The organism is Magnetospirillum sp. UT-4, from assembly GCF_902729435.1.
GTDB lineage: Bacteria > Pseudomonadota > Alphaproteobacteria > Rhodospirillales > Magnetospirillaceae > Magnetospirillum.
On record NZ_CACVCG010000013.1, the window covers coordinates 55,573 to 113,243 of the forward strand.

The following is a 57,671-nucleotide window of genomic DNA, read 5'->3' on the forward strand; positions in this document are numbered from 1 at the left end:
GCAAGGCGTCGGACGGCTGATCAATGCATCGACCGGAGGCGCCATCCTGGGGGAGGCGGAACCGCCGGTGCACGAGGAAATGCTGCCCAGGCCACTTGCTCCTTACGGGGCGTCCAAGCTTGCTGCGGAGGCCTATTGCGGCGCCTATGCCAGTGCCTACGGCCTGGCCTGCGCCTCCCTCAGGTTCACAAACATCTATGGCCCCGATTCGCTGCACAAGCGTAGCGTCGTCGCCCATTTCTTCAAGGCGATCCTGGCCGGCGAGCCCCTGGTGGTGTACGGCGACGGGTCCCAATGCCGTGACTACCTCTACATCGGCGATGTCGCCAAGGGCATCGTGCAGGCGCTGGAGGCCGGGGTCGAGGGCACCTTCCAACTTGGCGGCGGCCAGCCCACCAGCCTCAATCAGTTGATCGACGGCATGCGGGCGGCCGTCGGACCCGGCCACGTCGTAGAGGTCCGCTATGAGGATTTCCGGCGCGGCGAGGTCCGGAGCACCTGGGCCACCATCGACAAGGCGCGGCGGGCGTTCGGCTTTGCTCCTACGACGAGTCTTGAGGCAGGCCTAGGTCGGACCTGGGCCTGGTATCGCGCGCAAGCGGGGCGCGGGGTATGAGCGCGGACCACGCCAAGCGACTGTCCGACGCCAAGTATTCCGCCGGAACCGAGATCGAGCGCACGAGCAAGGTGTTCACACGGAACCGGGTACCCGACGGCCCGCCTGCCCTTCATATCCTCGATGTCGGCTGTGGAACCGGCGTCAACGCGCAGGCGCTGGCCGCCAAGGGACACCGCCTGTTCGGCATCGACGTATCGCCGGTGGCGGTGGAACGCTATGTGGCAGCCGGCTTCGAGGCCACGGTGGCCGACATCACCGCCGGCTTTGGTGTTCCGGAAGGACAGTTCGACCTCGTCTTCGCCTCCGAGGTCATCGAGCATGTGGCGGATACCGAGGCCTTCCTGGCGGAATGCCTCCGGGCCTTGAAGCCGGGTGGTCGGCTGGTGCTGTCGACCCCCAACTCGGCGTTCTGGCCGATGCGGCTTCTCGGCTTGGCCGGCCGCACCGCCACCGAGATCCAGCACCCCGGGCACCTCCGCTTCTTCTCCCGCCGCGGACTGGAATCCGCCGTCGCCGCCGCCGGCTTCGCCGAGGTCGCCGTGGCTGCGCGGCACATGTATGTGGTCCTGTCCGAAAGCTGGCTGGGACCGCTGCGGCCGCTCATGAAAGCGTTGGGGTTTACGCGCGAACTGAGGTTCCGGACTGGAACTTATGTCTGGCACCTCAGCCGGTTCGCACCTTTTGCGTCGTCGTGGTGGTCCGACACCCTGATCGTCACCGCCCGCCGGCCGTGACCGGCAAGGCGAATTCACGGGGATCACAAGCGGGACCAGATACCGGCGCGGCGGCGACGAGATCTTCCCGCGCCACCCGATAGAGCCTGAGAAATCCTTCCTGCGGAACCCCGCGCATGACCCGCGCCAGGGCCGCCACATCCAACAGATTCTGAACGATCTTGCGGAGCATGAGGTTGCGGGGCGGCCGCTCCTCCACATAGGCGACCGGCGCCTCGACGACCCGGAGGCCACGCCGGAGGCAGCGCAGCGTGAGTTCGGTATCGAATTGGCCCCGGCTCATCACGCACTGGTCGGCCAGATCGCGAACGCGCTCCATTCGCAGCAGCTTCGGCCCGTGCGTCTCGGTGCCGGCGAATTCGAACAGAACCTGGAGGACGCAGTTCAGGCCCAGACTCAGAAAACGGCGATATCGGCTCTGACCGTTGAGCAATGGATCGATGCGCTTCGACCCCACGATGTAGTCGTACTCGTCCCTGTGCGCCCAGGCCCAGCTCAGAAAGGGCATGTCCCACTGCTCGATGTTGATGATGTGGACAAAGGGAAAATCCGCGGCGGCAATGCCGGCCCTGAGTGCATTGCCGTAATCGGGCGACGCCAGCGTCACCACCTTCGATGGCGCGTGCTCCTTTGACAACCGCCCGACGATCTCAGGGGTGGAATCCCGGCTCCCATTCTCGACGAACACGAACTGCCAGTTACCAGAGCCGAAGATGAAATCGAAATATCGGGCCAGCTTGCGGGAATTCATCTCCGCGATGGCCTCTTCGTTGAAGACCGGGACGACGATCGAGCATTTGTCGCAATTACTGGCCATGTTGAACCGGGCGTCGTTGACAATAGCTAGGGGGCATTACCGAACTTCCCGGCCTACGTCAATCGGGGCGGGGCGCTTTTTGCGCGTCTTGCCGCCCGCCACCGAGAAGGCGAGCAGGAGGACGTAGAACGGCAGGGCGATATAGATGTAACGCTCCGGCAGAGTTCCCACGAACACCGCATGGGCCGCCGCGTGATAGAGCAGCATCATCGCAAAGGTGAGGAAGGCTGCGCGTGCGTCCGATGCGCGCCTCAGCACGGTCGGCACGAGGGAGACAATGACCAGGAACACCACTGGCTTGAGAACCAGCATGGCCCACCCCCACACGGCCGAAAGGATCGATAGAACCTCGGGGTGCCGGGTACTCATCCAGTGCGCGTCGCGCTCGGCGGCGGCAAGCGGGCCGTAATGGTGCTGAAAGAACTGGGTGAGCGGCATCGCCGGCCGAACAAGCACCATCTCGGCCCCGACGAGAACGTGGAAGGGCGGTCCCATCAGGTACATCAGTGCCGAGAAACCAACGTTGACGAGAATTTCCGGCCGCGCCTTGATCGCTTCGACGGACACCTGACGCAAGAGGTCGTTGCCCTCCACCGCCCCCAGAGACCCCACCACGATCTCTGACCAGATCATCCCCCAGTTGCTGTGTGAGGGGCGCGAGACGTTTTCCAAGAAATCCTGAAAATCCGCGTATTGGGGCAACCTGGTCCGATTCCTCTCGAAGAAGTCCTCGTACACCGCCAGCAGCCGCGCGGTCGCCGGGCCATTCTCCGGGCGAATCTTGTTCTGCGCCTTCCAGTAGGAATACCGAATCTGGCCATCCCGATAACGGTTAAGGTCCGGAGGTTCGATTGAACTCTGACCGAACACGTAGGTTGTATAGAAGAGGGCCACACCCCCGAGATGGGTCAAATCCAGGCTGAACACCGGCGGATCATACCGCCGAGGTTCGGGCGCCAGCCTCGAAAGGGTGTCGCGGGCTATCACCCAGATTGCGAGCACAAAGATGGCCGCCAGCAGCGCCGAGAACGCCGGCCTCACCAGGGATCGCCGTGCTAACAGCACGAGGACCAACGGCAGGAACAGCAAGCCCTCGCCGACCGGACGGACCATGGTCAGCGCCAGCAAGGCGGCCGTGGCCATCCAGACATAAGACGGGTTCGACCGCGTAATAATCCGAGTTGCCAGGTATGCGGCCACCAGTAGGAAGAACATGTAGGGTTGCTCGGTCATCAGCGTGGTGCTGAAGATGTTCGGCAGTAGCGTGGCACAAAGCCCGAATCCCGCGACTGTCGCCGCCCGCCGTCCAAAAGGAAGCAACGTGCGATAGGCGATGAGCGGCATGGCCACCGCCATCGCGGACTGAACCAATATCAATACATAGAGGTCTCCCGTGATCGGGAATCCAGACAACGCAATTATTAAAGAATATCCTGGCGTCCTATAATAATATTCGTTAAGACTTTTTATGTCAAAGCCGAGCAAGAACTCCGACAGCTTCATATACGAATAGCTATCAGGATTGTCACATATGGGAACAATAAACAAAAACGCCGCCTGAACGACCAGCGCAAAAACTGACAACGTCTTTTCAATCCGACCGCGGGGTCGCCAGCGTTTGGCGATCCGTCGGGTGTGCGCGCGCGCCGCGCGACTCAGGGGATGATTGGCGGCTTTGCGCCGCCATTGGCCGATGGCGGTCGCGACCCTTCGGAGTTCGGCGAGGTCTGTTCCTGCCAGACGGAGCCGGATGGCGCCCATACCACGCCGCAGCGCGGCCGCCACCCGCGCGACAGAATCCACTCCAGTCACGTCACGCCCTTTCCTGCCGGTCCCGGGCTATTGTCCCACAATGCCCGGTATTTCCCGAGCATTCCTTCCAGGTCGAACCCGGCTTCGATGCGCATGCGCGCCCGTTCGCCCAGCCGCTTGCGCTCCTCGGGGGCATTGGCCAAGCCCACCAGGGCGTCCGCCAGCGATCGGGGATCCCGGACCGGGGTGACCAGGCCGGCATCGCCGACCAGTGCCGGCGCATCCCCGGACGCGGTGACCACGCACGGCACGCCGCAGGCCATGGCCTCGGCCACCACGTTCGGGAAGCCTTCGCCGAAGGCCGAGGACAGCACGAAGACATCGAGGCCGGGAAGCACCCCGGCCACGTCCTCGACCTCGCCCAGCAGGGTGACGCGACCCCTTAGGCCGGGATGCTCCAGGACGTGCCGCAGCACGGTGTTCGCGGCATCGACATGGCGTCCCGCCATGATGAAGCGAAGTGCCGGATGGCGCGCCAGGGCCTGGGCGGCGGCCTCGCAGAAGCCAAGGTGATCCTTCATCGGGTCGAAACGGGCGATCATGCCGACCACCACCTCGGCGGCGGTCACGCCCCAGTCGCTCCGGCGTCTGGCCCGGGTCTCGGGATCGGGCCTGAAGCGCTCAAGATCGACGCCGTTGGCGATGACGCGGGTGCGCCGGGGGCGATAGCCGACGGAGGTATGAAAATCGAGGCCCGCCTTCGAATTGGCGATCACCGCCGCCGGCAGGCGCGACAGCGCCGCCACCGCCCTGCGGACCAGGCCCGTCCGCACGCCGTATGCGGCGAGATCCATGTCGGAACAGCGGATGTTCCAGATCAGCCGGCCGGGCCGGCCGGCAACCAGATGGGCCAGGGTTCCCACCAGATCGGCGTGATAGAGCCAGGTCATCACCACTGCCGGCCGCTCACGCCACAACAGGAGGGCCAGGCGCAGGACGGCGAGCGGGGACGGCATGGCCGGCCGCATTCCGAGGACATGGAGCGCGACCCCCGCACCCTCGATGGACCCGCCAAGCACGCTCGCGTCGGAGAGCGACACCACCACATGGCGGGCGCCCGATCGTGGCGCGCGCACCAGATTGACCAGCGTGCGCTCCGCGCCGCCCACCCCGAGCCCGGTGATGACATGGACCACCTTGGGCTCGCAAAGGCGGCGATAGGCCGCCTCGGTGGCATCGATCATGGTGGGCAGGGCGAACCGCAGACCGCGCCGGCGGGCGGCGTCACGCAACGCGCCGAGATCGCCGGCCATCCCCACCACCGCGTCCGCGAGCCCTTCCGGGTCGGCGGGCGATACCACCGCCCCCGCATCGCCGACGATGGCACGGGCGTCACCCACGTCGGTGGCGACCACCGGCACGCCACAGGCCAGGGCCTCGCCGATGACGTTCGAGAACCCCTCGCCGAACGCCGACGTCGACACCAGGACGTCCAGACCGTTGTAAAGCGTTTCCGGATCCGGCCGGAACGGCAGCCAGTCCAGGCGTTCCGCCAGGCCTAGCGAGGAGGCTTTGGCCCGCAGGGCCTCCAGCCGCGCCGCGGGGCCGGCGCCGACGCAGACGAAGCGGGCCGCCGGCAGCGCGGACGACAGCCGCGCCGCGGCGGCGAGAAAGGTCTCGTGGTCCTTCATCGGATCGAAACGCGCCACCATTCCGACCAGGATGTGCTCCGGTTCCACCCCCAGCGAGCGGCGCAAGCCGGCCCGCCGATCCGGGCATGGGGCGAAGCGCCGGGTGTCGATTCCGTTGGGAATGACCATCCCCGCCCGGGGAAAGCCGCGTCGCCAGGCGGCGTCCAGGCCGGCCGCCGAGTTCGAGACGATCAGATCGGCCCATCCCGCCGCCAAGGCCTCCAGGCGATAGGTGAGGGCGGAAAGCCGGTCGTAGCGCGACAGGTCCATGTTGGAGGCCCGCACCCCCAGGACCGCGCGGGCGCCGCAGATGCGCGCGGCAACCAGGGCCAGGAGGTTGGGCACGGCCAGGAAGCCCTGAACGATGTCGGGGCGCAGCGTCCGGACCAGGCGCAACAGCCGCCATATCGGCCCGAGGACGTCCCACCGTCCCCGCTTGCCCAGGGTCAGGACGGTGAGTCCCAGCCGGTCCAGTTCGTCGTGCAGGGCGCCGCCGGGGTAGAACGCCACCACGGTGACCAGGTGTCCCTTATCCCGCAGCCCGGCGGCCAGACAGGCCAGCTGGCGTTCCGCCCCTCCCGCCGAGAGCGACCGGGCAAGCAGCACGATGTTCAACCGGAATCCTCCCCGCCCTCGTCCAGGTCGCGGACCGCCGCCAGGAACTCCCTGCGGATGGTCGGCAGGTCGTCGTCTTCCCAGACCCAGCGCTGCCCCCGCGCCGCGGTCGGCGGTGTCTCCCCCGGCGTGAAGCCCAGCGAGGTCACATAGGCCGTGCTCGATTGCGGCACGTCCTCTGTGATGATCTTGAACATCAGCGACCGTGTCCGCCCGCCGAAATGACACAGCATCATCGGCCCGCCACTGACCCCCAGGTTCAGGAACGCCGCCTCGTACAGCGCCATCCGCAGGCTGACCACCCACGATGCCTCGGGCAGGATGCGCAATCCGGCCAGTTCGGGCGGCGGCGGGTCGGCGGTGCGGGCGGTATCGCGCAGGAAGACCACCGCCCAGCGGTTTGGATCCAGCTCGCGCGCGAATTGCGCCCAGGCGGCCAGGTTCGAATTCCTGGCGGGCATGAATTCGTACTCACGCAAGGTGATGGTGATCAGCCGCCTTGCGCCGGATTCGGCCTTCGCCCAGCGCGCGACCCATCGCCGCGCCGCCGCCGGCGCCGTCAGCAGGGCGCAATCCGCCCCCTCCCGCGCCTGTTGCAGCAGATCGGCGGGGATCGGGAAGAAGGGCTGGCGGGGATGGTAGAGCGGCGGAAAGACCTCGGCCTGCCGATGAAACACCCCGGCGGCGACGTCGCGGTCGGCGGCCAGAAGGATGCCGCAGGGGCCGGCCAGCGAAAACGCCGGCATGATCAGGTTGAACAGGCGCCAGTGCCGGTCGTCTCGATCCACCGCGGCTTCGTAGACCTCCTCCTCGTCGCGCAGGCCGTCGCTCCTGCCCGGCACGACCACGAACTGGATCCGGCGCCGCCCCAGCCGCCGGCGTTCCAGTTCGGCGCCGACGATGAACCAGAGGACGTCGTAGGTCACCGGCGCGACGTCGAGATCGAGGAAGGCGTAAAGGACGTCGCCATCCGGCGCCTCGCCGCGACGGCGCCGGAGCATCGCGCGCAGCCGCGCCCGCAGGCGGAACAGCAGCCGCCCCGGCGCGGTGGTCGGCGTGTTCCATTCGAAGGCGAGACGGCGCCGCAGCCATGGCAGCCCCTGCGCCCTGAGGCGCCAGCCCAGTCTCGCCAGTCCCGAGGGCTCCTTCACCGCCGGCCTCGCCCGAGGCCGGCCAGCGCGTCCCTGAAGCGGAACGCCAGCCGCCGACGCGCGTCGGCCTCTCCGGATAGGGCGCGCACGGTCAGGTCGGCGCCCCGCCGGACCAGATAGGCATAGCGCGGCCACTCCCTCAGCCGGGCGACCAGCCGGAAGGCCCATCGGGACAGGGAGCCGGGTCCGCCGGCCGGTCCGGCGACCGCCGCCACCTCCGTGCCGGCCCGCCTTTCCACGTCCGCCCAGTCCGGACCCATCTCGCCGGCGTGCCAGCGCACGGTCAGCCGGAAAAGATTTCGCTTGGTATCGTCGAAGACGGGGCTGCGGTACGACGACCACAGGATCATCCGCCGGTACCAGCGCCCCAGGGCGGTGTTGCCCTTCCACCAGCTGGGGGCGAGGTCACGGCGGCGATCCTCGGCCGGGGCCCAGCTGGCGACCATCAATTCGTCGGAATCCAGCACGGCATGGGCGGGCGCGTCGGCGCCGAAATTGGCGTCGATGTAGTTCCCGTCCAGGGTCCAGTGGCTCAGCATGGAGGTGTCGTGGTCCGTGATCGCCGCGTAGTCCAGCAGGATCGGCGCCCACGACATGCTGTGCACCACCGCGCCCCGGCCATCCGCCACCCGCCACCATGCGGCGGGAAGGAATTCGGCCAGGTAGGTGCTGTCGAACTCGTAGCTCAGGGTTTCGCTGTGGAACGCGGACAGCACCGCCGCGGTCAGGGTCCTGGACGGAATCGGCAGCGGCGCCTGGTCATCGGCGCGGGACGCGAACACCCCCTGCCGCGCAAGGCTGTCGAACAGCGGTTCCTCGGCGCATCGCAAGGCGGCGGCCAGGACGACCCGCTTGCCCCGGCGCCAGTGGGCGAGGACGGCCGCGATCGCCCCTTCGGACATCACCATGTCGGGGGTCAGATGCACCACCAGGGCCCCGGCGCGAAAGGCGATGTCGGTGGCCGCCTTGTGTCCGACGCCCATGTGCTGGCAGTTGGACACCCCGTCCGGCCTGGGCGGTATCGGCACCAGTTCGGGCTGGACGAAGGCGGCGGCGCCGACCATGGCGGGGGCGTCCTTCAGGCGCTCCCAATCCGCGGGCGTGGTGCAAACCAGCAGCCGATGGCCGGCCCCGGAGGGCAGGCTTCCGAAATTGCCGGTGGTGGTCAGCGACGGCAGGCAATACCGGCACAGATAGTCGCGATACTCGTCACCCCAGACGACGACGATGAAGTAGACGGGCTGAAACGGCGGTGGGTCACTGGCCATCGGCCGCGTCCCCTCCGGTGTAGTGCGCCTCGACCTTTCGGAGGGCGGCGACGGTGTCGCTCACCTCGGTCTCGCCGTAGTTCTCGTTGACATAGAGAACGAAGCTGTCCGCACAGGCCCTGGCCGCGTTCGGGGTGGCGAAATCGTCGTCGAGGTGTCCCGCCAGGAACGGCCAGGTGGCGGCCACGTATTCGTAATGGGGGTTGAGGTCGATGCCTTCCGCCCGCACCGCATGGGCGAATTCCATCTTGTCGCAGGACACCATCCCCGCATCCACGAAGACCGGGATGATGAACGGGGAATCGCCCGGGCTGTAGGGGCGGACCGTGCAGGCGCGCGAATGACGCCGCAGCTTGCCGGCGATCCCGGCGACATAGGCCAGCCTGCGCACGATGGTCTCGTCCAGCCGCTCCAGCGAGGCCAGGCCGATGGCGCAGGAGATCTCGTCGGTGTGGAGATTGAGCGCCGGGAACAGGAACTGGGCGGGATTGCGCCAGTCGAATCCTTCCTGCCAGACCGGCTTTCCCCGGTCGGCGTGGGCCAGCGCCATGTGGTAGAGGTCCCGGTCGCGGGTGAACACCACCCCGCCCGAGCCGCCGGTGATGTGGGCCTTGCGGTTCATGGTGGAAAAGGCGGCGATATCGCCGAACGTCCCCACGGGGCGCCCCTTCCAGCAAGCGCCGTGGGCCTGGCTGCAATCCTCGAGCACACGGATGCCGTGCTGCCGGGCGACGGCCATGACGCCGTCCATGTCGACCGCCTGCCCGGTGGCGTGGACGACCACCGCCGCCCGCACGTCGGGGGCCAGCCGCGCCGCGAAGGTGCCGGCGCCGATGTTGTAGGACCCGGGCTCGCTGTCCATCAGCCGCGGCACCAGGCCGTTCAGGATGATCGCCGACAGCGTTCCCGGATCGGTGATTGGCGAGCACAGGACTTTCGAACCCGGCGGCAGCCCGAGGGCGGCCAGCGCGACGTAAAGGGCAGCCGTCCCCGTCGCCACCGAATCGGCGAAGCCGCCGCCCAGCTTCGCCGCGAAGGCGGCGGTGTAGCGGTCCTCGAACGGCCCCTGGTAGCCAGGGTCCTGGCCGATCCGACGGTAATGGTCCAGCACCTCGGCGACCATATGCTCCTCGGCCGGCCCCATCGCCCGCCGCAACGGCATGGGGACGCGGCGCACGGGCGGGCCGCCGTGGAGGGCAAGCTTTATCGAAGGAGTCATGGGAATGCCTACCGTACAATCAAAGTCGTCAGGGACGCGGGCCCGGTGCCGCCGCTCGAGGGCCTACTTTAGCCGGGCGTCGCGCCGATGAAAAACGCTTCTTCGTCGATCGGCGCCAATCGGCCGGCCACGGCGCCATCCACACGATAATGGCTTCCCTGCCGCCGGCATTTTGGTATCGTCCCCAAATTCGCCTTCCGGCTGGCAGCTATTCGGGTGACCTGAGCCGATGCTTGTATTGCTCAACCTGCCATTCGTGAACAAGCAATCCGCCTATTATGCCGAATTCGAGGCACGGCGATATGCGAACCCCGCCCTTGCGCTTCTGGCTGCCATTTGCACTCAGCACGGCATCCCTCGGACGATCATCGACTGCAAGCTCGAAAACCTTTCGCGGGAGGACCTGCCGAAGGAAGTCGCGGCAAGGCTTGGCGGCGAGGCGCCATCAAGGCGACCATACGCTTCGCCATCCAGGAAAATCCGCACGAAGTCGGTGTCGGCATCATGGTTCCCTGGCCGGGTACGGAAATCTGGGAATTGGCCCGCGATGGCAAGGAAGGCTATGAACTGAACGATACGGGGTTTCGACACTACGACAAGTATTTTGGGCAATCCTTGCGAACCAAGCATCTGGACATAGCGCTGCTGAAACGATTGCGAGGCCGAATGTACATTGAATTGCACGTGAAGAATTTTTGTTTTATCGATCTTGCAAAATTTCTGTGGCGTCTGCGTCGATCTATTGCCAGAAAGGCGTGGTCCATGGTGTTTCCGCGGGCCCTGAGGCGACGGTCATCATAGGATTCGGCCCGGAGTTGATGCGACCGGGCTGCCCTGCCGTTTCGGGAAGTCCTGAATTGCACATATCGGCAAGTGGGAAAGCCATACCGTTAAGGCGCCCAGTTCCGGAGTCGGACATCGAGGCCATTCATTCCCATGCAACCGCCACGAACTAAAGAATTTTTTTGGTCTCCCCTGCCTCACATCGTGGTGTTGGGCGTGACATTGTTTTTCTTGTTTTTGGGAAATGAGCGTTTTTTTCTGGCCGACCTTGATGGCGTGCATATGCGCGTCCTCGTTCGCGAACAATTCGAATGGCAAGGCATCGGCTTCGGCCTGGGCTTCACGCCATTCCAGGGAGTGTTCAACGCGGTCTTCCCATTCAACCTGACCATCGTCCCGGTCTTCCTGCTGCAGCACCTGCTGTCAGGCGACGTCCACCTGCCGCTGTCGGCGACCCTGTTTTCATTGGAGATGTTCGCCGCCGCCTGGATTGCCGGCGGTCTGGTCGGTGCCGACCGGCCCGCCCGGATCATCGGGTCCTGGGCGGTCGCGATCGTCTGCCTGCCGGTACTGTCGGGCCATCCGTTCATGGCCTCGTTCGACCGGGTGCCGTTCTATATCGACCTCATCCTTTACCTTTTTGTTTCGCTGCTGCTCCTCAAGGGAATCAGGGGACAAAGCTGGGCCAGCGACGCCGCCAGGGCGCTCGGGTGTGCCGCGCTCCTCAATTACGCGGCCTTCGAGAACCCCCTTGCGGTCATGATCGTGGGGCCGGCCGCGCTTTTTTTCGTGATCGCGATCATCGCCGCCGCCGCCGACCGGCGCGAGCGCCTGGCCAAATCGGCAGCGGCGGCGGCAGTGGCGGTGTCGGGGATCGCCAGCGGCGCCCTGCCCAACGTGCTGGGCGGAACACTCTTCACCGTCCCGACCTTTTTCGCCGACGAGCTCCTGCACAGCCAGGCCATGCCGCTCCACGCCTCGATCGCCTATCAGGCGGCGACCTTCGGCTCCCATCTGGGCATGATCGCGGTGGGCGGTTCGGTGATCGGGGGCCTGGTCCTGCTGCGCCGGGGCGGGATCGGGCGCTATGAGCGCCAGCTGCTTCTGGCGCACTTGATCCTGGTGTGCGCCATCGTCGGCGGCGGTTACCTGCTGGTGCGGTCCGGGTGGGTCGGTCCGCAGACGCGCTATTTCGAACTGGTGCACTGGCCGCTATACGGGGTTCTTTTCGCCGTTGCCGCAATCGCCGCCATCCGTTTCGCCGCCCGCCAGGCGGCGCGCCTGCTGCTAGTGACACGGGCCCACCGGGCGGCATTGATCTGGGGCCCGGTGACGCGGCTACCGTGGTTTGCCGAATCGCTGGCGCTCGGCGCCCTCATCACCTGCCTCGCGGTGTGGGGCGGCATTCCGGCCAGCCGGCAGCCGGGCTTCCCCTTCCCGCCCCGGCACACCGCCATCACCAACGTGCTGGCCGCGGAAACGGCGCTGTCGCCCGGGCAGGCGTTCCGGGGATCGACGGCGACCCTGACCGGCTTCGGCGACAAGCCGGGCGGCGCGAGCTGGAGCGAGCTGCATTACAACGACCACCTCCTGTTGCACGCGACCGGCAACGACCACCGCACCATGGGCCTTTGGTATTTCGGCATTCCCACCCTGACCGAGTACAGCCACCATTCCACGCCCCAGCTGTACTTCCTGCTCGACCGCTTCCTCACCCGGCCGCAGGACCGCCAGCTCAGGAACATCACGATCTACACCCGCCTTGCTCCGCGGATCATGCGCCTTCTCGGCATCCGGTACGTGATCAGCGACCAGCCCCACCCGGAGCTTGGAACGCCGCGGGCCAGGCTGCCCCTACCCCAGGGGGGAGAATTGACCCTGCATGAACTCGAGGGCGCCAATCTCGGCTCGTGGGCGGCAACCCGGGTGGTGACCGGCGCCGATGTGGACGCCTTCACGCGCTGGATGGCCTCCCATCCGGACCTTGAAAGAGAGGCCTTCGCCTTTGAAGCGATCGAGGGGCCCCTGGCGCCCGCCCGGGTCTCTCCCATGGTGGTGGACGGCAAGGAAATCCGGATTGCCGCCGAAAGCGACGGAACCTCGCTTTTGGTGCTGCCGGTGCAATATTCCCATTGCCTCACCCTGCGCGGACCCGGCCGCCTGGTTCGCATCGACCTGGCCCTGGCGGGCATCGTCTTTTCGACGAAGTTCGAAGGGAGCTTGCGCCTGGACCGGGGGCCGTTAGGCGCCGGGTGGTGCCGCCTGGCCGACTTGCGGGAGATGAAGCGGCTCGGTCTGGGTCAGACGGGCGATCCCGCCGGGCGCCGGCCATGACGCAAGGCTGGCGCTCCTTCCTTTCCCGGGAGTTGGACGTATCCGTGGTCCGGCGCGGACTTGCCGGCAGCTTCCTTCTGGGCGTCGCGCTGGCCCTCAACCTGGGACTTTTACTGCTTGCCAACGAAGTGCTGCCGCTGGAGAACTATGGAATATTCTACCTGGGCATCAGCATGGTCAACGTGATGACCGCGCCCTCGATGGTCATCAGCTTGGCATTCGCACACCATTCGGCACAAATGCGGGCCACCGGACGGCACGACGAGGCCGATGCCGCGTTCCACCGTTATTTCCGCCGCACCCTTGCCGTCGGCCTCCCAGCGGCGGCCATCGTGCTGGCGGCGCTGCTCGCCGTCTCGGCCATGGACGGCCCCGGACGCATGGCGATCGCCGCCATCGTCGTGGGTATCGCCTTCCTGTCTTACCTCGCCGACACCTTTCGAGCCCACCTGATCGGGTGTTCCCGCCAGTTCGCAGTCGGTCTGTATCTTCTGGGCTGGACCGGTGCGCGACTGACATTCGGCGCCGCGGCGCTGCTGGCGGCCGGCACGGCGCTGGCCGGACTGGCCGGCATATTGGTCGCGACGCTGCTGCTGCTCGCCGTCTCTTGGCGTCTGGTCGCGCCGCCGGCAGGCGCGGCGGCCGTGTCGGAGGAATTCGGCAACGTCCTTCATGGCCGGTTCCTGGCATGGCTGGCGTTCCTCAACCTGCTGCCCTACGTCGATCTCGGGATTGCCTATCTGATCCTCGACAAGACGGCCTTTGGCGCCTATACGGCTGCGGCGACATTGCCCAGGGCGGCATTGCTGCTTGCCGGACCCATCATACAGACCGCCTTGCCGTTAGCATTGGCCGGGTCCGGCCGGGGACGGCAGCGAGTGGCCCTCAGAGGATGGATGGCTACGGCGTTCGTGACCGGACTGACCGGGCTGTCCATCGCCGTCACCGCGCATACCGCAGGTGACGGACGACTCCTCAACGGCGCGGACACGGTCGCGGTCGCGGCGCTTTGTCTGTCCACACTGAGTGCCAGCCTGCTGCGGTATTCAGCCACCCTGGACTTGGCGAATGGCAGACTGACCGTGACGGCAGGCTGGGCGATAGGCTTTTTCGCCGTTTCTGCCTGGTGCCTAATCGCGCCGCCCGCCACGCCGGCCGACCTGGCGATCCGGTTCGCGATTGCCGGCACCGTCCTGGTCGGCTGCCACCTCGCCCTGGGGGCCATGTGGTTTCGGCACAAAAAGAGGGTAACGGCGGAGGAATGAAGGGTTGTTTCCCGGTATTCCATGGCTATGCTCCCCGTTTGTCCATGGTATGGCCTGTGCGGCAATGGCATCAGGCTCCAGCGCAGACGGAGATGCACCTATGCCGAGCGCTCGGTTGCGAAGGATCGTCCGGCCCGCTGGCCTTCTCCTGCTCGCATTCCTGTGCGGCCGGCCGACAATGGCAGCCGACAACGCACCTGGTAGCATGGCGGACCCTTGCCTGCTGAGACGGAACCAGTGCCTTTCCAATCAGATCGCCGTTTCCCCCGATGCGCCGCCCGAAGTCGTGAAATTCAGGCTTTCGCCACCCCACAAGCATCTCTGCCATCTCGCCATCGCGATGTACGACAGCGGCGACATGACGTCCGCTCTCAAGCACTTCCTCGAACTGGCGGAAATCGGCTATGCCCCGGCGCAATGCCGGGTGGCGACCATGTATCTCGAGGGCCGGGGTCCAAACAAGGATCTTCCTGCGGCAGCCCGCTGGATGGGCAAAGCAGCTGAAGAGGACTTGAAGTTCGCACAGTATATCTATGCGCTTATGCATGCGAATGGTGTCGGGGTTCCGCGAGATGACCGCGTGGCCGCCAGCTGGATGCGGCGCGCGGCGGATGCCGGCTTTTCGGACGCCATGGTCGCCCTTGCACAACTATATGCGTCGGGGCGTGGCGCGCCGAAGGACATGGCGTTGGCAGCCGAATGGTTCGGCAAGGCGGCGGAACGCGGCGATACCTTCGCCCAGGCGGAACTGGCCGACCTGCTGTGGAAGGGCGACGGGGTGACGCCGGACAGAGAGAAGGCAATCGAATGGTATCGCAAGGCCGCCGAAGGCGGCGACGTGCCCGCGCAGCGCAAGTTGGGCCTAGCCCTCCTGAACGACAGGCGATCCGATGCCAGGGCCGCCGAAGGAACCAGGTGGCTGAAAATGGCCGCAGACAGGGGTGACGACCAGGCCAAGGCCGCCTTGGCTGCGGAGCCGGCCCAATGAACAGGGGAACGATCATGAGGTCCGGCAAAGGCCGGTGGGGAATTGACATCGAGCTCGCCGTTCTGCTTGTGATTCCGTTCATCCTATTGCTGGCCAACACCGAGTGGTTGTTTCCGGCCGGCCACCCTACCGATGGCTGGCAAAGCAAGGCGTTCTTCTTCGAGGGGCCGCGCGACTGGCCGGAACTCTACGAAACCTACAAGGCGGCCAGGATTTCCTGGAACCTTAAGGGATATGTCGTCCACCACGTCTTTTCCGCGCATGTCGCGCATTACGTCCTGCACATCGGCATGTTCTGCGGCTTGATCGCCGCATTCTATCTGCCGGTCCGCAACGTTCTAGGGCGCAACGTCGCCTTCCTGGCGACGGCGGCGTTTGCCACGTACAGCCAGTTTCATACCGTGACATCGTTCGAGTGGGACTATCAGGTCCACGATGGCGCCCTCAATGCCCTGATCGCCATGTACACCCTCGAGAGGGCGGCACGGGTAGACGCCGGCTGGCGCAAATGGCTGATCTGGAGTGGCGTCTTCTGGGGACAGGGACTGCAGACCGTCTATATGGCGGCCTTCATCCCCGCCATGGTCGTTTGGTTCCTCTGGCTGAACCACCAGGGTGGCCGCCGCCCCATCCTGGCCAGTGCCTCGTGGGTGATGGGGGGGGCGCTGATCGTCACGTTGCTCTACTGCGTGGTGAGCTATGCCATGGGCGGGCCGTTCTTTTTCTTCAGCGGCATCGTCACGCCCTTCAAGATCATTGTGATCGGCCAGTCCACCGGCTCGTTCGCATTCCATCCCGGGTACTGGGCACCGCTGTCCGAAATTTTCGATACCGCGAAGGGTTTCGCCCTTCCTTTCGCCACCTTCGCTGCGTCAGTGCTGCTGCTGGCGCGCCTGCTGCTTGTCAGGCGCAACGCCCCCTACCTTCAGGCCATCATGCTGTGCCTGCTCGTATCGCTGGCCGCCGCCGCTGCCGGGTTGTTCATGCACCTGATCGGACACGGCCAGTTTGCGCGCGACAACATCATCGCCTATCAGGTGCCATTTGTGTTCTTCGGCATCGCGGCGCTGTTCGCCTACGCGCTGAAGGTCTCCGGCCTGTCCGTTCCCGCCAATGCCGGACTGGCATGGGCGACCAAGCTCATAGCACTGGGCATCATGGTGTCGGCCCTGGCCTTCGGCGGGTTGGTCGCCAATGCGGCAGACGGCGTGCTCAACCTCGCCAGGGGCATCCTGGGCATCCCGCCAAATTCCGGGATCACATACTCCCTGGACGTGGTGTTGATCGCCTCCATTTGCGCAGCACTCTACCTTTTTTTCCCATATGCATACCGCGCTGCCGCCGCGATCAGACGCTACGACGGCAGTGCCCAGGTGACCATTCTGTCCGTTTGCCTGGCGTTTGCGAACAACCACACAGCATCCATTTCTATCGGTTCCTATGATTCTCTCAACAGATGCGGATACTTCGAGGAACAGTACCAGGCCGTTACTGACATTTTTGAGCTTTTTACTGAATATAGGTTTGGCACATCGTGGTTTCGTTCGAATGAATATATTATGAATCCGGACAAGGACTGCCAAAAGGATCCGGTCGGATATAGAATCGACTACGGAGCTCTTTACGGCGCCGCTCTCGGCATGTACGGCTATTCGATCATATCGGGCAAGGATCCGGTTTACTTCTTGGCCGACCCTTATCTCTCAACCAAGACATTCGACACGCTTGCGCTGGAGCGCGCCTACATGCTGCCAAAAACTTTCCGGCTTGCGGTTCTGTCCCACGGTGAGCAGGACCAGGACACGGCGGTGGCGACGCTGTCGCGGAACGGCCTTCGTGCCGATATCCTGGCGCGGAAAAAGATCGAGTACCCGCCTGTCCTGGTCTACGTTTCGGTGCTTCAGGTGACCAAGGACGATCGCCTGCGTGCGCAGGAAAGAATCGACTTTCGGCCCTGAGTAGATTTACGGCCATTCGCCTTTACGAAGCGACCACGCCTCGTTAAAAGCAGAGTGAATGGCCATTTGGCTTGCGCGGCGACCACCGCCTGACGCCCCTCTTCAAGGATGGTACATGGACGGGATCAAGCTTGAGATGTGGCGCAAGAACGGGCGCCACTACGTGTACGCGCCGCAATGGGCGCTCCTCGTGCACGACACCGACCGGAAGACTGCGTTGGACAAGATGGACGCGTCTTATGCCGCCATGGTCCGCGAATACACTGACGCCGGGCTTCCGCCACCCGGCCCGATGGCAGCGGCGGCGGCGGGACAGGGACCGCGCCCGGCATCGTCCCTGGGCACACTGTTTCTCAAGACCCTGGTGGTGAGCCTGGTGGTAACGGTGGTGGTCGGCGCCGGCCTTGGGCTGTCTGTCGATCAGGCCCTGCGCAACGCCGATGCCCGCCTCGACAAGATGAAGTGGAAGGCGGTTCACGTCGCCGCCGAGCGCATTCGCAACAACCCGCCCGAACAGCAGGCCGAATTCCGCCGCGACCTTGAAACCATCGGCGGCGAGTTGCAATGGCTGCTGCGGCCGATCTGCACGGGACCGGGGAAGCCATGACGCCAACTGAACCGAGGGCCGACGAGGCGACCCAGTTCGACTTCTGGAGCCAGAATCCCTGCGGCACCGACGGCACGCTGCTGAAGAAGATGCAGCAGCGCTACCGGATGGAGCCATGGATTCCCTTCGAACTCGACCGCATCCCCACCCGCGGCGTCGATGTCCTCGAGGTCGGCTGCGGCCAGGGTGTCGATGGCTTCAACATTTGTGCCCGTCTCGACGCCCAGAGCCACTACACGGGTATCGACTATTCAACCGAATCCGTTGAACGTTGCCGCGCGTCGATCGGGGAGGCGTCATCGCTGTTCTCTCTTGGCGTGGTTCCCGAGTTCCGACGCGCCGACGCGCTGGCATTGCCATTCCAATCCGACACGTTCGATTTCGTCTATTCACTCGGGGTTCTTCATCATACGCCCGACCCGGCCAAGGCGATCCGCGAGGTCCATCGGGTCCTGAAGCCGGGCGGGCGCTGCATCATCGTCCTGTACCGGCATGGCTCGCTGAAGGTCGGCATTGCGAAGGCCCTGCGTGGCCTTCAGCACGGGCTGGACCGGATAACGGGCCGCGAGAGAACCATCTACGGATGGCTTCAGGGCCGGCGGTTCATGATGGATTCCATTGGCACCATGTTGCTGGAATGTTTCGGCGTGCCATGGATGTACTGGTATACGCCCGACCAGCTGCGGAAAATGTTCTCGGATTTCTCGACGGTGGATATCGAGCCTTACGGCTACAATATTCCCATTGGCGCCAAGCCCGGCAGCGGGCGCAATCGCTTCGGCTATTTCTACCGTATCGAGGCGGGAAAATAGAATCGTGATGAAAGCGGTGTTCCTGAAGCCCCCCGTCGAAAGCGCCCACCGCAACGTGGTGCGGGACTTCATCTACGGGTGCTGGTGCAACGGGAAACGTGTCGGCGGCATGAGCATGCCGCCCACCAACGAGTTGCTTGCGGCCACCCACGCCCGGCAAGACGGCCTCGATGTCCTGTTCCTCGATTCGCAGTACGAACCGGAACGCTATCACCAGTTGGCCGCGTCGGGATTTGCCGACGTTCTGGCCGTCCTCATCATGTCCTCGACCCAGTCCTTCCGCCACGACTGCCTGACCCTGCGGAAGATCAAGGAGGCCAATCCCGGCGTGCGGTCGATCCTCTACGGATCGCATCCGACGTTCATGGCGGAAGCCTGCCTTAAGGAAGACGTGGTCGATTTCGTCGTGACCCGGGAGGCGGAGGACACCATTCGGGAGCTTCTCGGCCATCTGCTGTCCGGAACGAGCACCGCCGACGTGCTCGGCATCGGCTATCGGGACGGCGACGGCCAGCCGAGGATCAATCCCGTGCGGCCATTCCTGAACATGAACGACCTTCCCATTCCGGACCGCACCCTGTTGCCGGGCAACGTCGATTACTTCAATCCGGTGGTCAAGCGCGTGCCCTTCGCCACCATGTTCACGTCGCGCGGCTGCCCAGCGCGATGCAACTACTGCACCGCGCCTGTCTTTTACGGAAACAAGACCAGGGCCAGGTCGGCCGAGAAGATCATTGAGGAGATGCGGGACATCCGCCGCCTCGGGTATCGCGAGATATTCTTCAGGGACGAGACGTTCTCGGCCTATAAGGGCCGCAACATGCAGGTCTACGACCGCATGCGGGCGGAGGAGATGGATTTCACCTGGGTCGCCAACGGCCGGGTCGACATGATCGACCGCGAGCAGATGCTCGCCATGAAACAGGCCGGCTGCCATCTGCTGAAATTCGGGGTCGAAACCGGCAGCCAGGAGCTTCTCGACCGCTACAAGAAGGGTACCACCATCGCGCAGGCCGAAGAGACCTTCCGGCTGGCCCGCGAGATCGGCATCGACACCCACGCGCACATCATTTTCGGCGGACCGGGAGAGACCGTCGAAACCATCGGCAAGACGGTGGATTTCGTGATCGACACGCTGAAGGCGACGACGGCGACGTTCGGGATCCTGACCCCCTATCCCGGCACCGAAATCTTCGACATGGTCGCGGAGATCTTCCCCGAGATCCAGGACGGCAGCGGCTCGACGATGGAGAACCTGCACACCGAGTCGTTTTTCGCCGAGGCCCTGTGCGGCATTCCCGCCGAGGAGCTGTCCCGGCAGGTCGTGCGGGCCTATCGCCGCTTCTATTTGCGCCCCGGATATCTGGCGGGGCGGGTATCGTCCCTGCGCAGCCTGGAAGAGGTGATGGTGAAGGTCGTCGCCGGCCTCAACGTGATGTCCTTCGCCTTCAGCGGCCGGAAATAGCCGCACCAACGGAAAGGCTTTTCACCCGAGATGTGCAGCATCTTCGGATTTTGCGCCCCATCGGCGGCCGATACGAGGGATCGGGCGGACCTCATGTGCCGCCGCCTTTCCCATCGCGGCCCGGATGATTCCGGCATCTTCATCGACGATGGCATCGCCCTCGGCAACAACCGCCTGTCCATCATCGATTCGGCTGCCGGCCACCAGCCGATGGAAATCGACGGCCACGTCATCGTCTACAATGGCGAGCTGTACAATCACGGCGAGCTTCGTCATCAGCTCATGGCGCTGGGTCGCTCGTTCCGCACGCACTGCGACACCGAGACCGTCCTTCAGGCCTTCATGCACTGGGGCACGGACTGCCTCCCGCGCCTGAACGGAATGTTCGCCTTCGCCATCTGGGACCGGGCGTCCAGGCAATTGGTGCTCGCCCGCGACCGTGTCGGCATCAAGCCGCTCTACCTGGCCCAATCCGGCGCCGGTTTCGCCTTCGCATCGGAAGCGAAAGCGCTGCTGCCCGCCGTCGGAAGGCCGGAGGTCGATTGGACTTCCATCCACGGCTACCTGACGTTCGGCTACATCCCGCCGCTCGCGTCGCCTTTCGCCGGGATCACCAAGGCGCCGCCCGGGCATTTCGCCGTCTGGCGCGCGAACGACGGAGCGCGGCCCTTGCACTGGCAGCGCTATTGGCGCCCGTCCTTCGGACAGGGGCCGCGCGAACGCGTCGCCGACGTGATGGCCGAGACCGAGCGGCGGATCGAGACCGCCGTCGAACGCGAACTGATGAGCGACGTCCCCCTCGGCCTGTTCCTCAGCGGCGGCCTCGATTCGGCGGCCATCGCCTGCTACGCCACCCGCCGGGGGGCCGATCTGCAGTCGTTCTCGGTCGGTTTCCGCGAACGCAGTCACGACGAATCGGACGCGGCGCGCCGGATCGCCAGCCATTTCGGCCTGCGCCACCGCGTGCTCGAGATGACCCCCGACCTGCTGCGCGAGGGGGTCTCCGGCTGGATCGGCGCCATGGACGAGCCCTTCGCCGATTCCACCGCGGTTCCCCTTCTCCTGCTCTCCCGTTTTGCCCGCCAGCACATCAAGGTCGCCCTGACCGGCTGGGGCGGCGACGAGGTCTTCGCCGGCTATCCCACCCTGCGGGCGCACCAGGTCGCCGGCTGGTTCCGCCGCCTTCCGCTGACGATCCGGCGCGACCTGGCGTCGCGGCTGGTTGCGATGCTGCCGCAAAGCGACGCCTACCTCAGCCTGAGGTTCAAGGCCTCCCGCTTCCTTCGCGGTCCCACCCTTCGCCCCGAGGAGCAGCATTTCCTCTGGATGGGGTATTTCGATGATTGCGCCAAGGCGCGGCTTCTCAGGCCCGACATCCTGGAGAAGGTCGCCGCGGACACCTTCGAGCCGGTGCACGCGGCCGAGGACGGCCTGTCCGAGCGGACCCTGCCGGATCGGATCATGGCGCTGGACATGGATTTCTTCCTGGCGGGGAACGGCCTGTTCCAGTGCGACCGGATGACCATGGCGGCCTCGCTCGAGGCCCGGGTTCCGCTTCTGAACCAGGACGTCCTGGACTACGTGCTGCCGCTGCCCATCGACATGAAGATGTTGGGCGGCCATCCCAAGGGATTGCTGCGGCGCATCCTGGCACCACACCTCCCGGCGGACATCCTGAGGCGTCCCAAGAAGGGCTTCGCGCCGCCGTCCGGGGCGTTCCTGCGCGGGCCCCTGAAGGATGTCCTAGACGAGGTGTTGAGCCGCGAACGGGTGGAGGAGCGCGGCCTCTTCCATTACGGCGAGGTCGCGCGCCTCAAGCACGAGCACCTTTCCCGGAAGGCCGATCACGGCAGGGAATTGTGGGCGCTGTTCAGCCTTGCCGCTTGGTACGACCGGCATGTCTTGAACGAGACTCCCGTCGAGACGAAGATGAGCGCCTGAGCGACGCGCCGCTGCCGAAGGAACGTAACCGTGGTTGATGCACACGTCCAGGCCCGTCCCGACGGCGACTACAAGGTCTTGCTGGTTCAGCCCTCGGACCGCCATTCCGTCCAGTCCCTGTTCACCTTCCACAAGGGCGGCGGGTTGGGGCACAAGCCGCCTCAAGGCATCCTGAATCTCGCCACCTACCTGATTCATCGCGGCATTCGCAATGTCGAATGCCTCGACGCCCAGCTCGACGACCTCGACCCCGAGGCGACCGCCGACGCCATCGCCCGCCAGGCCCCCAGGTTGGTGGGCATCACCGCCTGGACGGATTTCTGGTATTCGGCCTGGAAGACAGCCCAGGAAGTCCGCCGCCGCCTGCCGCAGGCGGTCATCGTTCTCGGCGGTCCCCACTGTTCCGTCTACCCCGAGGAGTCCTTGCGGTTTTCCTGCGCCGACTTCCTGGTGTCCGGCGACGGCGAAGAGACCCTTCACCACCTGGTGTCCCGGCTGGCCCAGGGACTGCCCGCGGGCGACCTGCCGGGCCTGTGGCGAAAGGAGGACGGGCAGATCCTCCCCCCCACCGTGCGGATCGCGACCCTTTCGGATATCACCGCGATGCCGGTGGTGGACCGCACGTTGCTGCCGTTCCGGCGCTACACCTCGGTCCTGTCGGCAGAAGAATTCGAGACGACCATGATCACGTCGCGCGGATGTCCGTACAAATGCGTCTTCTGCAAGATGGACGTCCAGAAGGTCTATGCCCGAAGCGCCGAGCAGGTGGTGGAGGAATTCCGCCAGATCGCGGAATTGGGCATCACCGACGTGCAGGTCTACGACGACACCTTCACCTGGGGAAAGCAGCGGGTCATCGACATCTGCAACGGACTGATCGAAAACCGGATCAACGTGCGCTGGGCGATCCGTGACCGGGCCAATCGTGCCGACCCCGAAACCTACGCCCTGATGAGGCGGGCGGGGTGCTACCGCATCCACTTCGGCATCGAAAGCGGCTCACCCGCGGTGCTGAAGAATTCCGGCAAGTTCCTCACGCTGGAGCAGGCCGAACACGCCCTGAAGCTGGCCAAGTCGTGCGGCTTCCATACCATGGCCTATTACATGTTCGGGTTCCTCGACGAGACCTACGAAGACGCCATGAAGACCATCGATCTCGCCCTCAAGCTCGATGCGGATTATGGGGTTTTCGCGGTGCTGATTCCCTATCCCGGCACCGCCATCTACGACCAGGCATTGGAACGCGGGATCATCGCCACCGACCACTGGCGCGACTTCACCCGCAACCCGGTTCCGGATTACGCCATTCCACAGGTCATCGAGAACATCCTGGACCGCCGGACCCTGCTCGCGCTCAAGAACAAGGCGCTGCGCCGCTACTATTTCCGGCCGCGGCGCATCCTGCACGAACTGCGGACGCTGACCTCCGCCCGCGAACTTTCACGCAAGGCGCAGATGGCCCTGACCATCGCCCGCGACGTGTTCGCCCCCGGTTCCGCCGGACGCTGACGCCGCCCTGTCCGGCTGCACCACCACCATCATGTAGGTCCATCCGTCCTGCCGCCGCAGCCGGGCGACGGCCCGTTCCCACACCTCCGCCGCGCGATAGAGCAGGGTGGCGGCGGTCCGGGCCCAGGACCGCCGCGGCCATCCGATGAAGAAGGCGAGGGCGCGCGTCAGGAAGCTCGCCTCGAGCCATTCCAGCCGGCCAACCCCCACCTCGGCAGCCAGGCGCAACAGCGCCTCGGGTACCGAGTCCCGCCCTCCCCGCTCGGCCGGGACCAGCCATTGAAAGAGGCGGCCGAGAAGGCGCCGGCCATGGCTCTCGATGACCACGACGGTCCCGCCGGGACGGGTGACCCGGGCCGCCTCGGCGAGCACGCCGGCGCGGTTCCAGTTCACGTGATGCAGAAGGTCGCGACACACGACGAGGTCGAACGAGCAATCGGCGAACGGCAGGGCAAGGGCATTGGCGCAGGCCAGCGCGAACCCGTCGCCATGGATCTCGCGGGCGAAGCCGACCTTGGCGCTGGAAAAATCGATCCCGGCCCACCTGGTCCCGGGCATGGCCTCCCGCAGATAGGACAGGTTCGATCCCTCGCCGCAGCCGATGTCGAGGCCATCGCGCGGTGCGCCCCCGGCCGCTGCGGCTATGCGTGCGGCGATGGCGCGTTCCTTGGCGGTGATGAAGGGGTTGTTCAGGCGGTTGTGACTGCGCCTGATATCGGCGGCGTGATGAAACGTGACCTGGATCGCCGCGTCGGACTCACCGCACCCCTCTCCGAAACCGGTCATCGGTCGGCGGAATCGCCGTTGCGGACCACGCGGCGCACGGCACTGCCACGCCACGCGTCGTTCGGCGTCCGGAACATGGAAACCTCCATGTAGAAACCCAGCACCGGAAGCATGGTGCCAACCATCACCAGCCACCACGAAAACGCCCCGAGCAAGGGCGAGATGACCCGGATGACCGGCGTTTCGTGGGACAGCCATCGGCCGGTCGCGGCCCACGCGATGGCGGCGACGACGGCGCTCAGCCAGAATACCAGGGATATCTTGGTGAAGAAGTGCAGCGGGCTGGCCTGAAGGCCGCGCAGGCCGACCAGGGCGATCAGGTCGAGAATGCCGCGATAGCGCAGTAGCGGATAGCGAGAGGCTCCGTGCCGCCGGTCGGCGTGCCGGACCTTGACTTCGGTGACCTTGAAACCCTGGATCTGGGCGATCGCCGGAATGAGACGGTGGAGATCCCCGGTCAGCTGCAGGGATTGGCAAACATCGCGGCGCATTGCCTTGATGCCGCAGTTGATATCATGGAGGCGGGTCCCGAGCAGTTGCGTGACCAGCTTGTTGTAGACGCTGGAAACGAAGCGCTTGCGGCCGGTATCCTTGCGTTCGGACCGCCAGCCGTTGACCAGATCCACCTCACCCCGCAAGGGAGCGACCAGATCCGGGATATCCTCGGGGTGATCCTGCAGATCCGCATCCATCATGACGATGAAACAGCCGCGCGCCGCTTCGAAGCCCCGCATCAGGGCGGCCGATTTTCCGAAGTTGCGACGGTGCTGGATGTAGACGACCTGCCGATACTCGTCCACCAGCGATAGCGCCACGGCAGCCGTCCCGTCCGTGCTTCCATCATCCACAATGATGAACTCGAATTCCTCTTCCAGCCCATCCATTGTCGCCTTGGTTCGCAGGAACAACTCGGCAAGACAATTTTCTTCGTTATAGGCGGGAATAATGACGCTGATCATCACAGTGGCGCTTTCACAAGGCTCGACCCTGATCGGGAACCTATGTTAGCTGGGATGCACACCCTGAAAAAGCCCTTACCGACGTCGGCGGGACTGAGAAGAGGGCCCATTGCCGAACAGGCCGAAAGATTCGACATTTCGGCGGTCCTGGTCCACTCTTGGCCGCCAGTCGTTTCCCCCTGCCATCGAGGTCAGCATGCCGAGCGGATCCCAGCCGGCACCGATTCCTTGCCCCATCTGCGGCGCCGGCGACGTGAACGCCGTCGCCGCCCAGCCCGAGGATTACGAATACCGGGTGCGGACGGATCAGGCCTACGGCATCCTCGCCTGCCGGGCCTGCACGTCGGAATTCCTGGCGCCTCGTCCGGCCGAGGCCGTCCTGCCGTCGTTCTATCCCCGCGACTACCACGCCTATAACGAGGATCACGGCACCATCGTCGGCGCCCTGGTGGCCATGCGCGGGCGCAAGCGGGCCGAGGAATTGGGCCGCTACGGACTGGGCGGACAGCCGACCCGCATTTTCGACGTGGGCACCGGAGATTGCCGGCATTTCGAGGACATGGCCCGCCACGGCGCCTTCGAGTTCGCCGGCGTCGAAATCAATCCGGACATGGTGAAATCGGCGCGCGAGAAAGGCTTCGCCGTCGAACCGGGATCGCTGGAGGCGCTGGACATCACCCCCTACGAGGGGCGGTTCGATGTCGTCACCATGTATCACGTACTCGAACACGTGGTTTCGCCCGCGGAGGTTCTCGCCAGAGCGTTCAGCCTGTTGCGGCCCGGCGGGATGCTCTGCGGTCAGCTTCCCTGCGTCGATAGCTTTGACCGGGCGGTGTTCGGCCGGTACTGGGGGGGCTATCATTTTCCCCGGCACCTGCAGATGTTCTCCAGTCACGGGCTCGCCACCGCCCTGGAACGGGCGGGCTTCGGCAAGGTCCGGGTCGCATCGGCCCTGCATCTCCAGGCGGCCTTGTCGCTGCAGAACCTCCTGGTCGGCGGGCTGGGCTGGCGCCCCGGGATGACCTACGGAAAAACGCCGGCCTATCCGCTGCTGCTCCTGACTGCTGCACCCTTCTGTATGCTCGAGTTTGTTGTCGGCCGCGGTGGGATCATGAATTTCTGGGTGGAAAAGCCCGCCTAGAAACCCAATCTGCTTCGTGCAGCGATTAAGGGAGGCCTTCTTGAAACTGGACGGCATCGTCAAGAGCGTTCATCAGCTCAACAAGATCCGCTACCGGCCGAAACTTCTGGCCGGCATTGCCAGGGGTTATTTCCGGACCCTGGTGCTGCGGAAGCCGACGCTGCGAATCTGCGAATTCTCGATCACCGCCGCATGCCAGTCCAAGTGCGAGTTCTGCTACGCCTCCAAGTTCGCGAAGAAGGGCCAGCAGCTCCTGAGTGTCGACGAGATCCGGAACACCTGGCGGCAGGCCAAGCGGATGGGGGCGTTCAGCACGGTGCTTCTGGGCGGGGAACCCCTGTTGCGGCGCGACTTCATGGATATCATCGACGCGCTGGAGCCGAAGGACAACATCGTGACCTTCACCAGCAACGCGATCCTGCTCACCAGGGACATGCTGGTCGATCTGAAGCGCCGGGGCGTCTTCCTGGTCAATTTCAGCCTCAATTCCCTCGAGGCGGAGGCGAACGACGCCATGCGCGGCTATGACGGGCACCGCGACAAGGTCTTCGAGGTGATTGAAACCTGCAAGTCCTTGGGGCTGGACGTGTTCCTCGGGGTGGCGACGAGCAAGAAGAACCTGCAGGACACCATCAGCATCGTGGATTTCGCACGCGAGAAGGGCCTGGGCGTCACCATCAACCTGATGACCCCCATGGGCCGGGCGGAATGCATGGGCGACGAGTTGTTCGACGCCGAGTTCTGGGCGACGTTGCGCGATCTCTACAACCGCAATCCCGGACTGCGCAGCGATTACGACGTCAACCTGGACCTCAAGATCGGCTGTCCCGCCGGCTTCGAGAAGATCCACGTCGCCCCTTACGGCGACGTGACCGGCTGTTCCATGAACCCCGCGTCCTTCGGCAACGTCAGGGATATGCCGCTGGAGCAGATCGTCGCCAAGATGCGCAGCTTCCACCACTTCGCCAAGCGGGCACCGAACTGCATCGTCGCGGTGGACAAGGAATACATCGGCGACTACAGCGAGTTCGCGGCCACTCAGGCCGCGAGCCCCTATGACATCGAACTCAACCCGAACTACCAGAAGGACAAGGTGCTGCGCGCCGGATAGCCGGGACCATCACCCCAAGGCGGAGAGGATGCGGGCGACGTCAAGGCCGTGAGCGGCCAGTACCTCGTCGTGCGAGCCGTACATGTGCAGGAACCGGTCCTGCAGGCTGAAGGTGCGCAGGCGGCAGTTGGCGCCTTCCTCCCAGGCGATGGCCTTGACCTGCATGCCCAGGCCGCCGTTGCCGACGCATTCCTCGATCACCACCACCTCGTCGAATGCGGCCAGGGTGTCGATGATGCCGGCGCGGTCCAGCGGCTTGACGGTGTGGCACGACTTCACGCACACGCCCTTGCCCTGCCGTTCCAGGGCATCCGCCACCTCCATCGCCATCTTCATGATCGACCCGTAGGACAGGATGCAGACATCGCCGCCGCTCCGGCGGATGGTGCGCAGCTTGCCGAATACCCAAGGCTCGGGGGCATCGGCGGTGAAGTCCGGCTCGCCGGCCTTGCCCAGGCGCAGGTAGACCGGCCCCTCCGACTGGGTCGCGCACCAGCGGGTGGCGGCCACCACCTCGGCCGGGTCGCACGGGGCAATGACCCGCAGGTTGGGCACCGTGCAGGCCAGCGCCACGTCCTCCTGGGCGTGGTGGGTGGCCCCCAGGGTCGAATAGGTCAGCCCGCCGCCGATGCCCACGCAGGTCACCGGCAGTCCCTGATAGCAGAGATCGTCGCGAATCATCTCGAACGGGCGGAACAGGGTGAAGGTGGCGATGGTGTAGGCGAAGGGGCGCAGGCCCCGCTGGGCCATGCCGGCGGCCATGCCGATCATGATCTGCTCGGCCACGCCGGTATTGACGAAGCGCTCGGGGAATTCCTCGCGGAAGCGGGCGATGGAGCCGGCCGGCGAAATGTCGGCGACGATGACGCACAGCCGCGGATCCTCGCGGCCGAGTTCGTAGAAGGTGTCGGCGAACCGGTTCCTCATGGTGCCGCCTCCAGTTCGCCGAGGGCCTGGGCGTATTCGGCGGGATTGGGCGAGCGGTAGTGCCAGATCGGCACGTTCTCCATGTAGGAGACGCCCTTGCCCTTGGTCGTCCGCGCCACCACCAGCAACGGCCGCCCGCCCTGGCGCTGCCGGACGGCGTCGTGGATGGCGGCGCCGTCATGACCGTCCACCTCGATCGCTTCCCAGCCGAAGGCGCGGGCCTTGTCGAGCAGGGGATAGAACGCCCGGTGGCCCTCGCTCATGCGCTCGAGCCCGGAGAAGTCGTTGTTGTCCATGACCGCGACCAGGTTGGGCAGGCCCAGATTGCCGGCCATCATCATCGCCTCCCAGGTCGATCCTTCCTGGAACTCGCCGTCCGACAGCACGCAGAAGATGGTCACGGCGCCGCGCTTGAGGCGCTCGGCATAGGCCTGGCCCACGGCGATGCCCAGGCCGTGGCCGAGCGAGCCGGTGGAGGCGGCGATGCCGGGCGTGCCGTAATCGGGATGCGCCCCGAGGCGGCCGGTCGCCGTGCAGTACTCGTCGAGGTCGCGGCGATCCAGCACGCCGCGTTCCTCGAGGATCACGTACTGGATCATGCAGCCGTGCCCTTTGGACATCAGGAAAACGTCGTCGCCCGACATCAGGCCGTTGTAGATGGCGTCGGTGATTTCGACGCAGCTGAAGGCGGGCGCCACGTGCAGGGCCGAGACCTGCTGTGAGACCTCGAGGATGCGGCGGCGATACGCCCGGCAGCGCAGGCGCGCGGCGTCGGCGTCGAAGCGGTTGGGCCGGGACTCCATCTCGCCTCAGCCCCTCAGCACGTAATCCGTCGGCCAGTCCTTGAGCTGGTCCCAGTACCGGCGGCCCCACGCGACCATCTCCGCCAGGCCCTCGTCCCAGCCGATCTGCGCCTCCCAGCCGACGTCGCGCTTGATCGCCGACGAATCGAGCCAGTAGCGGGAGTCCTGGCCCAGGCGGTCGCCGGTGACCTCGCACAGCTGCTCGAACGGCATGCCCAGCGCGCCGGCGGTGCGCTCCACCACCTCGCGGATCGAGGTCGGCGCCGCCGAACCGGCGTTGTAGATGGTGCCCAGCGGTGCCTTTTCCGCCACCAGGTGGATGGCGCGGGCGAGATCGCGGGCATGGATGTAGGACTTTTCCGCCCGGCCGCCGCCGTGCAGCGGCAGCTTGGCCCCCTTCAGGCCGCACCACACCGCCTTGGGGATGACCCGGTGCAGCAGCTGGCCGGGGCAATAGGCGTTGGACGGGCGGATGATGTTCATGGGGAACTTCAGGTACTTCGACACCGACACCAGGTACATGTCGAAGGCGACCTTCGAGGCGGCGTAGGGGCTGGACGGCTTGATCGGTTCGTCCTCGGTGACCGCGTGATCGACCGACCCGTACATCTCGGAGGTGCCGATCTGGATGAACCGCTCCAGCCAGTCGCGCTTCATCAATTCCTCGGAAAGGCGGGCCAGCGCCATGGAATTGGTCTCGAAGAAGCGCCAGGAATGCTTCCAGCTGACCGCCCCCTCGCCCTGGGCGGCGTAGTTGATGATGATTTCCGGCTTCTCGCGGTCCAGCAGCTCCAGCAGCAGGTCGAGTTCGTAGGTGACGTGGCGGGCGTGGTACTCGTAGCCCTCGATCCTGTCCACGTTCAGCGAGAACGGCTCGGGCCGGAGCGGATTGCGGCCGACGCCGATCACCTTCTTCGGGTTGGCGTGCTCAAGCAGGTAGAGGGCGGTATGGATGCCGAAGCTGCCGCCGCCGCCGAGAATGCAGTAGGTCTTGCTCATGCTCTTTCCCCCCTACTTGACGGACGAATGGACGTTGGGCGAGGCGACGATGTCGGTGCCGGCGATGCGCGCCGACCGGTACATCTGCGCCACATGCGCCCGGTTGAGGATACGGCCCAGCCCGATCAGGCTGGTGCCGAACTGGCGCAGGTAGCCTTCGATCAGCTCGCGCTGGCTGGGCGAATGGAACACCTCGATCTCGGTCGGCGCGTCGAACCTGCAGGCGAAGGGGTCCTGGACGAAGTTGCCGCGGGCGAGTGCCACGAAATCGAAGGTGTAGACGTCCCTTGCCTGGTATCCGGTATCCATCAGGGACTGCTTGCGGGTCTGGCTGAAGGTCTTGAGCTGGGCGAGATAGGCCTCGACCTCGGCGTTCCACACGCCGTGGGCCTCCAGCAGCGACCGGGCGGCGCCGAAGGCGACGTCGTGCAGCGCCGGCATGTTCTCGAACATGGCCAGCGCCCGGTACTTGTAGATCTCGTTGGTGCCGTACTCGCCCGACAGGTAGCGGTCGATCACCCCCGGCTGGGCGAGGAAGGCGGCCAGACCTTCGCCGCTGTCCCACAGGTTGCGGGCCTCTTCGACACGGTAGGCACGGTAAAGGTCGGGGATGACCCCCTGACCTTGGGTGGCGTATTCGTACAAGGCCCGGATGAAGTCCGCCCGCGACACGCCCATGCGGTCGATGAACTGGAACAGCTCGAAAAACAACCCGTTGTTGTTGAAGATTTCGATGGTCAGGCTGAGGTCCCGACAATCCATGTAATCGTCGTATTCCATATGCGCCGTACTGACGCATATTTCCTCGATTTCAGCCACTGCCAGTTCTTCGTCCCACAACATGTACTTGCCGAAATTCATCGGCTTGACGCGAAACCGGGTCTTCAACTGATGCTGCTGGCGCGAAGCGCGGCTGGCCGCCTCGGTCCCGTTCAGCATCAGGAACTGGTAGGTGCGGACCAGCGTGAAGCCCTTGTCGATCACGTCGAACACCGAGCGGAAATGCGCCGCCTTGGAATCCCCGGGCAGGCACAGGATCACCTCGGAGAAGCTCACGGCGCCGTCGGTTTCGGCCGTGCGCGCCACCTCGCGGACGGCGTCGAGGGGAAGATTCTTGCGTTTGATGGTCTCCAGCACCGCCGGATCGGTGCTCTGCACCGCGGCTCCCGGAGGCAGCGCCCCGCGCAGGATGCGCGAGATGTCGAGCACCCGGTCCTTGTGGTTCTTGGCGGTGGCGATGGTGACGAATTTCGGCCAGCCGATGCGGTCCTGGAGCCCGGCCACGTACTCGGCGGTGGCGATGTCTTCCTCGAACATGCCGAAATTGAGGTCGGTGATGATGAAATCCGGGACCTTCACCCGGTCCGCGATGTAATCCAGTTCGTACTGGATGCGCTCCCAGGGAAAGCGCCGGGTCTTGTTGAAATAGCGGCCACCCTCGTGACAGAACGTGCAGGAATAGGGGCAGCCGCGCGTGGTCTGCACCAGCGGGATCAGATGATCGTCGAAGAACTTGTCGCTGAAGCCATCGGCGAAGGTCGATGGAATGATCGACAGGTCGGCGATACGCGGCAGCATGGGGCCGGCGATCAGATCGCCATCGACCAGATAGCGGGTGTTGGGCAGGGCCACCCTGGCCCGCTTCAGCGCCTCGGCGTCGAAGTCGAAGCGTTCGAGGGTCCGGTAGATCTCGACGAAGGCCAATTCGCCTTCGCCCTCGACGCAGAAGTCAATCGCCGGATAGCGCGCGAGGAAGTCCTTCATCTCGTCCGGATCGCCCGGGATGTTCACTCCGCCGAAGACCGTGACGGTCCCCAGCCGGTCCTTCAAACGCCGGGCGTATTCGTGCGAGAGCGCCATATTCCAGGCGAAGATGGAGAATCCGGCGACGACGGGTTTCTCGGTTTCCAGCCACCGGCTGAAATCCGCCGGATAGCGGAAGATCCCGATCTCCACCGCATCGCCCAGTTCCTGCCTGGCATAGGCCGCGACCATGGCGGCACCGAGCGGGAAGGTGTTTGCCGACACCACCTGACCGGTATGGGTCAAATCGGCGAAACTGATTGTCCTGGCCACCCGCTCCCTCCGTTCCTCTGCCTCACCCACCACCATCAATGCCGGAAGTGCCGCATTCCGGTGAACACCATGGCCAGGCCCTTCTCGTCGGCCGCGGCGATCACCTCGGCGTCGCGCATGGAGCCGCCGGGCTGGATCACCGCCGTGGCACCCGCGGCGGCGGCGGCCAGCAGGCCGTCGGCGAAGGGGAAGAAGGCGTCGGAGGCGACCACCGAGCCGATGGTGCCGGGCTGGGCCTGGCCGGCGGCATCGGCCGCCTCCTTGCTTTTCCAGGCGGCGATGCGGCTGGAATCGACGCGGCTCATCTGGCCGGCGCCGATGCCGACGGTGCAGCCGTCCTTGACGTAGATGATGGCGTTGGACTTGACGTGCTTGCAGACGCGGAAGGCGAACAGCAGGTCCTTCATCTCCTGCTCGCTCGGCGTCCGCTTGGTCACCACCTTCAGCTCGTTCAGCGCCACCCGGCCGTTGTCCTTGGTCTGGAACAGGTAGCCGCCGGCGACGGCGCGCAGCGTCATGCCGGCCTCGTTCGGATCAGCCATGCCGCCGGTCACCAGCAGGCGCAGGTTCTTCTTGGCGGCGAAGGCCGCCACCGCCGCCTCGTCGGCTGCGGGGGCGATCACCACCTCGGTGAACAGCTTGCAGATCTCTTCCGCGGTGGCGCCGTCGAGGGGGCGGTTGACGGCGACGATGCCGCCGAAGGCCGAAACCGGGTCGCAGGCCAGCGCCGCCTTGTAGGCCGAGACCACGTCGGCGCCGGTGGCGACGCCGCACGGATTGGCGTGCTTGATGATGGCCACGGTCGGCGCCTCGAACTCCGAGGCCAGCTCGAAGGCGGCGTCGGTGTCGTTGAGGTTGTTGTACGACAGCTCCTTGCCCTGCAGCTGGCGGGCGGTGGCGATGCCCGGGCGCTGATGGCCGGTGACGTAGAAGGCGGCGGCCTGATGCGGGTTCTCGCCGTAGCGCAGGCCCTGGCGCAGCTCGCCGGACACCACCACGCGGCGCGGGAAGGTCTCGCCCAGTTCCTTGGCGAACCACTGGCTGATGGCGGCGTCATAGGCACCGGTGCGGGCATAGGCGGTGGCGGCCAGATGCTTGCGCAGCGCCAGGGTGGTGGCGCCGGACTGGGCGCTCATCTCCTCCATCACGCGGCCGTAATCCTCGACGTCGACCACCACGGTGACGGCGTCGTGGTTCTTCGAGGCGGCGCGGATCATGGCCGGGCCGCCGATGTCGATGTTCTCGACGCAGGTGTCGTAATCGGCGCCCTTGGCCACCGTGGCCTCGAACGGATAAAGGTTGACCACCAGCAGATCGATGGGGGCGATGCCGTGCTCGGCCATGGCCTTCTCGTGCTCGGCATTGCCGCGGATGCCGAGCAGGCCGCCATGCACCTTGGGATGCAGGGTCTTGACCCGGCCGTCCAGCATCTCGGGGAAGCCGGTATGGTCGGCCACCTCGACCACCGGAACGCCGGCATCGCGCAGCGCCTTGCAGGTGCCGCCCGTGGACAGGATCTCGACGTTGCGTTCGGCCAGGAAGCGGGCGAACTCCACCAGTCCGGTCTTGTCCGAGACCGAGAACAGGGCGCGGCGGATGGGGCGAAGGTCGGACATGGCGGACAGCTCCGGCGGGGTCGGGATGGGGCGGGTATAGCACAGAGAGCCAGGGACGGCAGCGTGCAATTCACGCCGGTGCATAGGGCCGCCTCCGCCACGCCTCGCGCCCCAGGTAAAGCGCCGCCAACAGGCCGGCCCCGGCAACCGCCGGCATGTGCCGGGCGGCGATGTGAATGGCGCACAGGGCCAGGGTGTAGCCGAAGAACAATCCCCACAGGTACAGCGCCGCCCAGTCACGGCCCGAAAGAATCCGCCACCGGCGGATCAGCAGCACCGGACCGCCGATCGTCAGGACGATCACCAGTCCGTAAGTCACCACCCGGAATAGGCCCGTCGCCAGCAGGGCCGCCGCCATGACCGGGTCGCCCCCCCTGGCCTGCTTCCATGCCTTGGATATGCCTGGAAACAGGCGGTCGCCGGTGACCAGCCGGCTGTAGAAGAACGCGTTGTCGAGCGGATTGAGCACCTGAAAGAAGATGGATTCGTCGAAGTTCTCCATGGTGTTCTGAAGCATGGCGCCGGGGTGACGCAGCCAGGACCTCAGATACAGGGCCTTGTGCAACCGGGCCGATTCCAGTGCATCGACCCGGTGCTCGGTGAACAGCGCGGCGACGATGTCGAGGACCTCGGCGTAGCTTTTCTCCTTCAGGTGTTCCCGCGCCGTCCGGTCGAGCACGGTGTCCCCGTCGAACATCACGTGCCCGCGCGCCTCGGCCTTGACCATGGCCTGGATCAGCACGAACTGGGCGCCGGTGGACAGCACCGGCTCGCCGGTGCGCGCGACGTTCCACGCCATCACCGCCGCGACCACGGCGGCCACCGGCCCCAGCCAGGCCGCCGCCGCCGCCACGGAGCGCGACCGCCACAGCCAGAGCAGAAGCGGGGGCGACAGCAGGACCAGGAAGGGCAGCCCGTTCCCCCGCAGCAGGCATGCGCATGCCGCCAGCACCCCCAGTCCGAACAGGCGCGGCGGAGAGGCCGGCGAGCCCCTCAGCAGGCCGATCAGCGGGGCCGCCCACAGGGTTATGAAGGCGCTGGCGAACAGGCTGTCGGGCAACAGCGACTGGTCGTAGAGCATGCCGATGCCGGTAGCCTGGCCGAAGGCGACGACCAGCGCCAGCCACCGCGAGGCCAGCAGCAGCGCGGCGAGGCGCCAGACCAGGGCGGTGGCGCAGAGGGAGACGCCGATCTGGAGGCAGACCAGCAGATAAAGGTGGGCTTCGGATGGGCCGAGAAGCCCGCGCAGGGCCGCCACCACCAGGGGGTAGCCGAGGCTGCGGAACAGGGTCGGCGGGACGGCGTAGCGATCCAGGCCGGCATCGGTGAGCCAGCCGCGCTCGCGCAGAATGGTGTCGGCGATATCACTGTAGGAGGTCCAGTCCGATTCCCAGGTCGGGCCGAAGACGGCCAGCAACCCCAGCTTGACCACCGCCAGCAGCGCCAGCGCGCCCCATTCCAGCCGGCGCGGGGGCAGGGCCGCCGCCCTCACCCCGAGGCCTCCACCCGGCCGTAGCCAGGCGAATAGGCCACGTTGGCCGCCAGATCGCCCGGATCGGCGATCAAGTGCTCGGTCACTGCGGTGTCGTCGCCCACCTGCGTCCCGCCCCGGCAATCCTCGATGACGACGGCGCCGCCGCCCACCAGCACGCGCCGCCACACCCGCTCGCCGAAGCCGTCGTGGCGGCCCAGGAACTGCCCGTCCTGGAACCGCAGCGCGCGGGCCTGCGCCCGGTCCTCCAGCCGGAACGGCGCCAGCAGGCCGGCCGGTTCGGCCTCGCCGTGGCGCGGCACGCAATGGGCCAGGGCCGAGCGGTAGGCGTTCCGCGCCGCCGGATCGGGGGTGTAGACGAAGGTGCCGGGGTCGCGGGCCCAGGGCACGCCGTCGATCTCGATCTCCACCGCCAGCTGATCGTTGTGGGCGTGGCCGCCGTTGCCGTTCTGGCCGATGGGGCCGCAGCGCACCGACACGAAGGCGCGGGCGCCGCGCCAGATGAACAGGCCGAACTCGGGATAGGCGACCGCTTCCATCCCCTCCAGCGCCGCCGGGTCGGGCGGGGTGACGACCACGCGGGTGATGGTCGTGGCGTCCGTTTCCGGCTCGTCCCCGGGCAAAGCGGCCGCCGGATCGCAAGGGACGGCGAAACGGGTACCGCCGGCCAGATCGGCGATGACCGCGCTCTCCACAGCCGCCTGCGGCGCCGTGGCCAGATCGAGGTCGAACACCCCTTTGCCGGCGGCGATCAGGGGGCCGAAATCCAGGTCGGCGGTGCCCGGCGTCAGCTTGAAGAACCGCCCCGAATCGTTGTCGCCCACCTGCACCGCGATGCCGGAGGGCATGGTGACGGCGGCGGCGAACCGCACCGCCCGCGCCAGCCGTTCCATCGCCGTGTCGGAGAACGGCGGCCAGGCCATCGGGCCGGGGGCCAGCGCCGGGCGGCGGCGCCACAGGGTGTGGTCGTAGTCCCGGAAGGCGCGGCGGCGCTCCTCGGGCAGGCCCAGCACCATCGCCACGGTGTACAGCGCCATTTCCGCCGACAGCCGGTGATAGGCGGTGGACGCCTCGAAATTGGCCCCGTCGGGCAGGAACTGGCGCTCGATTTCCGCCGCCAGCTGCTGCACCGCGAAAACCAGGAAGGTGTCGGATTCCGCATCGGCCGGCAGATAGGCGGCGATCCACGCCAGGCCGCAGATGTCGGCGAGGTAGTGGTTGCCGCGATGGGCCTGGTTCCACTCCAGATTGCCGGCGATGTGGCGGGCATGGGCCAACATCGACACCGTCAGCTCCTCCTCGAACGGCTCGTCGAGATCGGCGCCGAAGGCCAGGAACAGGTCGCGGGCCAGCACGATGTTGGCGGCGCGGATGGCCACATCCATGGCGCAGGCCCAGTTCACCCCCCAGCCCGGCGGATTGGCGGCGATGAAGTCCAGCACCTGATTGCGGAATTCGGCCGCCAGCCGCGCGTCGCCGTCCAGCCCGAAGGCCATGGCCAGCACCGGCAGGTGCTGCAGCCGGGCCAGCTCCCACGGCAGCTTGATGTCCACCCCCGGCGCGTGGCCATAGGGCACGCTGCCGCCCCAGCGGCGCGGCGACCAGCGATAGCCGGAACGGAAATCCACGTGCCAGTCGATGGGGCGGTAGGACTCGTCCTCGATCAGCGAAACGATACCCAGCACCCGCGCTCGGTTGCCGCGCCACGCCTGCCCGGCCAGCGCCTGGCGCCATTCGGGCGGAAGCGCCGCGCCGGGGCCGTAGCGCCAGGGGCCGAAGCCGGGATAGCGTTCGCCGTGGGCCACCCGGACCGGCCCGGAGCCCAACAGGTCGAAGCGATGCGCCCGCGCCGCCGCCGCCGCGGCGCGGATGGCGTCGGCATTGGCGGCCAGGAGGGTTTGGTCGGGGCGGGCGAGGCGGCGGGCGAGGCGGCCTTGCACCTGGGACACGGGCGGAAAGCTGCATTGGCCCCGCATCAGCCGCCCGACCAGATTGCGGCCGGTCTGGCGCAGGGCGTAGCGCAGCGCCTTGCGCGCCGCCTCGCCCGGCGACATGGCCAAGGCGTGGCGGATCAGGTGGCCCAATGCCATGTCGTCACGCCACCGGCTCGGGCGCGGAGACGGACTTGGCCGCCGTCTGGGGCGCGTATTCCGGCACCATGCGCTTCAGGATGGCCAGCACCCGCTCAGGCTGGTGGGCGCGGCAGCCGGCCTCGAGCTCGGACAGGGCCACCCCCAGCTCCTCGGCGTCCACCGAACGCGGCGCCGCCACCAGGATGCCCTTGCGTTCCGTGGGCAGCGGCGGCTCGGCGCCGTGGAAGATCTCCTCGAACAGCTTCTCGCCGGGCCGCAGGCCGGTGAACGTTACCTTGACGTCCACGTCTGGGCGCAGGCCGGCCAGGCGGATCATCTGGCGGGCGAGATCGACGATGCGCACCGGCTCGCCCATGTCGAGGACGAAGATCTTGCCGCGATAGTCGTCGTGCTCCAGCCCGAAGGCCGAGGCCTGCAGCACCAGCTCGACCGCTTCGCGCACGGTCATGAAGTAGCGGGTCATGTCGGGATGGGTGACGGTCAGCGGCCCGCCTTCGGCCAATTGGCGCTGGAACAGCGGCACCACCGAGCCGGTCGAGCCCAGCACGTTGCCGAAGCGCACGGTGACGAAGCGGGTCGGCGTGCCCGACAGGTCCACCGCCTGGGTGTACATCTCGGCCATGCGCTTCGAGGCGCCCATCACGTTGGTGGGGTTGACCGCCTTGTCGGTGGAGATCTGCACCATCAGGCGCACCCGCGCCTCGACGCAGGCATCGGCGACGATGCGGGTGCCCACCGCGTTGGTCAGCAGGCCCTCGTCCGGGTTCCATTCGACCATGGGAACGTGCTTCAGGGCGGCGGCGTGGAACACCAGCTCGGGGCGGTGCTCGGCCATGACGGTACGCAGCTTGGCGGCGTCGCGCACGTCGCCGACCACCGGCACGCGGTGAATATCGGGATGGCTGCCGGCCAGCTCGAGGTCGATGGCGTAGAGGTTGAACTCGCCCGCATCGAACAGCACCAGCCGCTCCGGCCCGAAGCCGGCGATCTGGCGCACCAGTTCCGAGCCGATGGAGCCGCCGGCCCCGGTCACCAGCACCCGGCGGCCCTTGATCATCGCCTCCATGGCGTCGCGGTCGAGCACCGTCTGCGGCCGGCCCAGCAGGTCCTCGACGGCGATGGGGCGGATGGTCAGCTGATCCTCGACCCCGTCCTTGAGATCGGTCAGGCGGGGAATGCGGGCCAGCGGCAGCCCCAGCCGGTCGGCATCGTCGAGCAGGTGGCGCACCACCGCGCCGTCCAGGCGGTGGTCGGTGACGATCAGGCGCTGCGGCCCGTCGCCCCGGGCGCGAAGCTGCGCCAGCACCGCCTCCAGCTCGGTGAACGAGCCCAGCACGTCGATGCCGTGGATGTTGCGCCCGACCCGGGTGCCCATCTCGGACAGCAGGCCGACGGCGCGGTACTCGGCGTCGGGGGCGGCGGTGGCGCGGATGAACAGCTCGGCCTCGTCGCCGGCGCCGACCAGCAGGACCGGAATGCGGCTGCGCCCGTCGGCGGCCTGGCGCACCGCCCGGCGGCGGTCCTTCCAGCTGCGGTAGACGAAGCGCGGCCCCCCCAGCAGCGCCAGCAGCACGAACCAGTTGATGATCAGGATGGAGCGCGGCAGGTCCTGCAGCCGCGTCACCATGAACATGGCCAGGTAGAAGATGCCGATGGTCAGCGTCGCGCCCTTGGCCAGGGTCAGCAGATCGTTGACCGAAGCGTAACGCCACACCCCCTTGTACATGCGCGACAGCAGGAAGGCGGAAGCGGCGACGCCGGTGAAGGTCAGCGTCGCCAGCACCATCATGGTGTGATCCCACCCCATCACGCCGAGGTCGCCCTGGCGCAGATAGACGGCGGCGACGAAGGACAGCGCCGCCATGACCAGGTCATGGGCGAAGGCGATATGGCCGCGATGGAAGGTGGGCTTGCCGATCATGGTGACGCATAGTTACCCCAGCCGCCGGAACGAGTCCAATAGGCTTGCGCGCCGGCGCGGCCACTGGCGCTTGGCAACGCCTCCCCCGGACCCCTATATATTGCTCACCGCAGGGACCAGGACAGATCTCCCCATGAGCGACCGCTTCTCCATCGACAGCCACAAGCTGATCTACCACCCGCAGCGGGTGGCCCAACTGCTCGAATCGAAGGGGGACTGGGAAAAGGCCAAGACGGTCTATCCCATCTATGTCGAGCTGGGACCGGTCGGGGCCTGCAACCACCGTTGCGTCTTCTGCGCCTACGACTACATCGGCTACCAGACCCGCACCCTGGCCTACGACCTGCTGGCCGAGCGCATCCCCGAGATGGGGCGCCTGGGGGTCAGGAGCATCATGCTGGCCGGCGAGGGCGAGCCGATGCTGCACAAGGACATCGTCCGCATCGTGCAGCTGATTAAGTCCTCGGGCATCGACGTGTCGTTCACCACCAACGCCACCGCCATGCCCAGGGACTTCCCCGAGGAGGCGCTGCCGCACGTGTCGTGGATCAAGGCCTCCATCAACGCCGGCTCGCCCGAGACCTACGCCCAGGTCCACCGTACCAAGGCCGCCCATTTCGATTTGGCGCTCAAGAACCTTGCGACCATGGTCGAAGCGCGCCGCCGCAAGGGGCTGTCCGTGACCCTGGGGGCCCAGCTCCTGCTGCTGCCCGAGAACGCGCACGAGGTCCGCGCCCTGGCCGAGCGGGTGCGCGAGACCGGCCTCGACTACCTGGTCGTCAAGCCCTACTCGCACGTCGAGCGCAGCATCACCCAGGCCTACAAGGATATCGACTACACCGCCTTCCTCGCGCTCGAGGACAGCCTGAGGGATCTCAATTCGGAGACCTTCAGCGTCGTGTTCCGCTCCAACACCATGCGCAAATACACGTCGGACGACCGCTACACCCGCTGCTACTCGGTGCCCTATCTGTGGGCCCACATCATGGCGTCGGGCGTGGTCAACGGCTGCGGCGGCTTCCTCAGCGACGAGCGCTTCGAGTTCGGCAACATCAACGATTCGTCGTTCCAGGCCATCTGGGAGGGCGAGAAGCGGCGGCAGAACTACGAGTTCGTCACCCATCACCTCGACATCGAGGAATGCCGCAAGAACTGCCGCATGGACGAGGTCAACCGCTACCTGTTCCGGCTGATCGACAACCCGCCCGGGCACGTCAACTTCATCTGACCCGGCGGGTGACCGCCACCGTCATCGCCGCCGACGCCCATAGGGTCGCCTGCCACCAGCTCTGCCAAATGCCGTAGCTGGAACAAGCGATGACCAGCCCGCCCGCCAGCACCGCCGCCGCCGTGGCCCGCGCGGGCACGGCGGGGATGGAGGAAACGGCGCCGACCAGACGGTAGAGCAGCACCGCCAGCGCCGCCGCCCCGACCGCCCCGAGTTCCAGCCATATCTGCAGGACGGCGTTGTGGGGATGCAGCGGCAACAACTGCTCCTCCACCGGGGCGGCGGCGTCCGGCGGCGAAATTCGGAGCCGCGCCTCGCCGCCAGAGAGGGACCGCGACGAATCCATTCCGAAACCAAGCACCGGCCTCTCCGCGATCCGCTCGCCGACATAGCGCCAGATGGTCAGCCGGTGATGCAGCGAAGGCTGCCGCCACCCCCAACTGGCATAGGACTGGGCGGGATCGGGGATGAAGACGGTGGCCAGCGGTGCCGTCGCCACCAGGACGACCAGCCCCACCCGCGCGACTCGAAGTGCGCCAGTCCCCGCCAGGCGGACCGTCATGAACACCGCCAGCGACACCACCATGGCCAGCAGCGAGGTGCGATTGTCGGCCAGGGCGATGGCGCCCCCGGCCCCAAGGGCCAAGGCCAGGGCCAAGGCCGTCCTTCCCCGCTCGGACAGCCACAGCACCGCCGGCAGTGCGAGCAGAAGCAGAACCGAGGTCGCCCGGTTGGCCACGCCCTTGATGCCACTGCCGCCGATGTCGCCGTGCAGTGCGCCGGACGCGCCGTAATCGACAGCCAGCAGAAGGCCGGCGGCCGCCACGCCCGCCGTCAGCGCGCTGCCGACCACGCGCCGGCCATCGTCATCCAAGGTCGCGGCATAATGGATCAGGCCAATGCCCAGCAGCGCCGCAACAGCCACCTTGCCGGCGGCCACCACCGCATTTGCCGGGACCGGACCCCAGAATGCGGAGATGGCGGCATAGGCGGCGAGAAAGAGCACCGCCCAGGCACAGCGCCCCGAAACCAGGCGCCCGCGCCGCCACGCCAAAGCCACGACGAAAACGGCCGTCAGGCCGACCGGCATCACCACCGCGGGCGGTGACAGCACGGCGACCGCCGGCAGGGTGGCTGCCATGAAGGCCAGGGCGAGCACTTCGTCGCGTTTGGTGATCATGCTGTCGCTGCCCGCACCAGCCGCGCCGCATAGAACCCGTCCATTCCGCCCAGTTCGGCCATGTGGCACGGCAGCGTCCTCAGATCCCCGGCCGGGGTCAGCAGCTCGGCCAGACCGCCGACCTCCTCGGGCCGCACCGGCAGGCGCTCGACCGCACCCGCCGCCAGCAGCCGTTCCACCTGCGCCACACCCTCCTCGGGCTCCAGCGAGCAGACGCAATAGACCAGGGTGCCGCCGGGCTTCAGCATCTCCAGCGCCGCCCGCAGCAGCGCCGCCTGCTGGTCGGCCAGGGCCGCCACGTCGCCCGGCCCCTTCAGCCGCAGGCCGTCGGGATGGCGCCGCAGCGTGCCGGTGGCGGTGCAGGGGGCGTCCAGCAGCACCGCGTCGAAGGGGCTCTCGGGCCGCCACGCGGCGACGTCGGCGGCGACCATGTCGGCCTCCAGCTTCAGCCGGTCGAGGTTTTGGCGCACCCGCTCCAGCCGGCGGGCCGAGCGGTCCACCGCCGTGACCAGCGCCCCGGCGGCCGCCAGTTGCAGCGCCTTGCCGCCGGGCGCGGCGCAAAGGTCGGCGACCCGCTTGCCGGCGACCTCGCCCAGCAGGCGGGCGGGGATGGCGGCGGCCATGTCCTGCACCCACCACGCCCCCTCGGCGAAGCCCGGCAGGGCGGTGACGTCGCCGCCGGCGGCGCGGCGCAAGGACCCGGTGGGCAGCAACTCGGCCTGCAGCCGTTCCGCCCAGAAGGCGGGATCGCCCATGGCGGTGATGTCCACCGGCGCCTCGTGCAGATGGGCCTCGGCAATGGCCCGCGCGGTGTCCTTGCCATAGGCGGCGCACCAGGACCGCCACAGCCAGTCCGGGGTGTTGAGCCGGCCGGCATCCTGCGCCGCCGCCCAGGCCCGGCCCTCGCGGTCGAGCCGGCGCAGCACCGCGTTGACCAGCTTGGCGAAGCCGTTGAGGGGACCGCCCTTGACCAGATCGACGGTGGCCGAGATGGCGGCGTGCGGCGGCGTGTCGAGGAACAAGAGCTGCACCGCACCCAGGCGCAGCACGTCCATCACCCGGCGCGAGCGGGCCGGCAACGGGCGGTCCAGGCAGCGGCCGATCAGATCGTCGAGCTGGCCCAGCCGGCGCAGCACGGTGGCCGCCAGCAGGCGGGCGAAGGCGCGGTCGCGGGGCTCCAGCGCCGCCAGCCGTTTGTCGGACTCGAGCGCCTCGTCCAGCAGGTGCCGCCCGGCCAGCACCGCGTCGAGCAGCTCGAGGGCGATCGTCCTGGCATTCATGTGGTTGCGGCCAGGATCATCTCGACCGCCGCCGGCAGGTCATCGACCACGTGATGGGCCTTGGTCCCGGCCACATGCTTGGCGCCGTGGCCGGTGCGCACCAGGAAGGTCTCGGCCCCCACCGCCAGGCCCAGCTCCACGTCCACCTCCTTGTCGCCGATCATGACGGAGCGGGCGGGATCGAAGCCGTGCTCGGCCACCGCCTGCTCCACCATGCCGGGCAGCGGCTTGCGGCAGGCGCAATCGTCGTCGGGGCCGTGCGGGCACAGATAGACGCCGTCCACCGCCGCCCCCTCGGCCGCCAGCAGCTCGGTCATGCGGGCATGGATCCGGTCCAGCCGCGCCAGGTCGAAATAGCCCCGCGCGATGCCCGACTGGTTGGTGATCACCGCCACCCCGAAGCCGGCATCCTTGAGCCGCCGGATCGCCGCGCCGGCGCCGGGGATCAGGACGAAATCGTCGGGGTCGGACAGGTAATGCTTTTCGACGTTGAGGGTTCCGTCACGGTCGATCAGCACGAAGCGGCGGGCATCAGGCAAGGCAGGGGCTTCCCGGTCAAGGAGCAACGGCCGGCAGAGTGCATCCGCCGGCCCCGCCTTGGCAAGGCCGTCAGGCCGGATCGAGGGCGGCGACCAGATCGGTGTGGCGGAAGTCGTCGCCGACGAACAGCAACGCCTCGCCGGTCACCTTGGCCAAGGCATAGGCGAAGCAGTCGCCGAAATTGAGGCGGGCGGGATGACCGCTGCCCTTGCCGAAATCGCGGTAGGCGTCGCGGGCGACGCGCACCTGCGCCTCGGTGACCGGTTCCACCTTCAGGCCGGCCACCGCTATCAAGTCGTCGAACCGCCGGCTGGCGACCGGATCGCGGCCGCCATCGATGACCACGGCCGATTCCAGCAGATTGGCCGCCGAGATGCGCCGGTTCGGGGCGGCGGCGATGGCCTCGGCGCAGGCGGCCGCTTCCGGTTCGTCGCGCAGGATGGCGATCAGCGCCGAGGAATCCACGATCACCGCGGCAATCCCCGTTCGTCATAAAGAAGCTCGCCATGGTCGATGGAGCGATAAGGCTCCTTCAGGCGGGCGGCGCAATCGCGCCCGATGGCCCGCAGGCGTTCGGCCAGCGGGCCGGCCTCGTGCCCGCGGAGTCGTTCAAGGCGTTCGCGCACGGCCTCGGTCACCGCGGTGGTCATGCTCTCGCCGGTCAGGGAGGCCAGTTCATGGATCAGGCGGCCGGTCTCGGGGTTCTTGATGTTCAGGCCCATGGCGGGAACCTTTCTACCGTGACATGGCGGAATTCTACCACCGCCCATCCGTCCGGAGAAGCCGCCAAAGGTGGCATCACCCCCACGGCCCCTTCCTGCGCCCCCCGGCGCCGCCCCACGGGCTGCCCGCCTGGCGCGCGGCCGGGGCGGTGGCGGTGGTGGCATTGGCGCGCACATCCCAGGTCATGCCGGCCTCGGCGGCCATGGCGCGCAGGGCGGCGATGCGGTTGTCCATGCTGGGATGGGTCGAGAACAGATTGTCCATGCCCTTTCCGGCCAGCGGGTTGACGATGAACAGATGGGCGGTGGCGGGATTGCGCTCGGCGGCCGGGTTGGGGATGGCGTGGGCCGCCTGCTCCAGGCGATCCAGCGCGCTGGCCAGCCACAGCGGGTTGCCGCAGATGCGCGCGCCCTCGGCATCGGCGGCGTATTCGCGGGTGCGCGAGATGGCCATCTGCACCAGCGAGGCGGCCAGGGGGGCCAGCACCATCATGACGATGCCGCCGATCAGGCCGAGGCCGCCGCCGCCCTCCTCGTCCTCGCGGTGGCCGCCGAACATGGAGGAGAATGCGAACATGTTGGCCAGCATGCCGATGGCGCCGGCGATGGTGGCGGTGATGGTCATCACCAGGGTGTCGCGGTTGGCGACGTGGGCCAGCTCGTGCGCCATCACGCCCTCCACCTCCTCGGGGCTGAGGCGATCCAGCAGGCCGGTGGTGGCGGCCACCGAGGCGTGCTCGGGGCTGCGGCCGGTGGCGAAGGCGTTGGGCTGATCGTTGTCGATGATGAACACCTTGGGCATGGGCATGCCGGCCCGCGCCGTCAGACGCTCGACGATGGCCACCAGGCCGGGCGCCGAATGGCGGTCCACCTGCTGGGCGCCGTACATGGACAGCACCATCTTGTCGGAATTCCACCAGGCGAAGGCGTTCATGGCGCCGGCCATCAGCAGCGCGATCAGCATGCCGCCCTGGCCCCCGATCAGCCCGCCGATGGCGACGAGCAATCCGGTCAGCGCGGCGAGAAGGATGGCGGTGCGGGCGTAGGACATGGGCTGAGGGTCCCGAGGTTGGTACGGCCCAAGTTGAATAAGTAAATCGGGCCCGGCGTTCAAGCCCGCCCAGCCTCCACTTAAGGGCTTGGGCGCACCCGCCCGATCTGGTAACACTCCCGTCGCTGAGACCGGAGCACGGCATGACGTTTCCCGAGCACCCCTTCCCCTCCATCGCGACGTTTTTCGATGCCTATGCCGAGCAGCTGGCGCGCGCCGCCGCCTCGGTACCGCGTCCGGCGCTGGAGGCGGCGCAGGTCCTGCTGCGCGAGGCGCACGACCGCGGCGCCACCGTCTATGCCTGCGGCAATGGCGGCTCGGCGGCCATCTCCAACCATCTGGTCTGCGACCATTCGCGCGGCCTGTCCTGCGACACCGGCCTCAGGCCCCGCGTCCATTCCCTGTCGGCCACCGTCGAGGTGCTGACCGCCATCGCCAACGACATCGCCTATGCCGAGGTGTTCGTCGGCCAGCTGCGCCTGCTGGCGCGGCCCGGCGACGTGCTGATCACCATCAGCTCGTCGGGCGATTCGGAAAACGTCGTGCGCGCCGTCCAATGGGCCAGGGACAACGGCCTGGGCACCATCGCCATGACCGGCTTCGGCGGTGGGCGCACCGCCGCGATGGCCGACGTCAACATCCACGTGGACGGCGACAATTACGGCATCGTCGAGGATCTGCACCAGTCGATCATGCATGCCCTGGCCCAGTACCTGCGCCAGACCCACATGCCCGCCGATCTGGTGGCGGCGCGGAAGTTCTGACATGACCACCGTCCTCAACGTGGTGGGGGCGCGGCCCAATTTCATGAAGATCGGCCCCGTGCTGCGGGCGCTGAAGGCCAAAGGGATGGCGGCGCCGCTGCTGCACACCGGCCAGCATTACGACGCCGCCATGAACGACCGCATCTTCGCCGATCTCGGCCTGCCCGAGCCGGACGTCAACCTGGAGGTCGGCTCCGGCAGCCATGCCCGCCAGACCGCCGACGTCATGACCCGCTTCGAGCCGGTGCTGGACGAGATGAAGCCCGATGCCGTGCTGGTGGTGGGCGACGTCAACTCGACCATCGCCTGCGCCCTGGTGGCGGCCAAGAAGGGCGTCCGGGTGATCCACGTCGAGGCCGGCCTGAGATCCTATGACCGCGCCATGCCGGAGGAGGTCAACCGGGTGCTGACCGACCAGATCTCGGATTTCCTGTTCACCACCGAGCGCGAGGCCGAGGCCAATCTGGTGCGCGAGGGCATCGACCCGGCCCGGGTGTTCTTCGTCGGCAACGTCATGATCGATTCCCTGCTGTTCAGCCTGGACAAGGCGGTACCGGCCGCCGCGACCCTGGGCGGGCTGGCGGGCGGCTACACCCTGGTCACCCTGCACCGGCCCTCCAACGTGGACGTGCCCGGGGTGCTGGGGCCGCTGGTGGAGTGCCTGATCGAAATGGCCGCCGCCGCCCCGGTGATCTTTCCCTGCCATCCCCGCACCCGCGCCCGGCTGGAGGCGGCCGGGCTGCTTGCCGGGATCGAGGCCGCCGGCATCCGCCTGCTGCCGCCCCAGGGCTACCTGGAAATGCTGGGCCTGATGCGCGGCGCCCGGGTGGTGGTCACCGATTCCGGCGGCCTGCAGGAGGAGACCACGGCGCTGGGCGTGCCCTGCGTCACCGTGCGCGAGAACACCGAGCGCCCGATCACCATCACCCATGGCACCAACACCCTGGTCGGCACCGACCCGGCCAGGGTGATGGCGGCCTTTCGCGACGTCCTCGCCACCGGCGGCAAGGCCGGCCGCATCCCGGAATTGTGGGACGGCCACGCCGCCGAACGCATCGCCGCGGTGCTGGCGGAGCGGCTGTAGGCGTCCTTGACCCCGGTCCCGCCGATGGCTAACTTAGCTAAGTCGCCCTGGAGATCGGAAATGCAGCGGGTCAGCATCCACGCCGCCAAGACCAACCTGTCGAAATTGATCGAGGCCGCCCTGAACGGTGAAGAGGTGGTCATCGCCCGCGGCAGCAAGCCGGTGGTGCGCCTGGTTCCGGTCATCCAAGGCTCGTTCAAGATCGGCCTGTTGAAGGGCCAGCTGGGCGACGGTCCGGACTTCTTCGAGCCCCTGGACGACAGCGACCTCGATCTGTGGGAAGGCGGCCGTTGACGGCCTTCCTGCTCGATACCCATGCCTGGGCCTGGAGCCTGTCCGGAGACGGCCGGCTGTCCGCTGCGGCCCTGAACGCCATCGACGGCGCCGATACGGTACTGGTCAGCCCCATCAGCTTCTTCGAGATCGCGCAGAAGGTCCGCCTTGGCAAATGGCCGGAAATGGAGCCGTTCGCCGCCAACCTGGGTGACCTCCTGAGCCAGCAAGGTGGGACGCAGGCGAATTTCGACGCCACCGTCTGCATTACAGCCGGGCTGATGGAGTGGTCCCACCGCGATCCCTTCGACCGCCTGCTCGCCGCCACCGCTCGGCGCCACAACGTGTCCCTGGTCTCGGCCGACAGCGTGTTCGACGGCGTGGTCGACAGGGTCTGGTGATGGCCGGGCTCGCCACCCTCCTCGCCCCGCCGCTGCTGGCCGCGACCCGCATCCTCAACGCCCTGACCGGCGGGCACGGCCACCGGCTGCTGCTGCTGCACGACGTGCCGCCCGAGGAGATGGCGGCGCTGGACCGGCTGGCCGGGTCGCTCACCCTGGCCCCGCCGGCCGAGCTGGAGGCGTTGCTGGACGGCCGCGCCCGCCCGCGCGCCGCCACCACGCCGACCTTCGACGACGGCTTCGCCTCGAACCTGGAGGCGGCGGCGGTGGTCGAGGGCCATGGCGGACGCGCCATCTTCTTCGTCTGCCCCGGCCTGATCGACCTGCCCTGGCCTGAACAGCGCGCCGCCATCGCCGCCAACGTCTTCAACGGCAGGCGAAGGCCCGAGGACATCCCCGAACGCATGCGGCTGATGACCTGGGACGAACTGCGCGGCCTGGCGGCGCGCGGCCATGTCATCGCCAACCACACCATGAGTCACCGCCGCCTGACCACCCTGGACGCCGCCGGTGTCGAGGCCGAAATCGGCCAGGCGGCGGCGCGGCTGGCGGCCGAGCTGGGGGCCAAGGGCGACTGGTTCGCCTTCCCCTTCGGCGACATCGGCAGCATCGGGGCCGAGGCCCTGACCATCGCGGCGCGGCACCACCGCTTCTGCCGCTCGGGCATCCGCGGTCCCAACCGGAACGGGACCAGCCCGGCGGCGGTGCTGGCCGACCACGTCGATCTCGCCGCCCCCGTCGCCTATCAACGCCTCGCCGCCGAGGGCGGCCTGGACTGGCGCTACCGCGCGGCGCGGCGGCGATTGGCGGAGTACACCGTCTGACCGTGCGACGTGCTTGAGCCATCGGCTGTGAAGAACGCTGACCCTGGCAGTTTGGTCGTGTCCCCCCGACACGCCGCGTGGGATAGCCGGGCATCCCACAATGGCGGTTTTCACCGTCCGTCTCCCCCGGACATCAGCCTGCCGTTCACGGTTGCCCCTGCCCACACTTATCACTAACTGATATGTGTTGAGGATGGACAACGCCAACGAAACCCTCTCGTACCTGCTCGACCTCGATGGTGAGGAGATTATCTACGCCAACGGCCATGTGGCACGGTTAAAGGTCAAAGAGATTGGTGCGACGCCGGAGAAGCCCCACGGCATCTCGTATTCTCTGACCTACCACGCACGAGATGGTCGGCGGCTGATGCGTTAAGACAATGCCCACGGCGCTGCCCATCGCGGCGGTAGGTTCGTCGAACGGCAGACCGCCTTTGACCATTGGCACCGTGACGAAGCGGATGAAGGGCGACCATACCCGTTCGTGACCGCTGCGAGACCGACCACGTTTCGCTGCCCGAGGCGCCGACGCCGTGACCATGCTCCATGAACTGGCCGAGATCGAGTCCCGCTTCGGCGAGTCCGCCGTGGATGACGTGCGCAAGGCAGCCAATCTGATGCTGCGGCGCCAATTCCTGTTCGCGGGTGACCGTGGGGCCACCCACGCCTACGAAGTGCTGACCAGCCCACGCTTCCGCATCTACTTCGCCTCCCTCTTCGACGCTTTGGGCTACGACCTGCGCATCAGCGAGGCGGAGCAGTGGGTCGGCATCCTGCCCGACGTGCATTTGGACTGGTTTCCCCGCATGCGGGCCGAGCACACCATCGTACTGCTGGTGCTGACCCTGGCGTGGCAAGAGGAGGTGAACCGGGGCGGCGCCGAATCGCGCGCGGTGGTCGCCACCACGCTCAACGCTCTGTTCGAGCGCACCTCAGGCTGCCAACGTCCCTTAACTGGGCGACCATGGCCCCGTCATGCGTGAGGTAGTCCAGGTAGATCTCGGTCGTCTTGACAGGCCCTTGTTTACCCCTTCACCGAGAAGAACACGTGGCCGCCGATTACCATGCGCTGGCGGTAGCGCCCTTGCGCCCATTGCGGCCGTTCGCGGATGCCGTGGAAATAGAGCGCGCCGTCGGTGGGATCGGGGTTGCCGGCCAGGGCCCGGCGGGCGGCGGTCTGGGCGCGGCTCCAGCCGTACTGGTCGTCGGGCTGGTGCGACGGCTGGGTGCAGACCCAGCCGAACTGGCAACCGCCGCCGGCCCGCTGATGCACCACGGCGCAGATGGAGCCGGGGAAGGCGGGGTCGTCGGCGCGGTTCAGGGTGACGTGGGCGACCGCCACCAGGCCGTCATCCGGTTCGCCGCGGGCCTCCCAGTAGACGTTGAGGGCGAGGCAGTGCAGCTCGGCGGCGCTGGCCTTGCGCACCGGCGCCGGCGGCGGTCCGGGTGGGGTGGCGCCGGCCGCCGGATGCGGTGCGGTGGCCGGTTCGGCCATGCCGAAGCCAAGGGCGAAAGCGGCCGCCGCGAAGGGGAGGGTCCTGCCGTCCATGGCGGGGATTGTTCCCCACCGGCACGTCGCGCCGCTACCGGCCGCAAGCCCAGGCCGACCCGGCCCGATTCAGTAGCCGGTTAATACCCACAAAGGGTGTGGGGGCCGATGTCCAGGTGCAGATGGTCCTGGTGCAGGCGGTCGTGGTTGGGGGTCAGCGCCACGTTGAAGGTGGAACACGAGCCGCGCGCCACGTCGTGCAGGAAGCCCGACCGGGCGCCGCCGGCGCGCCAGTCCTTCTTGACCGACACCATGGTGCCGTCGGCCAGCTCGAAGGCGCCGATGTCGATGGCCTGGCCCTTGGCATGCTCGCTGAGGCGGCCGCCGCGGCTGCCGCCGTACTGGGCCGCCACCTTGGTCGAGGTGCGCCGCACCCGGCAATCGTAGGTGCCCATGTGGTGGATGCGCTTGACCGGCTGGCCGAAGCGGGCGAAGGCGGCCGGCTGCACCACCTCCAGTTCGAAGCGGGCCATGGTGCGGGCCATGGCGCAGGTGACCACGCCCGGACGGTTCCATGCCACCGTGCCGGCCGCGACCTTGACCGGATTGGTTATGCCGCAGCCCTGGCCGGGCTCGCCGAAGGCGGCCACCGGCTCGAAGCTGACATGCAGGCCGGCCAGCTCCTGCAGGCAGGCGCTGTCGGGATCGAGGATGACCGGCGGCGGCGCCACCGCCACCGGCGGCGGGGCGGGCGGGCGGGCGCAGGCCGACACCATGGCCAACAGGATCAACGCGGCAAGGCGAAGACGGGGCAAGGTCGACAATCCCGGAAGTGTTGGTCCGGGCAATAGTTACCCAAATGGCTACGCAAAAGTCACGAATAAATCGCAATCCTCGCCGGCACGGATGGTTCACCGGTTAATGTTGCGTTAATGGAACCTTTCGGCGTTGGTGGCTGCCGGTGGCTGCCGTCCCTGCCATTGTTCTCTACAGGCCGTTATGGTCCCAATTCGGCCCTTTTTTGATGCGCCCGCGGCACACAATCTCCGCGACACCCGGCGCGTCAACGGCGATGCGGAGAATGAATGGCAGCCTTGCTGTCCTGCTTTCTCGATTCCCCTGGCAATTCGCCGCGTTCAGGCGTAGACAGGAAGCCCCGCATCGACCGCGGGACAACCGCGAATCCGCCCGCGAAAGGCCGGCCATGCCCCGCAAGATGCTGCAGTTCACCCATCTGCACCAAAGTCAGCCCGACAAGCGGTCCGCCCCCGAGCGGGGCGCCGACTTCGCCGAGATCAGCCTGCCCTTCGCCGCCGAACAGGCCGGCGAGCAGGCCTCGCGCTGCGAACAGTGCGGCATTCCGTTCTGCCAGATCCACTGCCCGCTGGCCAACAACATCCCCGACTGGCTGATGCTGGTGGCCCAGGGCCGGATGGAGGAGGCCTATGCCGTCTCGTCGGCGACCAACACCTTCCCCGAGATCTGCGGCCGCATCTGTCCGCAGGATAGGCTGTGCGAGGGTTCCTGCGTGCTCGAGCAGTCGAAGCACGGCACCGTCACCATCGGCGCGGTCGAAAAGCACATCACCGAGCACGCCTTCGCCCAGGGGTGGGTGAAGCCGCCCAGGCCGGGGCGCGAGCTGGCCGCCTCGGTGGGCATTGTCGGCGGCGGCCCGGGCGGCCTGGCGGCGGCCGAGGCGCTGCGGCGCAAGGGCTACCAGGTCACCGTCTACGACCGCCACGACCGCATGGGCGGCCTGATGATCTACGGCATTCCAGGCTTCAAGCTGGACAAGGCGGTGGTCGAGCGCCGCACCCGCCTGCTGGCCGAGGGCGGCATCAAACTGGTCCCGTCGGTGACGATCGGCCGCGACCTCACCCTGGCCGAGCTGCGCGCCCGCCACGATTCGGTGCTGCTGGCCACCGGCGTCTACAAGGGCCGGGCGCTGGACTGCCCCGGCGCGGCGCTGCCCGGCGTGGTGCCGGCGCTGGACTACCTGATCGTCTCGAACCGGGTCGGGCTGGGCGATGCGGTGCCGGCCTTCGACGACGGCAGCCTGAACGCCGCCGGCAAGGCCGTGGTGGTGATCGGCGGCGGCGACACCGCCATGGATTGCGTCCGCACCGCCATCCGCCAGGGCGCGACGTCGGTGAAGTGCCTCTATCGCCGCGACCGCGCCAACATGCCCGGCTCGCAGCGCGAGGTCGCCCATGCCGAGGAGGAAGACGTCGCGTTCGTCTGGATGGCGGCGCCGCTGGAGCTGACCGGCACCGGCCGGGTCGAGGGGGTGCGCGCCGTCCGCATGCATCTGGGCGTCCCCGACGCGACCGGCCGCCAGGCGCCGGTGCCCATCGAGGGCTCGGAGTTCGAGCTGGGCGCCGACATGGTGATCGCCGCCCTGGGCTTCGACCCCGAGGACATGCCGGCCCTGTTCGGCGAACCCGGCCTGGCGGTCAGCCGCTGGGGCACCATCGAGGCCGATCCCGTCAGCTGCATGACCAGCCTGGACGGCGTGTTCGCCGCCGGAGACATCGTCCGCGGCGCCTCGCTGGTGGTATGGGCGATCAAGGACGGCCGCGACGCCGCCGAGGCGATGGACCGCTACATGCAGGGGAAGGCCCGGCAGGCGGCGGAGTAGACGGATAGGGTTGATTAACCACAGAGACACAGAGACACAGAGAAGGCACAGAGAAAAAACCATTTTTTAGTTCCTCTGTGACTTCTCTGTGTCTCTGTGTCTCTGTGTTTATCTCCCGCCTGGGACGGGACATTGCGTGGTGGAGAGCACGATGAGCGAGACTTTCGTCGCCGAATACCTGGCCAACGAGCGCCTGCTGAACCAAGCCGGCATCGACACCGCCCCCCATGACGCCTGCGGCGTCGGCATGGTCGCGGCCCTCGACGGCAAGCCCAGGCGCGACGTGGTGGTGGCCGGCATCGAGGCGCTCAGGGTGCTGTTCCATCGCGGCGCGGTGGATGCCGACGGCAAGACCGGCGACGGCGCCGGCATCCACGTCGAGATCCCGCAGGACTTCATCAAGGACCACATCCGCCATTCCGGCCACGAGCCGGGGCCGGGGCGGATCGCCATCGGCATGGTGTTCCTGCCCAAGACCGATCTGGGGGCGCAGGAGCGCTGCCGCTGCATCGTCGAGACCGAGATCCTGAACTTCGGCTACGCCATCTATGGCTGGCGGCAGGTGCCGGTGGACGTCTCGGTGATCGGCGAGAAGGCCAACGCCACCCGCCCCGAGATCGAGCAGATCATCGTCGCCAACACCCTGGGCCGGCCCGAGGAGCGGTTCGAGACCGACCTGTTCATCCTGCGCCGCCGCATCGAGAAGGCGGTGCTGGCCGAGACCATCACCGACTTCTACATCTGCTCGCTGTCCTGCCGCTCGGTGATCTACAAGGGCATGTTCCTGGCCGAGCAGCTGACCAGCTTCTATCCCGACCTGCTGGACGAGCGCTTCGTGTCGCGCTTCGCCATCTACCACCAGCGCTATTCCACCAACACCTTCCCCACCTGGCGTCTGGCCCAGCCCTTCCGCATGCTCGCCCATAACGGCGAGATCAACACCCTGGCCGGCAACCTCAACTGGATGAAGGCGCACGAGCCGCGCATGGGCCACGAGGCGTTCGGCGACTTCATGGAGGACGTCAAGCCGGTGGTGCAGTCGGGCGGCTCGGACTCGGCGGCGCTGGACAACGTCTTCGAGGTGATGGTCCGCGCCGGCCGCCCGGCGCCGCTGGTCAAGCAGATGCTGGTCCCCGAAAGCGTCGGCTCCAACGCCCTGATGCCCGAGGCCCACCGCGCCTTCTTCGGCTATTGCAACGCGGTGATCGAGCCGTGGGACGGCCCCGCCGCCTTGTGCGCCACCGACGGCCGCTGGGTGGTGGCCGGCATGGACCGCAACGGCCTCAGGCCCATGCGCGTCACCATCACCAAGGGCGGGCTGCTGATCGTCGGGTCCGAGACCGGCATGGTCAAGGTGGCCGATGCCGAGGTGGTGGAGAAGAGCCGGGTCGGACCCGGCCAGGCCATCGCCGTCGACATGGAATCGGGCCGCCTGTACCGCGATGGCGAGCTCAAGGACCTGCTGGCGGCGCGCAAGCCCTATGGCGCCTGGACCGGGCGCATCACCGAGCTGGACAGCCTGGTCAAGACCGGCGCCCCCGAGCCGGCCGAGCTGTCGGCCGAGGAGCTGCGGCGGCGCCAGCTGGCCTGCGGCCTCACCATGGAGGACATGGAGCTGATCCTGCACCCCATGGTCGAGGAGGCCAAGGAGGCCATCGGCTCCATGGGCGACGACGCGCCGCTGGCGGTGCTGTCCGAGGGCTATCGCGGCCTGCACCACTTCTTCAAGCAGAACTTCAGCCAGGTCACCAACCCGCCCATCGATTCACTGCGCGAATCCCGGGTGATGTCCTTGCGCACCCGGTTGGGCAATCTGGGCAACATCCTGGACGAGCACGAAAGCCAGTGCGACGTGCTGGCCCTCGATTCGCCGGTGCTCTCCACCGCCGAGTTCGAGGCCATGCGCCGTTCCATGGGCGCGGCGGCGGCCGAGATCGACTGCACCTTCGATCCCTCCGGCGGCGAGCACGCGCTGAAGGACGCCCTCGCCCGCATCCGCCGCGAGGCGGAGGAGGCGGTGCGGGCGGGCTGCACCCACCTGATCCTGTCCGACAAGGCCATGGATGCGTGCCGCGCCGCGGTGCCGATGATCCTGGCCGCCGGCGGCGTCCATTCCCATCTGGTGCGCGAACGGCTGCGCACCTGGACCAGCCTCAACGTCCGCTCGGCCGAGGCCCTGGACGTCCACTACGTCGCCGTGCTGATCGGCGTCGGCGCCACCACCGTCAACGCCTATCTGGCGCAGGAGGCCATCGCCGACCGCTGGCGCCGCGGCCTGTTCCCCGGCATGACGCTGGAGGAGTGCATCCGCCACTACAAGAAGGCCCTCGACCAGGGCCTGCTGAAGATCATGTCCAAGATGGGCATCTCGGTCATCTCCAGCTATCGCGGCGGCTGCAACTTCGAGGCGGTGGGCCTGTCGCGCTCGCTGGTGGCCGAATTCTTCCCCGGCATGACCAGCCGCATCTCGGGCATCGGCCTGAACGGCATCGAGAAGAAGACCGTCGCCCAGCACGCCGCCGGCTTCGCCGTCGCCACCCCCGCCTTGCCGGTCGGCGGCTTCTACCGCTTCCGCCAGGGGGCCGAGGCGCACGCCTTCGAGGGCACCCTGATCCACACCCTGCAAAGCGCGGTGGCCAACGATTCCTACGCCACCTACCGGCGCTATTCGGACGGCGTGCGCAAGCTGGCGCCCATCACCATCCGCGATCTGCTGGACTTTCGCCCCCTCGCCCAGCCGGTCAGTGTCGACGAGGTGGAAAGCATCACCGAGATCCGCAAGCGCTTCCTCACCCCCGGCATGAGCCTGGGGGCGCTGTCGCCGGAGGCCCACGGCACCCTCAACATCGCCATGAACCGCATCGGCGCCAAGAGCGTGTCGGGCGAGGGCGGCGAGGACCGCGAGCGCTACCGGCCGCGGCCCAACGGCGACAACGCCAATTCGGCGGTCAAGCAGATCGCCTCGGGCCGCTTCGGCGTCACCGCCGAGTACCTCACCATGTGCCGCGAGATCGAGATCAAGGTGGCCCAGGGCGCCAAGCCCGGCGAGGGCGGCCAGCTGCCCGGCTTCAAGGTGACGGTGGAGATCGCCAAGCTGCGCCACGCCACCCCCGGCGTCATGCTGATCAGCCCGCCGCCGCACCACGACATCTATTCCATCGAGGATCTGGCCCAGCTGATCTACGACCTCAAGCAGATCAACCCCGTCGCGCGGGTGACGGTCAAGCTGGTGTCGCGCTCCGGCATCGGCACCATCGCCGCCGGGGTGGCCAAGGCCAAGGCCGACACCATCCTGATCTCGGGCAATGTGGGCGGCACCGGCGCCTCGCCGCAGACCTCCATCAAGTTCGCCGGCCTGCCGTGGGAGCTGGGCCTGTCGGAAGCGCACCAGGTGCTGACCCTGAACCGTCTGCGCCACCGGGTGAGGCTCCGGACCGACGGCGGCCTCAAGACCGGGCGCGACATCGTCATCGCCGCCATGCTGGGGGCCGAGGAATTCGGCATCGGCACCACCAGCCTGATCGCCATGGGCTGCATCATGGTGCGCCAGTGCCATTCCAACACCTGCCCGGTGGGGGTGTGCACCCAGGACCCGGCCCTGCGCGCCAGGTTCACCGGCAGCCCCTACAAGGTGGTCAACCTGTTCAGCTTCATCGCCGAGGAGGTGCGGGAAATCCTCGCCTCGCTGGGGGTGCGTTCGCTGGCCGAGGTGATCGGGCGGACCGACATGCTGAAGCAGGTCAGCCGCGGCGCCGAGCATCTCGACGACCTCGACCTCAATCCGCTGCTGGCCCAGGCCGATGCCGGCGGACACGCCCGCTACTGCACCCAGGACGAGCGCAACGAGGTGCCCGACACCCTGGACGCCCGCATCATCCAGGACGCCCGGCCGCTGCTGGAGGAGGGCGAGAAGATGCAGCTGGCCTACAACGTCCGCAACGTCGAGCGGGCCATCGGCACCAGGCTGTCGCACCACATCACCAAAAAGTACGGCATGGAGGGGCTGCAGCCCGGCCATGTGGTGGTGCGCCTGCGCGGTTCTGCCGGCCAGTCGCTGGGCGCCTTCGCGGTGCAGGGCCTGACCCTGGAAGTGTTCGGCGACGCCAACGATTACGTCGGCAAGGGGCTGTCGGGCGGCACCATCGTGGTCCGCCCGCCGGTCTCCAGCCCGCTGAAGTCCAACGAGAACACCATCATCGGCAACACCGTGCTGTACGGCGCCACCGCCGGCCGGCTGTTCGCCGCCGGCCAGGCGGGCGAGCGCTTCGCCGTGCGCAATTCCGGCGCGACGGCGGTGATCGAGGGCTGCGGCTCCAACGGCTGCGAGTACATGACCGGCGGCACCGCGGTCATCCTGGGCGCCGTGGGGGCCAACTTCGCCGCCGGCATGACCGGCGGCATGGCCTTCGTCTACGATGCCGACGGCACCCTGCCGCTGATGGTCAATGGGGAAAGCGTGGTGTGGCAGCGCCTGGACAGCGACCATTGGGAAGAGGTGCTGCGAGAGCTGATCCGCGACCACGTCGCCGCCACCCAGTCGCCGTGGGCGCAGTCGCTGCTGGCCGACTGGTCCCGCGAATCGCCGCGCTTCTGGCAGGTGGTGCCGAAGGAGATGCTGAGCCGCCTCGCCCATCCCCTGACCCGGGCCGCCGCCCGCGCGGCGGAATAGGCCGGTGCGCCGCCCGGTCTGGCTGTCGCCGGCCGTCCTCGTCATCTTCGCCGCCGGGGCGACGATGATGAGCGTC

The 57,671-nt window shown here is 67.2% G+C and carries 48 protein-coding genes (2 of these 48 only partly in view); 24 read left to right on the top strand and 24 right to left on the bottom strand.

What is annotated here, in order from left to right; translation table 11 throughout:
• A protein-coding gene (locus tag MTBUT4_RS00960) for an NAD(P)-dependent oxidoreductase (protein WP_173977791.1) crosses the window boundary here: on the top strand, window positions 1-616 show its 3' portion. The gene continues 326 nt to the left of window position 1, outside the view; 616 of the gene's 942 nt are visible here — the last part of the coding sequence; the start codon falls outside the window, past its left edge; the stop codon is at window positions 614-616.
• Window positions 613-1,353, top strand: coding sequence for a bifunctional 2-polyprenyl-6-hydroxyphenol methylase/3-demethylubiquinol 3-O-methyltransferase UbiG (locus tag MTBUT4_RS00965; protein ID WP_173977792.1), 741 nt, complete (start codon window positions 613-615; stop codon window positions 1,351-1,353). The genes MTBUT4_RS00960 and MTBUT4_RS00965 overlap by 4 nt, the downstream gene beginning before the upstream one ends.
• Here MTBUT4_RS00965 and MTBUT4_RS00970 read toward each other — a convergent pair.
• Genes MTBUT4_RS00970 through MTBUT4_RS00995 form a run of 6 tightly spaced genes read right to left on the bottom strand, consistent with a single transcriptional unit; the run spans window position 1,334 to window position 9,866 of the window.
• The gene (locus tag MTBUT4_RS00970; RefSeq protein WP_173977793.1) at window positions 1,334-2,170 is read right to left on the bottom strand and encodes a glycosyltransferase family 2 protein; all 837 of its coding nucleotides are present in this window, start codon (window positions 2,168-2,170) and stop codon (window positions 1,334-1,336) included. The two genes, MTBUT4_RS00965 and MTBUT4_RS00970, sit on opposite strands and share 20 nt — an antisense overlap.
• A gap of 36 nt (window positions 2,171-2,206) precedes the next feature.
• On the bottom strand, window positions 2,207-3,982 hold the full coding sequence (locus tag MTBUT4_RS00975) for a hypothetical protein (RefSeq protein WP_173977794.1): 1,776 nt from the start codon (window positions 3,980-3,982) through the stop codon (window positions 2,207-2,209).
• The gene (locus MTBUT4_RS00980) at window positions 3,979-6,219 is read right to left on the bottom strand and encodes a glycosyltransferase (RefSeq protein ID WP_254434690.1); all 2,241 of its coding nucleotides are present in this window, start codon (window positions 6,217-6,219) and stop codon (window positions 3,979-3,981) included. Before MTBUT4_RS00980 ends, MTBUT4_RS00975 begins: the two co-directional genes overlap by 4 nt.
• Before the next feature lie 5 nt (window positions 6,220-6,224).
• Window positions 6,225-7,379, bottom strand: a complete 1,155-nt coding sequence (locus MTBUT4_RS00985) for a hypothetical protein (protein WP_173977796.1) — start codon at window positions 7,377-7,379, stop codon at window positions 6,225-6,227.
• Complete coding sequence (locus MTBUT4_RS00990; RefSeq protein ID WP_173977797.1) at window positions 7,376-8,647, bottom strand: hypothetical protein; 1,272 nt, start codon at window positions 8,645-8,647, stop codon at window positions 7,376-7,378. Before MTBUT4_RS00990 ends, MTBUT4_RS00985 begins: the two co-directional genes overlap by 4 nt.
• A complete protein-coding gene (locus MTBUT4_RS00995; RefSeq protein ID WP_173977798.1) occupies window positions 8,637-9,866 on the bottom strand; it encodes a DegT/DnrJ/EryC1/StrS aminotransferase family protein in 1,230 nt (409 codons plus the stop codon). The genes MTBUT4_RS00990 and MTBUT4_RS00995 overlap by 11 nt, the downstream gene beginning before the upstream one ends.
• Before the next feature lie 999 nt (window positions 9,867-10,865).
• Between MTBUT4_RS00995 and MTBUT4_RS01000 the strand changes: the two genes are divergently transcribed.
• The 9 genes from MTBUT4_RS01000 (at window position 10,866) to MTBUT4_RS01040 (ending at window position 23,528) form a co-directional block, all read left to right on the top strand.
• Window positions 10,866-12,983 carry a hypothetical protein gene (locus MTBUT4_RS01000; RefSeq protein WP_173977799.1) on the top strand — a complete coding sequence of 706 codons (2,118 nt, stop codon included), beginning with the start codon at window positions 10,866-10,868 and terminating at the stop codon, window positions 12,981-12,983.
• Window positions 12,980-14,248 carry a hypothetical protein gene (locus MTBUT4_RS01005; RefSeq protein WP_173977800.1) on the top strand — a complete coding sequence of 423 codons (1,269 nt, stop codon included), beginning with the start codon at window positions 12,980-12,982 and terminating at the stop codon, window positions 14,246-14,248. Before MTBUT4_RS01000 ends, MTBUT4_RS01005 begins: the two co-directional genes overlap by 4 nt.
• Window positions 14,249-14,426: 178 nt before the next feature.
• Window positions 14,427-15,236 carry a tetratricopeptide repeat protein gene (locus tag MTBUT4_RS01010; protein ID WP_173977801.1) on the top strand — a complete coding sequence of 270 codons (810 nt, stop codon included), beginning with the start codon at window positions 14,427-14,429 and terminating at the stop codon, window positions 15,234-15,236.
• A 14-nt stretch (window positions 15,237-15,250) separates the two neighbouring features.
• Window positions 15,251-17,194 (top strand): glycosyltransferase family 39 protein, encoded by a 1,944-nt coding sequence (locus MTBUT4_RS01015; RefSeq protein ID WP_173977802.1) that lies wholly within the window; start codon window positions 15,251-15,253, stop codon window positions 17,192-17,194.
• A gap of 115 nt (window positions 17,195-17,309) precedes the next feature.
• The gene (locus MTBUT4_RS01020; RefSeq protein ID WP_173977803.1) at window positions 17,310-17,801 is read left to right on the top strand and encodes a hypothetical protein; all 492 of its coding nucleotides are present in this window, start codon (window positions 17,310-17,312) and stop codon (window positions 17,799-17,801) included.
• Window positions 17,759-18,613: a class I SAM-dependent methyltransferase gene (locus MTBUT4_RS01025; protein WP_173977804.1), complete on the top strand. Its 855-nt coding sequence runs from the start codon at window positions 17,759-17,761 to the stop codon at window positions 18,611-18,613. Before MTBUT4_RS01020 ends, MTBUT4_RS01025 begins: the two co-directional genes overlap by 43 nt.
• 7 nt (window positions 18,614-18,620) lie before the next feature.
• The gene (locus tag MTBUT4_RS01030) at window positions 18,621-20,078 is read left to right on the top strand and encodes a B12-binding domain-containing radical SAM protein (RefSeq protein ID WP_173977805.1); all 1,458 of its coding nucleotides are present in this window, start codon (window positions 18,621-18,623) and stop codon (window positions 20,076-20,078) included.
• Between the two features lie 30 nt (window positions 20,079-20,108).
• The gene (asnB, locus tag MTBUT4_RS01035) at window positions 20,109-22,019 is read left to right on the top strand and encodes an asparagine synthase (glutamine-hydrolyzing) (protein WP_173977806.1); all 1,911 of its coding nucleotides are present in this window, start codon (window positions 20,109-20,111) and stop codon (window positions 22,017-22,019) included.
• Window positions 22,020-22,049: 30 nt separating this feature from the next.
• The gene (locus tag MTBUT4_RS01040; RefSeq protein ID WP_173977807.1) at window positions 22,050-23,528 is read left to right on the top strand and encodes a B12-binding domain-containing radical SAM protein; all 1,479 of its coding nucleotides are present in this window, start codon (window positions 22,050-22,052) and stop codon (window positions 23,526-23,528) included.
• Here MTBUT4_RS01040 and MTBUT4_RS01045 read toward each other — a convergent pair.
• Together MTBUT4_RS01045 and MTBUT4_RS01050 are read right to left on the bottom strand one after the other, a co-directional pair.
• Complete coding sequence (locus MTBUT4_RS01045; RefSeq protein ID WP_173977808.1) at window positions 23,460-24,314, bottom strand: class I SAM-dependent methyltransferase; 855 nt, start codon at window positions 24,312-24,314, stop codon at window positions 23,460-23,462. The two genes, MTBUT4_RS01040 and MTBUT4_RS01045, sit on opposite strands and share 69 nt — an antisense overlap.
• Window positions 24,311-25,273: a glycosyltransferase family 2 protein gene (locus MTBUT4_RS01050; RefSeq protein ID WP_173977809.1), complete on the bottom strand. Its 963-nt coding sequence runs from the start codon at window positions 25,271-25,273 to the stop codon at window positions 24,311-24,313. The genes MTBUT4_RS01045 and MTBUT4_RS01050 overlap by 4 nt, the downstream gene beginning before the upstream one ends.
• 253 nt (window positions 25,274-25,526) lie before the next feature.
• On the opposite strand from MTBUT4_RS01050, the gene MTBUT4_RS01055 reads away from it, so the two are divergent.
• Together MTBUT4_RS01055 and MTBUT4_RS01060 are read left to right on the top strand one after the other, a co-directional pair.
• Window positions 25,527-26,414, top strand: coding sequence for a class I SAM-dependent methyltransferase (locus MTBUT4_RS01055; protein ID WP_173977810.1), 888 nt, complete (start codon window positions 25,527-25,529; stop codon window positions 26,412-26,414).
• A 40-nt stretch (window positions 26,415-26,454) separates the two neighbouring features.
• Entirely contained in the window at window positions 26,455-27,525 is a 1,071-nt protein-coding gene (locus tag MTBUT4_RS01060) for a radical SAM/SPASM domain-containing protein (RefSeq protein WP_173977811.1), read from the top strand.
• 9 nt (window positions 27,526-27,534) lie between these two features.
• Here MTBUT4_RS01060 and MTBUT4_RS01065 read toward each other — a convergent pair whose 3' ends face one another.
• The 8 genes from MTBUT4_RS01065 to MTBUT4_RS01100 all read right to left on the bottom strand — a co-directional run bounded on the left by MTBUT4_RS01065 (window position 27,535) and on the right by MTBUT4_RS01100 (window position 39,452).
• Window positions 27,535-28,452: a transketolase family protein gene (locus tag MTBUT4_RS01065; RefSeq protein ID WP_173977812.1), complete on the bottom strand. Its 918-nt coding sequence runs from the start codon at window positions 28,450-28,452 to the stop codon at window positions 27,535-27,537.
• The gene (locus tag MTBUT4_RS01070) at window positions 28,449-29,255 is read right to left on the bottom strand and encodes a transketolase (protein WP_173977813.1); all 807 of its coding nucleotides are present in this window, start codon (window positions 29,253-29,255) and stop codon (window positions 28,449-28,451) included. Before MTBUT4_RS01070 ends, MTBUT4_RS01065 begins: the two co-directional genes overlap by 4 nt.
• Window positions 29,256-29,261: 6 nt before the next feature.
• Window positions 29,262-30,254 carry an NAD-dependent epimerase/dehydratase family protein gene (locus tag MTBUT4_RS01075; protein ID WP_173977814.1) on the bottom strand — a complete coding sequence of 331 codons (993 nt, stop codon included), beginning with the start codon at window positions 30,252-30,254 and terminating at the stop codon, window positions 29,262-29,264.
• A 12-nt stretch (window positions 30,255-30,266) separates the two neighbouring features.
• A complete protein-coding gene (locus MTBUT4_RS01080; RefSeq protein WP_173977815.1) occupies window positions 30,267-32,330 on the bottom strand; it encodes a radical SAM protein in 2,064 nt (687 codons plus the stop codon).
• A 35-nt stretch (window positions 32,331-32,365) separates the two neighbouring features.
• Window positions 32,366-33,946, bottom strand: coding sequence for a bifunctional phosphoribosylaminoimidazolecarboxamide formyltransferase/IMP cyclohydrolase (purH, locus tag MTBUT4_RS01085; RefSeq protein ID WP_173977816.1), 1,581 nt, complete (start codon window positions 33,944-33,946; stop codon window positions 32,366-32,368).
• Between the two features lie 70 nt (window positions 33,947-34,016).
• Window positions 34,017-35,438 (bottom strand): hypothetical protein, encoded by a 1,422-nt coding sequence (locus MTBUT4_RS01090; RefSeq protein ID WP_173977817.1) that lies wholly within the window; start codon window positions 35,436-35,438, stop codon window positions 34,017-34,019.
• Window positions 35,435-37,528, bottom strand: coding sequence for an alginate lyase family protein (locus MTBUT4_RS01095; RefSeq protein ID WP_173977818.1), 2,094 nt, complete (start codon window positions 37,526-37,528; stop codon window positions 35,435-35,437). Before MTBUT4_RS01095 ends, MTBUT4_RS01090 begins: the two co-directional genes overlap by 4 nt.
• Before the next feature lie 4 nt (window positions 37,529-37,532).
• Window positions 37,533-39,452, bottom strand: coding sequence for a nucleoside-diphosphate sugar epimerase/dehydratase (locus MTBUT4_RS01100; RefSeq protein ID WP_173977819.1), 1,920 nt, complete (start codon window positions 39,450-39,452; stop codon window positions 37,533-37,535).
• A 133-nt stretch (window positions 39,453-39,585) separates the two neighbouring features.
• On the opposite strand from MTBUT4_RS01100, the gene MTBUT4_RS01105 reads away from it, so the two are divergent.
• Window positions 39,586-40,680 (top strand): radical SAM protein, encoded by a 1,095-nt coding sequence (locus tag MTBUT4_RS01105; protein ID WP_173977820.1) that lies wholly within the window; start codon window positions 39,586-39,588, stop codon window positions 40,678-40,680.
• Here MTBUT4_RS01105 and MTBUT4_RS01110 read toward each other — a convergent pair.
• From MTBUT4_RS01110 to htpX, 6 genes are all read right to left on the bottom strand, one after another.
• Window positions 40,673-41,860, bottom strand: a complete 1,188-nt coding sequence (locus tag MTBUT4_RS01110; protein ID WP_173977821.1) for an O-antigen ligase — start codon at window positions 41,858-41,860, stop codon at window positions 40,673-40,675. The genes MTBUT4_RS01105 and MTBUT4_RS01110 overlap by 8 nt on opposite strands.
• Window positions 41,857-43,140 carry an RsmB/NOP family class I SAM-dependent RNA methyltransferase gene (locus tag MTBUT4_RS01115; RefSeq protein WP_173977822.1) on the bottom strand — a complete coding sequence of 428 codons (1,284 nt, stop codon included), beginning with the start codon at window positions 43,138-43,140 and terminating at the stop codon, window positions 41,857-41,859. The genes MTBUT4_RS01110 and MTBUT4_RS01115 overlap by 4 nt, the downstream gene beginning before the upstream one ends.
• Window positions 43,137-43,679 carry a D-glycero-beta-D-manno-heptose 1,7-bisphosphate 7-phosphatase gene (gmhB, locus tag MTBUT4_RS01120; protein WP_173977823.1) on the bottom strand — a complete coding sequence of 181 codons (543 nt, stop codon included), beginning with the start codon at window positions 43,677-43,679 and terminating at the stop codon, window positions 43,137-43,139. The genes MTBUT4_RS01115 and gmhB overlap by 4 nt, the downstream gene beginning before the upstream one ends.
• 70 nt (window positions 43,680-43,749) lie before the next feature.
• The gene (locus MTBUT4_RS01125; RefSeq protein WP_173977824.1) at window positions 43,750-44,151 is read right to left on the bottom strand and encodes a type II toxin-antitoxin system VapC family toxin; all 402 of its coding nucleotides are present in this window, start codon (window positions 44,149-44,151) and stop codon (window positions 43,750-43,752) included.
• A complete protein-coding gene (locus tag MTBUT4_RS01130) occupies window positions 44,148-44,402 on the bottom strand; it encodes a type II toxin-antitoxin system VapB family antitoxin (protein ID WP_173977825.1) in 255 nt (84 codons plus the stop codon). Before MTBUT4_RS01130 ends, MTBUT4_RS01125 begins: the two co-directional genes overlap by 4 nt.
• 76 nt (window positions 44,403-44,478) lie before the next feature.
• Window positions 44,479-45,453 (bottom strand): zinc metalloprotease HtpX, encoded by a 975-nt coding sequence (gene htpX, locus MTBUT4_RS01135; protein ID WP_173977826.1) that lies wholly within the window; start codon window positions 45,451-45,453, stop codon window positions 44,479-44,481.
• Between the two features lie 143 nt (window positions 45,454-45,596).
• On the opposite strand from htpX, the gene MTBUT4_RS01140 reads away from it, so the two are divergent.
• From MTBUT4_RS01140 to MTBUT4_RS01170, 7 genes are all read left to right on the top strand, one after another.
• Entirely contained in the window at window positions 45,597-46,217 is a 621-nt protein-coding gene (locus tag MTBUT4_RS01140) for an SIS domain-containing protein (protein WP_173977827.1), read from the top strand.
• A gap of 1 nt (window position 46,218) precedes the next feature.
• Window positions 46,219-47,301: a non-hydrolyzing UDP-N-acetylglucosamine 2-epimerase gene (wecB, locus tag MTBUT4_RS01145; RefSeq protein ID WP_173977828.1), complete on the top strand. Its 1,083-nt coding sequence runs from the start codon at window positions 46,219-46,221 to the stop codon at window positions 47,299-47,301.
• Window positions 47,302-47,361: 60 nt separating this feature from the next.
• Window positions 47,362-47,595: a type II toxin-antitoxin system Phd/YefM family antitoxin gene (locus MTBUT4_RS01150; RefSeq protein WP_173977829.1), complete on the top strand. Its 234-nt coding sequence runs from the start codon at window positions 47,362-47,364 to the stop codon at window positions 47,593-47,595.
• The gene (locus MTBUT4_RS01155) at window positions 47,592-47,975 is read left to right on the top strand and encodes a type II toxin-antitoxin system VapC family toxin (protein ID WP_173977830.1); all 384 of its coding nucleotides are present in this window, start codon (window positions 47,592-47,594) and stop codon (window positions 47,973-47,975) included. The genes MTBUT4_RS01150 and MTBUT4_RS01155 overlap by 4 nt, the downstream gene beginning before the upstream one ends.
• Window positions 47,975-48,799, top strand: coding sequence for a polysaccharide deacetylase family protein (locus tag MTBUT4_RS01160; protein ID WP_173977831.1), 825 nt, complete (start codon window positions 47,975-47,977; stop codon window positions 48,797-48,799). Before MTBUT4_RS01155 ends, MTBUT4_RS01160 begins: the two co-directional genes overlap by 1 nt.
• A 193-nt stretch (window positions 48,800-48,992) precedes the next feature.
• Window positions 48,993-49,175, top strand: a complete 183-nt coding sequence (locus MTBUT4_RS01165; protein ID WP_173977832.1) for a hypothetical protein — start codon at window positions 48,993-48,995, stop codon at window positions 49,173-49,175.
• 163 nt (window positions 49,176-49,338) lie between these two features.
• Window positions 49,339-49,782, top strand: a complete 444-nt coding sequence (locus MTBUT4_RS01170; protein WP_254434691.1) for a DUF4194 domain-containing protein — start codon at window positions 49,339-49,341, stop codon at window positions 49,780-49,782.
• A gap of 41 nt (window positions 49,783-49,823) precedes the next feature.
• Here MTBUT4_RS01170 and MTBUT4_RS01175 read toward each other — a convergent pair whose 3' ends face one another.
• Both MTBUT4_RS01175 and MTBUT4_RS01180 read right to left on the bottom strand, forming a co-directional pair.
• Window positions 49,824-50,348 (bottom strand): cell wall hydrolase, encoded by a 525-nt coding sequence (locus tag MTBUT4_RS01175; protein ID WP_173977834.1) that lies wholly within the window; start codon window positions 50,346-50,348, stop codon window positions 49,824-49,826.
• An 80-nt stretch (window positions 50,349-50,428) separates the two neighbouring features.
• On the bottom strand, window positions 50,429-51,103 hold the full coding sequence (locus MTBUT4_RS01180; protein WP_254434688.1) for an extensin family protein: 675 nt from the start codon (window positions 51,101-51,103) through the stop codon (window positions 50,429-50,431).
• Window positions 51,104-51,492: 389 nt separating this feature from the next.
• Here MTBUT4_RS01180 and MTBUT4_RS01185 point away from each other — a divergent pair, with 389 nt between their 5' ends.
• From MTBUT4_RS01185 to MTBUT4_RS01195, 3 genes are all read left to right on the top strand, one after another.
• Entirely contained in the window at window positions 51,493-52,926 is a 1,434-nt protein-coding gene (locus MTBUT4_RS01185) for an NAD(P)-dependent oxidoreductase (protein ID WP_173977835.1), read from the top strand.
• A 151-nt stretch (window positions 52,927-53,077) separates the two neighbouring features.
• Entirely contained in the window at window positions 53,078-57,595 is a 4,518-nt protein-coding gene (gene gltB, locus MTBUT4_RS01190) for a glutamate synthase large subunit (RefSeq protein ID WP_173977836.1), read from the top strand.
• A 4-nt stretch (window positions 57,596-57,599) separates the two neighbouring features.
• Window positions 57,600-57,671, top strand: the start of a protein-coding gene (locus MTBUT4_RS01195; RefSeq protein ID WP_217424086.1) for an MFS transporter. 1,146 nt of this gene lie beyond the right edge of the window; only the first 72 of its 1,218 coding nucleotides appear in the window; it begins with the start codon at window positions 57,600-57,602; its stop codon lies off the right edge, out of view.

Bases quoted from the DNA above. Each gene is read 5' to 3' on its own strand.
- gltB (WP_173977836.1), top strand. From the start codon at position 53,078: ATGAGCGAGACTTTCGTCGCCGAATACCTGGCCAACGAGCGCCTGCTG.
- MTBUT4_RS01165 (WP_173977832.1), top strand. From the start codon at position 48,993: ATGGACAACGCCAACGAAACCCTCTCGTACCTGCTCGACCTCGATGGT.
- MTBUT4_RS01005 (WP_173977800.1), top strand. From the start codon at position 12,980: ATGACGCAAGGCTGGCGCTCCTTCCTTTCCCGGGAGTTGGACGTATCC.
- asnB (WP_173977806.1), top strand. From the start codon at position 20,109: ATGTGCAGCATCTTCGGATTTTGCGCCCCATCGGCGGCCGATACGAGG.
- MTBUT4_RS00995 (WP_173977798.1), bottom strand. From the start codon at position 9,866: ATGACTCCTTCGATAAAGCTTGCCCTCCACGGCGGCCCGCCCGTGCGC.
- MTBUT4_RS01115 (WP_173977822.1), bottom strand. From the start codon at position 43,140: ATGAATGCCAGGACGATCGCCCTCGAGCTGCTCGACGCGGTGCTGGCC.
- MTBUT4_RS01030 (WP_173977805.1), top strand. From the start codon at position 18,621: ATGAAAGCGGTGTTCCTGAAGCCCCCCGTCGAAAGCGCCCACCGCAAC.
- MTBUT4_RS01110 (WP_173977821.1), bottom strand. From the start codon at position 41,860: ATGATCACCAAACGCGACGAAGTGCTCGCCCTGGCCTTCATGGCAGCC.
- htpX (WP_173977826.1), bottom strand. From the start codon at position 45,453: ATGTCCTACGCCCGCACCGCCATCCTTCTCGCCGCGCTGACCGGATTG.
- MTBUT4_RS01150 (WP_173977829.1), top strand. From the start codon at position 47,362: ATGCAGCGGGTCAGCATCCACGCCGCCAAGACCAACCTGTCGAAATTG.
- MTBUT4_RS01010 (WP_173977801.1), top strand. From the start codon at position 14,427: ATGGCAGCCGACAACGCACCTGGTAGCATGGCGGACCCTTGCCTGCTG.
- MTBUT4_RS01015 (WP_173977802.1), top strand. From the start codon at position 15,251: ATGAGGTCCGGCAAAGGCCGGTGGGGAATTGACATCGAGCTCGCCGTT.
- MTBUT4_RS01020 (WP_173977803.1), top strand. From the start codon at position 17,310: ATGGACGGGATCAAGCTTGAGATGTGGCGCAAGAACGGGCGCCACTAC.
- MTBUT4_RS01025 (WP_173977804.1), top strand. From the start codon at position 17,759: ATGGCTGCTGCGGCCGATCTGCACGGGACCGGGGAAGCCATGACGCCA.
- MTBUT4_RS00970 (WP_173977793.1), bottom strand. From the start codon at position 2,170: ATGGCCAGTAATTGCGACAAATGCTCGATCGTCGTCCCGGTCTTCAAC.
- MTBUT4_RS01070 (WP_173977813.1), bottom strand. From the start codon at position 29,255: ATGGAGTCCCGGCCCAACCGCTTCGACGCCGACGCCGCGCGCCTGCGC.
- MTBUT4_RS00990 (WP_173977797.1), bottom strand. From the start codon at position 8,647: ATGGCCAGTGACCCACCGCCGTTTCAGCCCGTCTACTTCATCGTCGTC.
- MTBUT4_RS01050 (WP_173977809.1), bottom strand. From the start codon at position 25,273: ATGATCAGCGTCATTATTCCCGCCTATAACGAAGAAAATTGTCTTGCC.
- MTBUT4_RS01105 (WP_173977820.1), top strand. From the start codon at position 39,586: ATGAGCGACCGCTTCTCCATCGACAGCCACAAGCTGATCTACCACCCG.
- MTBUT4_RS01075 (WP_173977814.1), bottom strand. From the start codon at position 30,254: ATGAGCAAGACCTACTGCATTCTCGGCGGCGGCGGCAGCTTCGGCATC.
- MTBUT4_RS01100 (WP_173977819.1), bottom strand. From the start codon at position 39,452: ATGATCGGCAAGCCCACCTTCCATCGCGGCCATATCGCCTTCGCCCAT.
- MTBUT4_RS01130 (WP_173977825.1), bottom strand. From the start codon at position 44,402: ATGGGCCTGAACATCAAGAACCCCGAGACCGGCCGCCTGATCCATGAA.
- MTBUT4_RS01175 (WP_173977834.1), bottom strand. From the start codon at position 50,348: ATGGACGGCAGGACCCTCCCCTTCGCGGCGGCCGCTTTCGCCCTTGGC.
- MTBUT4_RS01185 (WP_173977835.1), top strand. From the start codon at position 51,493: ATGCCCCGCAAGATGCTGCAGTTCACCCATCTGCACCAAAGTCAGCCC.
- purH (WP_173977816.1), bottom strand. From the start codon at position 33,946: ATGTCCGACCTTCGCCCCATCCGCCGCGCCCTGTTCTCGGTCTCGGAC.
- wecB (WP_173977828.1), top strand. From the start codon at position 46,219: ATGACCACCGTCCTCAACGTGGTGGGGGCGCGGCCCAATTTCATGAAG.
- MTBUT4_RS00965 (WP_173977792.1), top strand. From the start codon at position 613: ATGAGCGCGGACCACGCCAAGCGACTGTCCGACGCCAAGTATTCCGCC.
- MTBUT4_RS01045 (WP_173977808.1), bottom strand. From the start codon at position 24,314: ATGACCGGTTTCGGAGAGGGGTGCGGTGAGTCCGACGCGGCGATCCAG.
- MTBUT4_RS01095 (WP_173977818.1), bottom strand. From the start codon at position 37,528: ATGGCATTGGGCCACCTGATCCGCCACGCCTTGGCCATGTCGCCGGGC.
- MTBUT4_RS01170 (WP_254434691.1), top strand. From the start codon at position 49,339: ATGCTCCATGAACTGGCCGAGATCGAGTCCCGCTTCGGCGAGTCCGCC.
- MTBUT4_RS01160 (WP_173977831.1), top strand. From the start codon at position 47,975: ATGGCCGGGCTCGCCACCCTCCTCGCCCCGCCGCTGCTGGCCGCGACC.
- MTBUT4_RS01065 (WP_173977812.1), bottom strand. From the start codon at position 28,452: ATGAGGAACCGGTTCGCCGACACCTTCTACGAACTCGGCCGCGAGGAT.
- MTBUT4_RS01140 (WP_173977827.1), top strand. From the start codon at position 45,597: ATGACGTTTCCCGAGCACCCCTTCCCCTCCATCGCGACGTTTTTCGAT.